Annotated in this window: 39 protein-coding genes (1 of these 39 running past the window's edge); 18 read left to right on the top strand and 21 right to left on the bottom strand. The window is 36.4% G+C overall.

Translation table 11 applies throughout. The features are described from left to right. From xth to IC610_RS19095, 4 genes are all read right to left on the bottom strand, one after another. Nucleotides 1-715, bottom strand: the 5' portion of a protein-coding gene (gene xth / locus IC610_RS19110; protein WP_191738339.1) for an exodeoxyribonuclease III. Its footprint begins 62 nt before the window's first position; the window shows 715 of its 777 coding nt (coding positions 1-715); the start codon lies at nt 713-715; its stop codon lies off the left edge, out of view. 390 nt (nt 716-1,105) lie between these two features. Then, nucleotides 1,106-1,774, bottom strand: coding sequence for a hypothetical protein (locus tag IC610_RS19105; RefSeq protein ID WP_191738337.1), 669 nt, complete (start codon nt 1,772-1,774; stop codon nt 1,106-1,108). Nucleotides 1,775-2,399: 625 nt separating this feature from the next. Next, on the bottom strand, nt 2,400-2,666 hold the full coding sequence (locus IC610_RS19100) for a hypothetical protein (protein WP_191738336.1): 267 nt from the start codon (nt 2,664-2,666) through the stop codon (nt 2,400-2,402). A 691-nt stretch (nt 2,667-3,357) separates the two neighbouring features. Next, nucleotides 3,358-5,151, bottom strand: coding sequence for a helix-turn-helix transcriptional regulator (locus IC610_RS19095; protein WP_191738334.1), 1,794 nt, complete (start codon nt 5,149-5,151; stop codon nt 3,358-3,360). Between the two features lie 225 nt (nt 5,152-5,376). On the opposite strand from IC610_RS19095, the gene IC610_RS19090 reads away from it, so the two are divergent. The 6 genes from IC610_RS19090 to IC610_RS19065 all read left to right on the top strand — a co-directional run bounded on the left by IC610_RS19090 (nt 5,377) and on the right by IC610_RS19065 (nt 18,334). Beyond that, nucleotides 5,377-5,595, top strand: coding sequence for a hypothetical protein (locus IC610_RS19090; RefSeq protein ID WP_191738332.1), 219 nt, complete (start codon nt 5,377-5,379; stop codon nt 5,593-5,595). 45 nt (nt 5,596-5,640) lie between these two features. Next, entirely contained in the window at nt 5,641-10,590 is a 4,950-nt protein-coding gene (locus IC610_RS19085) for a PKD domain-containing protein (RefSeq protein ID WP_191738330.1), read from the top strand. Nucleotides 10,591-10,746: 156 nt separating this feature from the next. Then, entirely contained in the window at nt 10,747-12,618 is a 1,872-nt protein-coding gene (locus IC610_RS19080) for a T9SS type A sorting domain-containing protein (protein ID WP_191738328.1), read from the top strand. Between the two features lie 31 nt (nt 12,619-12,649). Continuing rightward, complete coding sequence (locus IC610_RS19075; RefSeq protein ID WP_191738326.1) at nt 12,650-14,512, top strand: T9SS type A sorting domain-containing protein; 1,863 nt, start codon at nt 12,650-12,652, stop codon at nt 14,510-14,512. A 31-nt stretch (nt 14,513-14,543) separates the two neighbouring features. Next, on the top strand, nt 14,544-16,412 hold the full coding sequence (locus IC610_RS19070; protein WP_191738324.1) for a T9SS type A sorting domain-containing protein: 1,869 nt from the start codon (nt 14,544-14,546) through the stop codon (nt 16,410-16,412). A 32-nt stretch (nt 16,413-16,444) separates the two neighbouring features. Beyond that, nucleotides 16,445-18,334: a T9SS type A sorting domain-containing protein gene (locus IC610_RS19065; RefSeq protein ID WP_191738322.1), complete on the top strand. Its 1,890-nt coding sequence runs from the start codon at nt 16,445-16,447 to the stop codon at nt 18,332-18,334. Between the two features lie 1,171 nt (nt 18,335-19,505). On the opposite strand, the gene IC610_RS19060 is transcribed toward IC610_RS19065, so the two are convergent. Both IC610_RS19060 and IC610_RS19055 read right to left on the bottom strand, forming a co-directional pair. Beyond that, the gene (locus IC610_RS19060) at nt 19,506-20,879 is read right to left on the bottom strand and encodes a HAMP domain-containing sensor histidine kinase (protein WP_191738320.1); all 1,374 of its coding nucleotides are present in this window, start codon (nt 20,877-20,879) and stop codon (nt 19,506-19,508) included. Then, a complete protein-coding gene (locus tag IC610_RS19055) occupies nt 20,876-21,565 on the bottom strand; it encodes a response regulator transcription factor (RefSeq protein ID WP_191738318.1) in 690 nt (229 codons plus the stop codon). Before IC610_RS19055 ends, IC610_RS19060 begins: the two co-directional genes overlap by 4 nt. A gap of 244 nt (nt 21,566-21,809) precedes the next feature. On the opposite strand from IC610_RS19055, the gene IC610_RS19050 reads away from it, so the two are divergent. From IC610_RS19050 to IC610_RS19040, 3 genes are read left to right on the top strand one after another with little or no spacing between them, the layout of a single operon-like run. Continuing rightward, nucleotides 21,810-23,138, top strand: coding sequence for a hypothetical protein (locus tag IC610_RS19050; RefSeq protein WP_191738316.1), 1,329 nt, complete (start codon nt 21,810-21,812; stop codon nt 23,136-23,138). A gap of 11 nt (nt 23,139-23,149) precedes the next feature. Beyond that, nucleotides 23,150-23,569 (top strand): Dabb family protein, encoded by a 420-nt coding sequence (locus tag IC610_RS19045; protein ID WP_191738314.1) that lies wholly within the window; start codon nt 23,150-23,152, stop codon nt 23,567-23,569. 17 nt (nt 23,570-23,586) lie between these two features. After that, complete coding sequence (locus tag IC610_RS19040) at nt 23,587-24,075, top strand: cupin domain-containing protein (RefSeq protein WP_228462968.1); 489 nt, start codon at nt 23,587-23,589, stop codon at nt 24,073-24,075. Nucleotides 24,076-24,470: 395 nt separating this feature from the next. Here IC610_RS19040 and IC610_RS19035 read toward each other — a convergent pair whose 3' ends face one another. After that, nucleotides 24,471-25,451: a manganese catalase family protein gene (locus tag IC610_RS19035; RefSeq protein WP_191738312.1), complete on the bottom strand. Its 981-nt coding sequence runs from the start codon at nt 25,449-25,451 to the stop codon at nt 24,471-24,473. A 416-nt stretch (nt 25,452-25,867) separates the two neighbouring features. On the opposite strand from IC610_RS19035, the gene IC610_RS19030 reads away from it, so the two are divergent. After that, nucleotides 25,868-26,641: a succinate dehydrogenase/fumarate reductase iron-sulfur subunit gene (locus IC610_RS19030; protein WP_194698943.1), complete on the top strand. Its 774-nt coding sequence runs from the start codon at nt 25,868-25,870 to the stop codon at nt 26,639-26,641. Nucleotides 26,642-26,780: 139 nt separating this feature from the next. Here the strand turns inward: IC610_RS19030 and IC610_RS19025 are convergent, their stop codons facing one another. Then, nucleotides 26,781-27,038 (bottom strand): hypothetical protein, encoded by a 258-nt coding sequence (locus tag IC610_RS19025; RefSeq protein ID WP_191738310.1) that lies wholly within the window; start codon nt 27,036-27,038, stop codon nt 26,781-26,783. A gap of 132 nt (nt 27,039-27,170) precedes the next feature. Continuing rightward, on the bottom strand, nt 27,171-29,855 hold the full coding sequence (locus tag IC610_RS19020; protein ID WP_191738308.1) for a PAS domain-containing protein: 2,685 nt from the start codon (nt 29,853-29,855) through the stop codon (nt 27,171-27,173). Between the two features lie 124 nt (nt 29,856-29,979). Here IC610_RS19020 and IC610_RS19015 point away from each other — a divergent pair, with 124 nt between their 5' ends. Next, nucleotides 29,980-30,432, top strand: coding sequence for a ferritin-like domain-containing protein (locus IC610_RS19015; RefSeq protein ID WP_191738306.1), 453 nt, complete (start codon nt 29,980-29,982; stop codon nt 30,430-30,432). A gap of 372 nt (nt 30,433-30,804) precedes the next feature. On the opposite strand, the gene IC610_RS19010 is transcribed toward IC610_RS19015, so the two are convergent. After that, nucleotides 30,805-32,148 carry a WD40/YVTN/BNR-like repeat-containing protein gene (locus IC610_RS19010; RefSeq protein ID WP_191738304.1) on the bottom strand — a complete coding sequence of 448 codons (1,344 nt, stop codon included), beginning with the start codon at nt 32,146-32,148 and terminating at the stop codon, nt 30,805-30,807. 483 nt (nt 32,149-32,631) lie between these two features. Here IC610_RS19010 and IC610_RS19005 point away from each other — a divergent pair, with 483 nt between their 5' ends. Then, nucleotides 32,632-34,032, top strand: coding sequence for a DUF3945 domain-containing protein (locus IC610_RS19005; protein ID WP_191738302.1), 1,401 nt, complete (start codon nt 32,632-32,634; stop codon nt 34,030-34,032). A gap of 125 nt (nt 34,033-34,157) precedes the next feature. After that, the gene (locus IC610_RS19000) at nt 34,158-34,334 is read left to right on the top strand and encodes a histone H1 (RefSeq protein WP_191738300.1); all 177 of its coding nucleotides are present in this window, start codon (nt 34,158-34,160) and stop codon (nt 34,332-34,334) included. A gap of 100 nt (nt 34,335-34,434) precedes the next feature. Here the strand turns inward: IC610_RS19000 and IC610_RS18995 are convergent, their stop codons facing one another. The 8 genes from IC610_RS18995 to IC610_RS18960 all read right to left on the bottom strand — a co-directional run bounded on the left by IC610_RS18995 (nt 34,435) and on the right by IC610_RS18960 (nt 40,862). Next, entirely contained in the window at nt 34,435-34,842 is a 408-nt protein-coding gene (locus tag IC610_RS18995) for a hypothetical protein (protein ID WP_191738298.1), read from the bottom strand. Nucleotides 34,843-34,956: 114 nt separating this feature from the next. Further along, complete coding sequence (locus tag IC610_RS18990) at nt 34,957-36,894, bottom strand: AAA domain-containing protein (RefSeq protein ID WP_191738295.1); 1,938 nt, start codon at nt 36,892-36,894, stop codon at nt 34,957-34,959. 8 nt (nt 36,895-36,902) lie between these two features. Beyond that, complete coding sequence (locus IC610_RS18985) at nt 36,903-37,505, bottom strand: AAA domain-containing protein (RefSeq protein WP_191738294.1); 603 nt, start codon at nt 37,503-37,505, stop codon at nt 36,903-36,905. A 227-nt stretch (nt 37,506-37,732) separates the two neighbouring features. Beyond that, a complete protein-coding gene (locus tag IC610_RS18980; RefSeq protein ID WP_191738292.1) occupies nt 37,733-38,512 on the bottom strand; it encodes a hypothetical protein in 780 nt (259 codons plus the stop codon). Nucleotides 38,513-38,607: 95 nt separating this feature from the next. Further along, the gene (locus tag IC610_RS18975) at nt 38,608-39,873 is read right to left on the bottom strand and encodes a PIN domain-containing protein (protein ID WP_191738290.1); all 1,266 of its coding nucleotides are present in this window, start codon (nt 39,871-39,873) and stop codon (nt 38,608-38,610) included. 7 nt (nt 39,874-39,880) lie between these two features. Beyond that, nucleotides 39,881-40,123: a hypothetical protein gene (locus tag IC610_RS18970; protein WP_191738288.1), complete on the bottom strand. Its 243-nt coding sequence runs from the start codon at nt 40,121-40,123 to the stop codon at nt 39,881-39,883. A 24-nt stretch (nt 40,124-40,147) separates the two neighbouring features. Next, the gene (locus tag IC610_RS18965) at nt 40,148-40,513 is read right to left on the bottom strand and encodes a hypothetical protein (RefSeq protein WP_191738286.1); all 366 of its coding nucleotides are present in this window, start codon (nt 40,511-40,513) and stop codon (nt 40,148-40,150) included. Further along, the gene (locus IC610_RS18960) at nt 40,506-40,862 is read right to left on the bottom strand and encodes a hypothetical protein (RefSeq protein WP_191738284.1); all 357 of its coding nucleotides are present in this window, start codon (nt 40,860-40,862) and stop codon (nt 40,506-40,508) included. Before IC610_RS18960 ends, IC610_RS18965 begins: the two co-directional genes overlap by 8 nt. Before the next feature lie 480 nt (nt 40,863-41,342). On the opposite strand from IC610_RS18960, the gene IC610_RS18955 reads away from it, so the two are divergent. Next, a complete protein-coding gene (locus IC610_RS18955) occupies nt 41,343-42,362 on the top strand; it encodes a restriction endonuclease (RefSeq protein WP_191738282.1) in 1,020 nt (339 codons plus the stop codon). A gap of 178 nt (nt 42,363-42,540) precedes the next feature. On the opposite strand, the gene IC610_RS18950 is transcribed toward IC610_RS18955, so the two are convergent. The 3 genes from IC610_RS18950 to IC610_RS18940 all read right to left on the bottom strand — a co-directional run bounded on the left by IC610_RS18950 (nt 42,541) and on the right by IC610_RS18940 (nt 44,191). Next, a complete protein-coding gene (locus tag IC610_RS18950; RefSeq protein ID WP_191738280.1) occupies nt 42,541-42,780 on the bottom strand; it encodes a hypothetical protein in 240 nt (79 codons plus the stop codon). Between the two features lie 75 nt (nt 42,781-42,855). Next, the gene (locus tag IC610_RS18945) at nt 42,856-43,659 is read right to left on the bottom strand and encodes a hypothetical protein (protein ID WP_191738278.1); all 804 of its coding nucleotides are present in this window, start codon (nt 43,657-43,659) and stop codon (nt 42,856-42,858) included. Nucleotides 43,660-43,882: 223 nt separating this feature from the next. Next, nucleotides 43,883-44,191 carry a helix-turn-helix domain-containing protein gene (locus tag IC610_RS18940; RefSeq protein ID WP_191738276.1) on the bottom strand — a complete coding sequence of 103 codons (309 nt, stop codon included), beginning with the start codon at nt 44,189-44,191 and terminating at the stop codon, nt 43,883-43,885. Nucleotides 44,192-44,924: 733 nt separating this feature from the next. Between IC610_RS18940 and IC610_RS18935 the strand changes: the two genes are divergently transcribed. From IC610_RS18935 to IC610_RS18920, 4 genes are all read left to right on the top strand, one after another. Continuing rightward, the gene (locus IC610_RS18935; RefSeq protein WP_228462967.1) at nt 44,925-47,786 is read left to right on the top strand and encodes a SusC/RagA family TonB-linked outer membrane protein; all 2,862 of its coding nucleotides are present in this window, start codon (nt 44,925-44,927) and stop codon (nt 47,784-47,786) included. A 54-nt stretch (nt 47,787-47,840) separates the two neighbouring features. Continuing rightward, nucleotides 47,841-49,220: a RagB/SusD family nutrient uptake outer membrane protein gene (locus tag IC610_RS18930; RefSeq protein ID WP_191738274.1), complete on the top strand. Its 1,380-nt coding sequence runs from the start codon at nt 47,841-47,843 to the stop codon at nt 49,218-49,220. After that, entirely contained in the window at nt 49,220-51,706 is a 2,487-nt protein-coding gene (locus IC610_RS18925; protein WP_191738271.1) for an alpha/beta hydrolase family protein, read from the top strand. The genes IC610_RS18930 and IC610_RS18925 overlap by 1 nt, the downstream gene beginning before the upstream one ends. Nucleotides 51,707-52,142: 436 nt before the next feature. Further along, on the top strand, nt 52,143-57,221 hold the full coding sequence (locus IC610_RS18920; protein WP_191738270.1) for a choice-of-anchor L domain-containing protein: 5,079 nt from the start codon (nt 52,143-52,145) through the stop codon (nt 57,219-57,221). Nucleotides 57,222-57,671: the final 450 nt, after the last annotated feature.

The raw sequence follows: 57,671 nt of genomic DNA, 5'->3' as shown, positions 1-57,671 counted from the left end.
CCTCTTTGTCAACACCGCCATTGATCAGGCTGGATTTTAAGTACGGACTTAGTAAAATGTGATCCAGTCTGATACCTGCGTTTCTGTCATATGCTTTATATAGATAATCCCAGAAGGTATATATTTTTTCATCAGGGAATAAAGTTCGGATTGAATCTGTCCATCCGTTTTTTAAGAGCTGGTTGTACGCTCTTCTGACTTCCGGCTGAAACAATGCGTCATCTTTCCATTTTTCAGGCTTATGAACATCATTTTCTGTTGGAATAATATTAAAGTCGCCTACCAATATGGCTGGAAGATCCATATCAATAAATTGTTTGGATCTTTTTTTCAGGCGCTTGATCCAATCCATTTTGTACTCAAACTTTGGTCCCGGAAATGGGTTTCCATTGGGCAGATAGAGGCAGCAGATCACGATCTGATCTATGATCACTTCCAGATAGCGGCTTTGAATATCATCTGCATTACCAGGCAGAGTGCTCTGGACTTCCGTCATTTCATAATCTTTAGACAGTATAGCCACGCCATTCCACTGTTTTTGGCCGTTCCATATAGCCTGATAGCCTGCCCGATTGATTTCAGCAATCGGAAACTTATCCTGTGTTGCCTTCAATTCCTGAAGACAGACAATATCAGGTTTTGCGCTCTCCAACCATTTGATAAGTACTGATAAACGGCCATTAATACCATTCACATTATATGTTGCTATCTTCATGATTATATGTTTTAAATAAAAATCAAACTGCAATAGGATATCTAATTCAGAACGAGGGATACAAATTTTACTTAATTTTTTAAATCTTCAAGAAGACAGTCAGCAGAATTTCTCATGGCAGTTTTGATTTTCTCTTATGTCTTAGAATATGTCATCAACCAAATCCCTTATAAAAAATTAAAAATATAAAACTCTCTGACGTAACAAAGTGTAAGGATTAGAATACGATCATTCTAAAAAGAAGTTGTACAATGTAAAATTTATTTTAATAGGAAAGAACACGTTACAGCACCAAACTCTTTTCTTTACTAATACTTTTAATTTTGTCTAAACTTTTGGGTGCTGTCTAAACTTTTGCTGTGGAATTTTTTTATTTTACGAAACTTAATTTTAAGCTTCAGTTTCAGCTAAAAGAGATTCTCCGTCAAATTCGGAACCGATAATCTCATCTTTATTGAGCCAATATTCAGAAGTAATGAAAGAAAAAGTATTATTTCCTTCATCATTTAATTTCCACAGAATATCTTCTGCCTGCTCAAATCTTGTTTCTGTGGTCATCTTTTCTTCAAATAATCTTTTGATGATATTGCTGTCAGAAAGTCCTCTGTTGAATGATTTCAACACAATTTCCTTTGTAATTTCTCCCTTAAAATCATCCGGTTTTTCGATTTCACAATTAACCAAAGTAGCTTTGCAATTTAAAAATGTTCCGTTATAAGCCTTATACAGAAGTTGATTGACAGAAAACAGATCACAATGCAGTCCTATATCCGGATATTCTTCGCAGACTTTATCAATCAGCATATCGTGAGAAATCTGTGCAATCTGCCCTTCATTTAAACTTTCTGATAATTTATATGTTAAGATAGTTGCTGCTGCTTCGTTCGGCTCAAAATCTGTGATTGCCATGAAAAGCATTTCTCTCAGATTTTCCGGTTTAATTGTATTTGCATCGGGAAAATTGAACAGTTCAAGGAGCTTAATGTAATCTTCATTACTCCAGTAATTTTCAATTTCTTCGATGGTTTTTACGCTGTTTACTTTAATGTGGAATTTCATTATAATATTTTATGTATTTTTTGTGTGAGTTGTTAGATATGTTGTAGATAAAATTCTGATTTCCAAAGGATTGTTTTTGTCTATTTTACGTTTGTAAATTTAAAACTCATTTGAAATCATTAAAGCAGCACAAATCACAGACCAACCTTAGAAACAGATTTTAAATTGATCTCAGAAGGTTAGACACTTTTTAGGGATTTTTCATTTAATGGAGCATCAAAATATAGTTTAGTATTTAAGGTGGGACGCATTGAGAGAATTACCAAAAATAATGTCTCGAGAGCAACTCTGTGGCACAAGAAATAGGTTTGAACGAAGCCATTGTCCGTGAATGGTGAGCTGTCAGGCGAGTGGTCATGGCAATGTAGCTTACGGAAGAATCTTATTTTTTCCTTCCAGCTTTTGTTTTATCAGGGGGAATCTATAAGAAAGACCAAAGGAGATATCATCTTAATCAAAATTTTGCTTCTGACCTTCTTTAGCCCTTGAATGTCCGAAATAGAGCCTTGCCACATCGTAATATTATCCTCATCAGTATTTGGTGATGCAATGTTGAGATGCCAGATATACCTATTTTTATAACGTAACTAAGAAATGTATAAATGAGCATTACTTTACAAGCTGATCAGTCTTCATCTTCAGCATTTTCAAAAAAAAGAGAAAGCGTTACGATGTTTTCTTCGTTGACTTTATTCCATATTACAGCATTAACCGCTCCGAGTACAATTTTATCAATTGAATTCATATGATCTTCAAATAATTGTTTCTCATCTTCCTGTATATAATCCTGGATCATTATATAATCCCCGACTTTTGGAATAGATTCAAAATGCGATGCAGGAATTTGAATTTCCAATTCTGAAAGGTGATCGGATGTAAATTGTACTTTCATAATATAAGTTTTGACATGCTAATATATTATAAATTATTATAAATATGCGAGCAAACGACCTAATTCAATCAGAGTGCCGGTTGTAAATATTATACAATATTAATTTATGATACTTTTTAATAAGAATACCCTGTTTTCAGAATCTATATTGCCTTTGAGGTTATCCGATTTTCGATAGCAATTATTTCCCGTTACAAAAATTCTGCAAGCTTTTATCAATGTCTATTCTTATTGTTTTTATAGAATTGATTGCAGTTTTCCTTGTGCCTGCCCGAATGCTAATTCGGATAGAAATGTCAGAAGCCTCTCAAGATGAAGATGCAGTTCATTGAATTTAATATTGGTAAAATGATTTCTTTCCGAATCTTTCATTCGTAAAAACTTCAGTATCCTCTATAATTGGAATTTCCCAGCATTCCATTTTCTCATTTTCTGCACCTAAAGATCGAAAAAAGATTTACTCAAAATATTTTTTGTATTTGTCTCCTTCAAAACAGACAACAACAGATTTATGATCATGACTTCGCTCGTAAACTACTTAGTTTTGTAATTAAGATCTTTTTCAGTTTGGGTAAGCCGATCTTTCCATGCTTATATGTCTTTATTTGGGTCAGACTGACATTGTCGTGCATTGTTCCGGTTGCTTTCCATGACTTTTCTCACTTAATAAGATTTGATACCTATATTTATGCTACAATCTTTGGTTTTTATTCAGCTGTTGTATAAAATATTTAGGTGAAACTTCATATTTAATTAGAAAATTTTTAGAAAAACTTTGTGCCGTGCTAAAACCAGATTTGGTAGCTATTTCCTGAATTGATAACATTCGTGATGCGGCGTTTGATTTCCATAAATACATTGTGTAAGTAAGGCGAAGGTTCACCATATAGGTTTTGAAATTACATTTCTTATGACTATTGATGATCTTCGAGAGATAGGCAGTATTTGTTCCACAGTAAACTGCTAAGGATTTTAAGCTGACTTCTGGATTAAGAAACTTTCTGCTTTTTTCAAAAGAGGAAAGCTTATCCAAAACTTGTTTTTCCAGTGTTTGGTTGATGAGCATTGTGCCACTTGAAGTCAAGATTTCTTCCTCCTCAAGTTCATCTTCGTCTATTTCATCCAATTCTTCTTTATCATCAACAAACTTTTCATCAAAATTATCTGAAGATATTTCATGATCAACAGATTCTTCCTCAAATGATGACCCGGTAGAGTTTTGAAGTATATAAGTTTCATAAAGTTTCTTATATTGTTTTTTTCGTCTGTAGCTTCTTAAAATGCTGTAAAATAATCCTAAAAGAAGTAGAGTAGACAATACGATAAGAAAGAGATTAAAATATCTCTGTTCTTTTAAAGAGGTAGATAAGTTTTGCTTTTCTCTGTTCAACTTATCAATCTCATACTTCGTTTTTAGATGAGGAAAAATCTGCTTGTATTCTTTCTCATACACTTTATGAAGCATAAGCAGTTTATCGATGTACTCAAACTGTTTAATTTTGTCCTCTTTCTTTTGATAGTATTCATAAAGTTTTTCAAATGCAGACCTGAATTTCGGATCAATTTTGCCGTTTTTGTTAAGCTCTTCATCAAGGACAGCAAATGCTTTTATACCCTTGTCCTGTTCTCCATTTTCCCAATAGCTCATTCCAAGAAAAAAATAATCGTTTGAGTGATTCCATTGATCATTGTAGGTACTAAGGCTTTTAGTTAAAAGCTTAATTGCATGCCGATAATTTTTCTGATAGTACGCCTGCATTCCCTCTGAACTGGTTAGGTATGGTAAAAGAGTTTCAAGGTCTGCATTTTGTTTAACGCTGATAAAATTCTTTCCCTCATTAATCAAATTGGTGTTATCTCCAAATTTTCCAGTTCTCGAATTAGTATCAATAAGGGATATTAACGAATACATGTAATACAATCTGTAATCCGTTCCATCTACTTTGTCATGATGCAATCTGAAAAATGCTATGGTCTTCTGTAATGAGGTTCGGGCTTCCTCATGCATTCCTAAATAATTTTTTGTATCGGCAATGTTATACTCCAAATTATTGATCATATAACTGTTTTTTCCTTTCTTTAAGAGGTCATATGCCTTTAGATACGAATCTAATGAGCTAACGAAATCCTTGTTGGTAGATAAGATCATCCCTTTTGCAATATAAGCATCAGCAATTTTTGCATCTGTGCCAATTATTTTTCCAACCATCAAAATGCTGTCACCGTATTTTAATTGCTCTCGCCCCGTTGTATATTGTGATGCTAATGCGTACGAATCATACAAAAGATTTTTGTCATTTATCTTTTTCACATCTAATATCAACTCCAAAATCAGCTTTTTCCTTTCAGTACTTCTCAAATTAGGCTTTGTAATTTTCGACTTGATCAGATTAAAATCGAAATTATTGATATCAGTTTTTCTCTGGGAATGAAAGAATGTGAGCGACAGCAAAAAAATGATAGTGGTAGTGTAGATTTTAATCATGTTCAGTGATTGAAGAGGTGTTTGAATTCCGCTCTAAAAGTAGTGAAAAATCATTTAAATCACTTTGGATTCGCAAACCTTTTTTTTTGTTTTTACCATTCTTTTTTTTGTTTTTATCATTCTTTTTTTTGTTTAGAAAACTATTTTTAAGTTTTTACTTCCCGCAGCTCATCCGAAATTTTTCACTATGGAATTAGGACATTACTTTTAGGTCAAATTTTATTTATGAGAATTATAAACTACGCTCTATTACTAGCTTCTTTGGCTTTCTTATCTTCATGTCGCCAGGATACCACAGAAGAAATTCATGAAGTGACAACCGAAAAAATAGATTACGATCATTTTTTGATGAAGGCAGAAAATGACACAATTGAAAATCAGATTCTTTATCCATCAGACACAACGGTGATTTCACCCACTGATCCAATCAAACCACCAAAATAAAAACTAATTCCGGATTGTCCGGATACCTAACTCAAATTATTACATATGAAAAACACCGTCAATCAACTGATGCAGTTGAGGAGGAAGTGGTTGCTTGTGTGGCTACTTCTAATTTTGCCTTTTTGGGGATTTTCCCAAAATACCGGCATAACAGTTACCTGGGACTTTCAGGTTGGCTGTACCAATGTCGAATCCTCAGATCCGAAAGAGAGGGAAAACATTGAAACCTGGGAGACTATAGGTATGGGATCCTGTGTACGGGTCTGTGAGAATTCGACTGTAAACTACACTTTAAATTCCACGACAAACAATATTTCTTCGGTCACTTGGAGTGCTGCCGGGGGAAATGTTAATTCAACAAGCAGCAGTCCCTACAGTGCAAATATTTCTTGGGGGCCAGCTGGTAGTGGGGCTGTAGTTATTACAATACTCTACAGCAATAATACACAGGAAACAAAAACAATCTGTATTGAAAAAATTGACGGACCACGCGCCGATTTTAAAATTGCAGGTGGAGGAGATCCAAGAGTTTGTCAAAATACACCTGTGTACTTTGATAATTTATCAGATGCAGGAAATGGTACTGGAATTGTAAACTATGTTTGGGATTTCGGAGATGGTAGCCCTACGACTAGCGTCTTTGAACCTTCACATGCTTACGCTTCTCCAGGGACTTACAATGTACGATTATTAGTCACAAATCAATGTAATTGTACAAATGAATATAGCATGTCTGTTGAAGTGATGCAAGCTGTACCTATTGAAATTTCATGTGTAGGAGTAGTTTGTGAAAATACAGAACATACTTATACAGCAAACAATAGCTGCAAAGGAGAGTGGGAAGTAATTGGAGGAACAGAATTATCAGTCAACGGAAATGAAATCCAGATCAGATGGGATCAGGTTGATCCTGCGGATGGTTTTGGATATATCAAATACAGATCTGAATGCGGATGCCCTGCGTGGACTATCGTTAAAGTTCCTGTAATTATTGACCGTGCTGTGATTAGTGGTCCAACTACTGTCTGTACTGAAAAACAGTATAAATATGAGATGCCAAGATGGCCTACAACACAGGTTCAATGGGATGTAAATGGTCCGGCTCCGGCACAAGCGACTTACAGCGCTCAGAGAAATGAGATTTACTTGAAATTTGATGTTCCGGGAACTTATACTTTAAGCAACATCTACAATAACACCTTATTGGGTTGTGGAGGTAAAAGTGAAACGTTGACTATAGTTGTCACAGAGCCATTAACTATTACTGGAGGACAGTCTGAAGTATGTACCGGAAACTCACTGACCTTCAATAGCAACGGTTCAGGAAATGTAACGTGGGATGTAACTTACAACGGTTCTGTAATATTTACACAAACAACTGCAAATCCTTTCCAATATCCGTTCGCAAATGCAGGAACCTACATTATTACAGCTCATACTCCGGGAGGTTGTGTCGGTGAAGGTACTGTTGTGAAAGCATTACCTGTACCGCCTTCTCCTAATGGAAGCATTGCAGGTGATCAACTGGTATGTGCAGGAGTTCCGTATACCTATACTCTGAGTCCTACCAACGCTGGATTTATTCCTGTGTGGAGTGTTACAAACGGTACAATACAGGGAAGTAATACTGGCAGCTCGGTTACTGTGATATTCAATGCCAGTGCAACAAATTTTACTGTGAGCGTTCAAAATCGAACTAACAGTGGATTGGGATGTTTGTCAGCCCCGATTAACTATTCAGTTCAGAAAGTTGATCTTAGCACAATTTCAGTTTCGGGTCCTGCAGGGCAAAATACTTTCTGTCCAAGCAGCAGTGCCACATTTGTCGCTAACTTTAATGGAATAGTTCCTGACGATTTCTACTGGACTCTTGCAAATTCAAATTTTGGAAGCTTACTTCCTCATCCAACTGATCCAAATGCTATTATAGTAAGTTTTAATGAAATTTCCAGCGGAAATTCTGTTTCAAACCTTATTTTAAATGTTGTTAAGTGCGGTCAGCCACCTCTTCCAATTCCATATCAGGTGACGCTGCAGGAACTACCAATTATCAGTATGGTAGCTGGAGATATTTGTGAAGGAAATCCGACTATTAGTGTTGTGGTAAATGTGCCTGCAAATGTTAACAGTGGAACACTTACATTTACTTTCCCTAATAATAGTTCTGAAAATGCAACTATTACAGCAGGAGGTACTCAAACATTTACAATTCCTAATCATTTTGTAAATAATACCAGTTCTGTAATTTCTCAGTCTTTACAACTGGAACTTGATGCACCTAACGGATGTAATTATGTAGCTACAGCTTCAGCGAATTTTAATATCATTCCAGAACTTGATATTACGATTACCCCAGCATATCATTATTCGGTATGCCCTACTAACACTTACGGTATTCCACTAAATGCTCAGATTCCATCGGGAACTCCCGCAACATATCAGTGGTATCATAATGGTGTAGCAATCCCTGGGGCTACAGTTAGCACTTATTTAATTGATAACAATTCTCAGCCTAATCCAGGTGGAAATTACTATGTAATAGTTACATCAGGTGGTTGTCAGACACGCTCTCAAAACATTATCGTTTCTACATCTTGTGGAACTTTACCTGCATGTAGTATTTTGCCAGATCCAAGCTTGAACGTTACAGCGACATGGACGAATTGTAACACAATTACAGCGACTGCAACATTTGTAGGCAGTCCAAATTCATATTCTTGGGTGGGTAGCCCTGGCTTGCAACTACAATCTAGCAGCTCTACATCTGCTACATTTACTGTTGAGGAGGCGGGAGTTCATAATGTTGCATTAACATTAAACTATGGAAGTTGCTCAACTCAGGATAACTTTGATATAGTTAAAAATTATAAACCTGATTTTAATGCTTCTATTACTTGTAACAGCAATGGAACTTACAACGTTACGCTCACAGACACTTCATTACTTTCACAAATTCAGTCTGGGCAAATTGCCTACAGCTATACGATGAATGGAGGAAGCCAGCAAAACGGACAAACTGTGACTTACACAGGATTACAGCCGGGTACAAGCTATAATTTTGCTATTAAATTAGATGGACCTGGATCAATGCCGGATTGTGTATACACAGAGAGCATTACTATGCCTACATTGCCAGATCTTCAATTTACAGCCTCTAGTACAACAGTTTGTAAAGGAGAAGTTATTACTTTAACGATACCGGCTGCAAATTATCTTCTCAATCACATTTACAAATGGAAATTTGCTGGAACATCTTATATAGCCAACAATATAAATACTAATATTACTTTTAATGCTTTAAATCCTTTGGGATCTTTTGTACAATTAGAAGTTACTACACCTAATGGTTGTACCTACTCAAGTACAAATCTTCCAATTACAGTTAATGAAGCAAATCTAAACCCTCAATTCTTTACTGCTAATTTAGATGTTTGTGAAAGCAGTGCTACACAGCCACAGATTTATGCATTCGTCGCTGGGGCATCTGTTTTAAACTACCAATGGATGAATGGTAATACTCCAGTGGGAGCAGCTTCATCGCCTACGTTTACTCCGACAGAGTCGGGTAGTTATTGGGTTATTTTAACTGATGCAAGTACTGGCTGTTTAGATAAAACATCGGCAAGTACACCTATACCTGTAACAATCCGGAAGGCTCCACAAGTAAGTATTGTCGGAAGTTCTCAAGCCTGCGAAAATAATACGGTTACCTTGCAGGGAGTTGTTGCAGACAATAACCTCCAATATGAATGGAGTCAAAGTTATAATGGAGGTGCTAATACTGTGGTGCAGACTGGGAACTCGGCAACGCCTATTTCTTTGACTACAGGTGCGCTCAGCGTAGGAACTTATGTGTATAGTTTAAGAGTTTGGTCTGCAAATGATCCTTCTTGTTATGGAATCTCCAATTTTACTGTTACGGTTAGCAGTCCACCATCTGCACCGGTTGTCAATGTGAATATTATTCAGTGTTTGCCATATCAAGTGGAATTAACTGTTCAAAATCCAGGATCCGGAACTTATAATTGGAGTAACGGAGCTTTTGGCTCATCAATCGTAGTAACAAAAGGTGGTTTGTATCAAGTGATTTATACGGCAACTTCGGGATGTAAATCAAGTGTTCAGATTTCTGTTCCACACAGTGTTGAAGACCTAATGTGGATTTTCCCTACGGGCTGTTATGATATGTGTCCTGGTGATGCATACATTGTTGGTCCTTTAGGAACGTTTACCAATCATGAATGGCAGTATTTCGGAAATATGCAACAGGGAGGATCTCCTGGATTTGTAGATCCTTATTGGCCACAGAACACAGGAACTTATAACCTTTTATTACAGCAAGGTTCATGCTCACTTCAGTCTGGTGACATGAATATTACTCCATCTGTAAATAATCCTTGGTGTGCACCAAGAGAATGTAAAATTGAAGTTGTTGTCAAAAGCGTGAAAAGAGAAGGCAACACGTACTTAATTTTCGGAGATATTTTTAATTTCGGAACGCAATCTGTTACAGTAACATTTTCAAGTGCAAACGGATTTGGAAATTATTCCCCAGGAAGTATGACAATATCTGGAGGAGGAAGTTCACCAATGAATCCTCTTATTTTTACGCCAAACTCAAGTTTTCCAGGTGGTGTAGATGAAATGCTGGTTACAGCAAATGTTGAGGGATGTAAGGTCTTGGTAAAAATTATTTTTGATGATGGTGTTTATAGTAAGACAGCACCTGCTTACGTACAAACAGAAAGTAAACTTTCTTTTGTTCCAAATCCGGCCAAAGAAGAAGTGAAAATTTCTTACAATACTGGAAACAGTCAGGTTGAAGCTAAAACACTTTATATCTATGATCAGAGCGGTATTCTTAAATACCAGCAGAAATTGCAAGGTTATAAAGGAGAGGCGAAATTGGATGTAAGCCAATGGCTGCAAGGGATGTACCTAGTATCGGTAGTTACAACTGCCGACCCTTTACAAGGTAAGTTACTTAAGAAATAATCCTTATTCTAAAATTCAGAATGCCCCTTTTGGGGGCATCTGATTTTAGTTTACGTCTATACTGTTAAGAATTAAGATAGATATTAAACAAACAAGTTATTGAATAAAATTTTACAATTTTAATTACTATTTTCGTATTCCTAAACAAAAATTATTATGAGAAAGAACATTTACTTAATTGCAGCGACACTGTTTTCTGTGCTGTTTCAAAGCCAAACCTACACCTACCAATGGGCTAAAACAGGAGGGGCAACTAATGGATATCCAACAGTGGGATTCACTCAATCAATGGATGAGCATATTTTGGATATTGCAGTTGATAACCAAAACAATAGCTATTATATTACCTCTATGTATGATAGCAATCCTTTACTAGATGGTCAGCCTGTCAGTAATTACGGATCCAAAGATATTGTATTATTCTCAACTGATTGCCAAGGGAATGTACGTTGGAAGAGAACGATTGGTGGAGGTGGGAATATGACGGAGAATGCTCAAAAAATAGTTTTAGATAATAATGGTGGTCTGTATTTGACTTTTGGTGTGGGTAATGGTTCCAGTGTTAGCAGCAGTCAATATCTTCCTCCACGTTTTGGTGATAATAATGTTCTGCCTTTAGTGAGTAACAATTTTATGGATCCTCAGGAAGCGTTAAGATCTGGCTTTTTACTAAAATACAATTCTGCAGATGGTAATTTGGTGTGGAGAAAAGATTTTCAGGGAGACGTATCAGCATTGAATAGTGCAATAGATTTTAGCCCACCGATAATGGACTCACAAAATAATATTCATGTGATTGTGGGGCTTTTAAATGGAAATCATCTTAATGGAATGGTTACGGTACCCAGCTCTTACAACTCAAGCCTAAATTTTCAGTATTATTTGGTGAAATATGATACAAATGGAAATATTGTTGGAACACCGTCTTTACTTCCTTTTAGTGGTACTACAACTTTTAAGGTCGGTTACTTAAGTTTTATGTATGATGAAGTAAATAGCAGGTATTATGTAGCGGGTTCTAGAAACACTGAAGGAAGCGGAACTAACGGTAATGCTCTCTCATATAACAATGTTCCAATAAATGGTTCAGGATTTTTGTTGGCATTTAATAGCACCACATTTGTAGAATTATGGAGACGTGAGCAGACCGTTAATAATCCTATTGGAGCAATGTTTCTCACAGGACTAAAAAAAGATCCTACTACAAGTGATATTTATATTTCGGGAAAATTTGGGACAGTTAATAATACAGTTTCGTTTGGTGGTGATTACACTTTTTCTACCCCTTTAAATGGACCTATTAGTTTTGTAATGAAGCTGGGAACAACAAATACATCAAGCAATGTCATTTGGTGTACTTATCCGACCTCTTTATCAGATGGTTCTACTCAAGTAGCAATGGAGAATGCAAGAATGCCTATCGCTATCAAGGGTAATGAAGTTCTTTTTGCTAAAGGTAGCATACGAGAAGTTTGGGGTAATTATCCTATGATTAGACCAGCAAATGATCGTACCGATCCTTTACTTGTAAGATTCAACAAAGATACAGGCGTTGTGAATGGAACTTACGAAATACAGGGAAGCTATGGTCAGGAGGATCATTTTACTGCCGTGGCTGTTGACAATGATAATAACATAATGTTAGGTGGATTTATACATCAGCAATTGTTTACCGCAGCTAATGACAATATAGCAACTATAAGTAATGCTGCAGGAAGTACAAAATCAGATTTCTTTTTTGCTAAACTGGCAACCTCTGCAACATGCTCATCATTATCCGTAGAAGAAACTGCTGTTGAGGCTGGTTTACAGTTCTATCCTAATCCTGTTCTGGATAACTTAACGATTAAAAGCAAAAATAAACTTGAAAGCTACGAAGTGTATTCATCTGCGGGGCAAACCGTTTTAAGAGGAGGTTTGGGCAGTACGAATACACAAATTAATATGAGCGCTTTGACAGCTGGTGTTTATTATGTAAAAGTGAAAACTGAAAAAGCTGTTGTGACAGAGAAGATTCTTAAAAAGTAAATGGCGTCAAAAAATCGAAGTGGAAATTATTATGAAAAAGAACATTTACTTAGTTACAGCTGTGCTGTTTTCCTTGCTGTACCAAAGTCAAACCTACACCTACCAATGGGCAAAAACAGGTGGAGCTACAAACGGAAGTAGCGGATCGGGATTTAACCAGCAATTGGATGAACAAGTCCTGGATATGGCTACCGACTCTAACAACAATACGTACTACTTAGTTCCTATGTACCAAAATACTCCTCTCTTGGCCGGTCAGTCTATCACCAACTATGGTGGGAAAAATATAGTACTTTTTTCTACTGATTGCCAAGGAAATATCAGATGGTCAAGAGCTATAGGAAGTGCTACCACTTCAGCATTTTCCCAAAAGATAGTTTTGGACAATAATGGAGGTTTATATTTGACTTTTTTTGGCACCAATCCAGCAACAACAGGACAGCCTGATCTGCCATTAAGATTTGATGACAATAATGCAATGCCTTATAGAAATCCTGATCCATTTTTAGCGGAGCCTGCTAAAAGAAATTCATTTTTATTAAAATATAATACTGCAAATGGAAATTTGGTTTGGAGAAGAGATCTTCAGGGTGATGTAAGTATTCAAAATAACAATTGCGACATTGGAACTCCTTTAATTGATTCTCAAAGCACTATTCATTTAATTTGTGGTTTTAAATTTGGAACGCATCTTAATGGTTTGATTACAGTACCATCATCATTTGACAGCTCTACACCAAATTTTCAATATTATCTTGTAAAATATGATACTTCAGGAAATATTGTTGGCAATCCATCACTATTACCTATAACTGGCTCAACAACTTTTCAGGGAGGATATTTAAATTTCATGTATGATGAAACGAACAGCAGATATTACTTAGCAGGTTCAAAAAATTATCCTGGAAATAGTGGTTTAAACTTTTCATACAATGGTACGGCCATTATTCAAAACGCTTTTGTTTTAGCTTTTAATTCTACAAACTTTGCAGAATCGTGGAGGAAAGAAATAAATAATGGTACTGCAGGTTCGCCTAGTGATTATATTTTTGGGTTGAAAAAAGACCCTACTACCAGTGATCTATATATTTCAGGGAGATTTTTTAAAGGTGGAAATAATCCAACATTAGCAAGTTTTGGAACTTACAGCTTTACAACACCACTCATTGGACAGATTAGTTTTGCTATGAAACTAAGCAATTCAGGAAATGTAATTTGGTGTAATAATTTAACTGCTCTGTCAGATGGAAGCTCAGATGCTTTTATTGTTAATGCCAGAATGCCTTTAGCAATTAACGGTAACGAATTACTTTTTGCGAAAGGAAGTATTCAGGAAGTTTGGGGCAATTATTCGATGACAAGACCAGCCAATGACAGAACTGACCCCTTACTTGTAAGATTCAATAAAGATACAGGTGTTGTTAATGGAACTTACGAAGTACAGGGAAGCTATGGACAGGAAGATCATTTTACTGCGGTTGCTGTAGACAATGATAACAATATTATGTTAGGTGGTTTTATAAATTCACAACTTTTTACTTCAGCTAATGATAATGTGCCTACTATCAGCAACGCTGCCGGAAGTTCAAAAACAGATTTCTTTTTTGCTAAACTGGCAACTTCTGCTACTTGTTCAGCATTGTCTGTAGAAGAAACCGCCATCGAGGCAGGATTACAGTTTTACCCAAATCCGGTTCAGGATCTTCTAACTATTAAAAGCAAAAATAAACTTGAAAGCTACGAAGTGTATTCATCTGCGGGGCAAACCGTTTTAAGAGGAGGTTTGGGCAGTACGAATACACAAATTAATATGAGCGCTTTGACAGCTGGTGTTTATTATGTAAAAGTGAAAACTGAAAAAGCTGTTGTGACAGAGAAGATTCTTAAAAAGTAAATGGCGTCAAAAAATCGAAGTGGAAATTATTATGAAAAAGAACATTTACTTAGTTACAGCTATGCTGTTTTCTTTGTTATATCAAAGTCAGACTTACACATACCAATGGGCAAAAACAGGTGGTGCAACTAATGGAGATCCAACTGTGGGTTTTACTCAATCAAACGATGAACATATTCTTGATATTGCCATTGATAACCAAAATAACAGTTACTATATCACATCCATATTTGATGGTACTCCTTTACTAGATGGACAGCCTGTGACCAACTACGGATCTAAAGATATTGTTTTATTCTCAACCGACTGCATGGGCAATGTGCGTTGGAAAAGAACGATTGGTGGAGGTGGTAATATGAGTGAAAATACTCAAAAAATTGTTTTGGATAACAATGGAGGTCTTTATTTGACTTTTGGTGTTGGTAATGGTTCCAGTGTTAGCAGTAGCCAATACCTTCCCCCTCGATTTGGTGATAATAATGTTCTCCCTTTAGTAAGCAATAATTTTATGGATCCTCAGGAAGCTTTGAGATCTGGTTTTTTACTAAAATACAATACAGCTGATGGGAACTTAGTTTGGAGAAAAGATTTTCAGGGAGATGTATCCGCACTTAATACTTTTATGGATTTTAGTCCGCCAATAATGGACTCACAAAATAATATTCACATAATATGTGGGTTTCAATACGGAACCCACCTAAATGGAATGATAACTGTACCGAGTTCTTATAATTCTAGTCAAAATTTCCAATATTATTTAGTGAAATATGATACAAATGGAAATATTGTGGGAACGCCATCTCTACTTCCTCTTGCTGGGACTACAAATTTTAAAGTAGGTTATTTGAATTGGTTATTTGATGAAGTAAACAGCCGTTACTACCTTGCAGGTTCAAGAAATTTAGAGGGCAGTGGGTCAAATGGTAATGCACTTTCATATAATAATGTTCCGATTAACAACTCAGCTTTTTTACTAGCATTCAACAGTACAAATTTTAATGAACTTTGGAGAAGAGAATTTGTGACCAGCGCAAGTCAGGGATTTAATTTTATCTATGGTTTAAAGAAAGACCCTACAACGAGTGATATTTATCTTTCCGGTAAAATAGGTAAATCAACTAATACAGTTTCGTTTGGCAGTGACTATAATTTTACAAGTCCTCTAATTGGATCAATTAGTTTTGTAATGAAGTTAGCAACAACCAACACTTCAAGTAATATCATTTGGAGTACATCTCCAACCTCTTTATCTGACGGCTCTACTCAAGTTGGAATGCAAAACGTCCGTATGCCTATCGTTATCAAAGGCAATGAAATTATTTTTGCCAAGGGAAGCATCAGAGAAGTTTGGGGAGCGTATTCTATGGTGCGTCCGTTAAACGACAGTACAGATCCTTTGCTTGTATTATTAAATAAAGATACCGGAGTCGTAAATGGGACTTATGAGGTACAGGGCGACTATGGTCAGCATGATCATTTTACTGCTGTTGCTGTAGATAATGATAACAATATTATGTTGGGTGGATTTATACATTCACAACTGTTTACTGCGACAAATGATAATGTTGCAACAATAAGCAACGCATCGGGAAGTACTAAATCAGACTTTTTCTTTGCAAAACTTGCCAATGTTGCGTGCTCTACAATGTCGGTAGAAGAAACTTCTGCAGAAGCCAGTTTACAGTTTTATCCTAATCCTGTTCAGGATTTCCTAACCATTAAGAGCAAAAACAAACTTGAAAGCTACGAAGTGTATTCTTCTGTTGGGCAAACTGTTCTAAGAGGAAACTTAGGGAATACGAATGCACAGATCAATATGAGTGCTTTAACAGCTGGTGTTTATTATGTAAAAGTAAAAACTGAAAAGGCTGTGGTGACGGAGAAGGTTATTAAAAAATAGACTAGCCATAGAAATAATCTAAATCATATACCATGAGAAAATTTTTTTTACTGTTTATCCTTTTATTTTCTATTCAATTATTTTTATCGCAAAACTATCAGTGGCAATGGGCTAAGTCCGGCGGAGGTGTTTATGGTTCCTATGGAGCAGGTTTTACTTATAAAGATGATGAACTCGTTTTAGATATTGCGGTAGATAATAATAATAACACATATTATCTAGTAGCGTTATATAGTGGTTCTCCTCAACTGGATGGACAACCTGTAGCGCACTATGGAAGTATTGGAAATAATGGTGCAAGACGTGATCTTATGCTTTTCTCGACAGATTGCATGGGCAATATCCGCTGGAAACGTACTATAGGAGGAGCTACATATGAAGATTCAAGGAATTTTGTTTTAGATAATAATGGAGGTTTGTATCTCGCTATTTCAACAGGAAACTTATCAGGAAACGGGGCTGCTACGAATGTGCCACCACGTTTTGGCGATAATGATATTTTACCTGTCATTACAGATAATGCTGTATTTTCTGATGCTATGAAAACAGCTTATCTTTTAAAGTACAATACTTCGGATGGTAATTTGGTTTGGAGACAAACTCTTCAAGGAGAAGTTATACTTGATCCTTCGTACCCTGGTGTACCAATCAATAACACAAATTCAACCCTTGGCGCAACATTGATTGATTCTCAAAATATCATTCATTTCATTGTAGGACTTCGATTGGGAACACATTTGAATAATACCGTCACGGTTCCTTCCAACTACAATGTATTAACTGGACTCTATAAATATTATGTTGTAAAATATGATACCAGCGGAAACATGGTAGGTTCTCCTTTGCTGCTTCCTATGGAGGGTGTTACGATTAATACATCTGACAGGGTTAATTTTATATATGATGAGCTCAACAACAGATATTATTTAGGAGGCTTTCACATTGGTGATTTATCATATAATAATATTCCTTTAAAAAAAGGAGGTTTTTTATTGGCCATTAATGCTACCACAGCTGCAGAATTATGGAGGAGGGAAGAGCATTTCACATTATCTGCACCTACTGCTATGCAAATCTGGGCTGTAAAAAAAGACCCTGTAGGTTCTGATCTTTTTTTAGTGGGAAATTATGTTAGGATTAATAATGAGTCTACAGGATTCGGCGATTATACATTTCCGCCCCAATCTATTGATGGAAACAATGGCTTTATAATGAGGTTAAGCACAACAAATACTTCAAGTTCAGTTCTCTGGGCGAAAAGAGCTACAGGTATGAATCCGGTTTATCCCAGTATCTTTGATATTTCGCTAAAAAGTCTGGCTTTTAACGGAAATGAAGTAATCTTTGCTAAAAGCGATGTTTACAGCATTTGGGACGGTTTTACATTATCCAGACCCGTAAATCATTTAACTGATCCAGTCGTAATGAGGCTTAGCAAAAGTACAGGAAATGTTTTAGGCTTTTATGACGTAATGGGATCCGCAGGTGCAAATGATACATTTTCAGCTGTAGCAGTAGATAACGATGGTAATATTATGCTGGGAGGCCATATCGAAGGCCAGCTTTTTACCCTCCCAAATGACGGTGTGCCGACAATTGTAAGATCTGGATCATCTAAAGGAGATTTCTTTATCGCAAAATTGGCAACTTCTGCCACTTGTTCACTATCCGTTGAGGAAGAAACAGCAGAAGAAGCTGATCTGCAGTTTTATCCCAATCCAGTTCACGAATTCCTAACAATTAAAAGTAAAAATAAACTTGAAAGCTATGAAGTGTATTCTTCTGTGGGGCAAACTGTTTTAAGAGGAAGCCTCGGGAATACCAGTGCACAAATTAATATGAGTGCTTTGACAGCTGGTGTTTATTATGTAAAAGTGAAAACGGAAAAGGCTGTGGTGACGGAGAAGTTCTTAAAAAAATAACTTTATCTGAATAACATTTCTGAACCGCAAAGATTTTGTCTTTGCGGTTTTTTAATTTAAATTAATGATGATGGCTATAACATGTAAATTGTACCTACTGGTTTTTTTGGATGTGCGATATGTAACAAGTTTACATTTAAAACTGCTTAATCAACGATTTTTTTTGATTCTTTTTTTAGACGTTATATCCATTCCATTTTTTTTACTCAAACTTTGGTCCCAGAAAGATTTTCCATTGGCTATATAGGCATTAGATTACTGTCTGATAAACCGTCACGTCCATATTTAGGCTTTGTGAATTTTGCATTCCACCAATCGGAAAAATTGTCCTGGAGTGCCAGCTGATTATATAAGTGATATCATAGTATTAACGAATATCAGTATATAAAATGCAGTGGAGTATGCTAGTCGTCCTAATGATAGCACTGTAATAGTTAAAACTGAATAAATATAAAAAAGCAAGACCTTCTAAAATGATTTAGGAAGATCTTACCAATAAGTATTTGTATATGCGCAGAAATACTAACAAGTTAATTGCCATCCTTGGTCTTACAGAGTGATTTACAATAAAATTCTCTTTAAATATCTTCATGGTGAGATATAATTATGACATATAAACTATATTACAAGAAAAAAATGACGTTAAATCTGCTGCTTTGTGCTCGTAATTCTACGAAGCCAATAATTCATCCATTAGTTGAAACAGGCAAGGAGTTAAACATTGAAGAATCTTTTGAGTACGGCTCCTACTATCAAAGCCTTTTAGACAGAAACACATTTTGAAAGTGGTGATCTCGAACCAGGTATCTAAAAGGTTATCAGGATTGAAATAAGTGATTCTACAGATTTTTCAAACGTAAAATTACAACTTACATAGATTATATAGCACTCGTACGAGTGCTTTTTTTATTCAATTAATTGATCAATAAAAGGATCTTACTGCCTGATGGGGAAAGGTAATATATTTAAAGTTTAATATGATTTGAGTATGAACATGCTCACTGAAATTTTGAAGTTTGGTAAGCGACTTTTATTAAAGTGCAATTATTATAATCATAAACGATGTTTAGTAATTTAAGTACTGCTATATCAAAACTAATTTAATATAGACTAGTGAACAACCAACTTAAGAAGTCAAGCAATGAATCCAAAACGTGAAAGTATATCTAGCTTACGAATTAAAGGACAGCTGTACCTTAAAGACAGTTCCATTCCCGGGTACAGATTCTAACTGAATTTTTCCATGATGAATCTCAATAATCCTTTTAACAATAGATAAACCGATACCGTTTCCTGAGTTGTAATTTTTATTATTTCCGCGATAAAATAAATCAAAAATATTCTGCTGATCTTCCTCAGAAATTCCGATTCCTTTATCAATAAATCTAATTTCGATATTTTTATTGTGAATTTCAATTTCAACATTACACTGTTGATCCTGAGAATATTTGCAGGCATTTTCCATTAAATTAAGAAAGGCTATTTGCAGCAGATAAGGGTTTCCATGAAAATCGTAATTACTCTCGTCCTGATCCGCTGCATGATCCATATAATGAATTCCTACCTTGTATTCTGAATTCTTCTGCAACAAATTCACTTTTGCATCTGCCAGGACTTCATCTAATCTCAGCTCTGTAAAACTGATTTGTGAAATATCATAACTTGCCCTTGCAAAATCTAAAAGCGCAGAAGACAGCTTTGAGGCTTGATGAGCATCCTGAAGAGCATTATCAACAGAAATTTTATATTCGTCCAAAGTTGTATTGAGATCTTTCGCCAGTTCAAGTTCTGAAATCAATGTGGAAAGAGGCGTTCTAAATTCATGCGAAATGGTTGTGACAAACTGTCTGTGATTGTTAAATGATTTTTCCAGGCGGTTGAAGGTCGAATTAAAAGTCTCAGTAAGCTCATAAATCTCATCCTTCGCCTTAGGTATTACAAGTCTTTTATGCAGATTATGTTCAGAAATATCACGAATCTGAACAATAATATCTTTTAAAGGTTTCAAAGTATAATATGAAAACATAAAACCGATAATAAAAATGATGATGATCGAAATAAAATAAATCACGATGATATCTTTTTTAAATTCAGCAATATGAGCCATCCCCGTCACATCTACTGCACTTCCGATGACATAATAGTTAATACCATCAGACTCATATTTCATCGCCATATATTGCCGCTCTTTTCTTACCCATGTAATTTTATCCTTACCGCTTTTGATAAATCGGTCTAAGTTTTTCTGATTTTGTGAAGACGGTGGAATATCTGTGAAAAGCAGTTTTTTTTGCTCATTATAAACACTGATATCGGCTTCATTAAGGATTTTTTTGTTTCTTAAATGAAGCTCTTTAATTTTTGCACTGTCAATTTTAGCGTCAAAGATAAATTCAGATCTCCAGGTAATTTTATAGCCTAAACGGTCGTTAAATTCGTCTTCCCGGTTTTTTTCAGAAACATAATACAGCACATAAGCAAAAACAAAAAGAATTCCAGCAGTTAGAATGGCGTAACTGAGGGCAGTTCTTGTAGCTATTTTCATGAGAGTTTTGTAAAGATAAACCCTACACCGGGTTTAGTATGAATCAGTTTTTCATCAAAATTTTTATCGATTTTCTTTCGGAGATAAGCAATGTAAACATCAATATAATTGGTGCCTGTATCAAAGTGATTTCCCCAGACATTTTCCGCAATTTCATCACGGCTTAAGATTCGTTCGGCATTGCTCATCAGGAAAAACAGCAGTTTAAATTCTTTCGGAGTCAAATCAATTTCCTGCCCGTTTCTGAAAACACGGTTTGTATTTTTATTAATAGTCAAATCCCGATATTCTACAATACTGGATTCTTCTTTCTTTGATTGAACAACAGGTTTTCTGAGCAAAATCGCTTTAACTCTGGCGTACAGTTCTCTGATCTCAAAAGGTTTTACCATGTAATCATCTGCTCCGGCATCAAAACCTTCGATTTTTTCATCAATCGTTCCCAATGCTGTCAACATGATAATAGGAAGTTCAGGATGTTTTTGCTTAACCAGTTTGCTCAGTTCAATACCGTTCATGTGCGGAAGCATAATATCCGTAATAATCAGATCAAAGGTGATTGTTTCTACTATTACCAAAGCATCTTCCGCATCTTCAGAGATATAAATTTCGTAACCCTGACTTTCCAATCCTCTTTTCATAAGACTGGAAACACGGAGATTATCTTCTATGATTAAAATTTTCATGCAGAGAAATATTTAGAAATTAAAGCAAAATCTTATAGTCATAAAGACAATTCAGTGTATTTAAATTTAACTGTTCTTCTAAGCCTCTACAAAGGTATTGTATATTTTGATTTTAAGATTAATGATTCATTTTTTTAATAAATTTCTAAAGATTTTCTAATAGTTTTCTAACGATGTTCCCCGTTTTCCGAAACTAATTTTGTCCCGTTGAAATCAACCAACAGAATAGTTTAGAATCAATATTATGAACAGAAAATATTTTAAAGTCGCAGTCATTTTAGTTTCTGCAATCAATGTTTTTTCCAAAGTAGAAGCTCAGAAAAAGAACGATTTTAATAATCCCTCACTTACTCATTATCTGAATGATGAGCACACAAGATCAATTTCCTTAAGCGGTTACGCTGAATTATGGGCAAGATATACCCAGCTGAATCCCGGAAGTCTAATTAACAATGAAGCGAAGTCAGATGTTTCAGATTTGTCTTTGCGAAGAGTTCGTGTTAAAATGACCTACAAACCGACTGAAAAACTGATGTTTGTGTTACAAGGCGGAACAACCAATGTTAATGTCAATGCGAAAGGCAGCAATTATTTCGATTTGTTGGATGCTTACGCAGAATTTTCATTGAATGATAAAATACAGTTTGGTGCTGGACGATCAACATGGAGAGGTTTGTCTAGATTCACCACGGGGCCTTTAAATACTTTACTGTATGATCTACCTTCGTACGCAACATCGAATGCGGGTGCAACTGACTACACAGTGAGAGAACTGGGAGCATATATCAAGGGACAGTTAGGAAAATTTGATTACCGTTTGGTCGTTGCAGATCCTTACACGATGTCTACGTCTGATCCAAAGGTCAATGTAGCCTCTTTCAGCAAAAATTCTCCAAATAAAGACTTCTCAGGATATTTCAGATATGCGTTTTTAGATACAGAAAATATTTCGACCCCTTTTAACTCAGGAACCTACGTTGGAAAGAAGAATATACTGAGTGTGGGAGCTGGTTTCGATTACATTCATGATGCAATGTGGCACCAGGATATCAATAAGAATACTGTCAATGACGACATGAAAAGTTTTGCAATCGACTTATTTTATGACGCTCCACTGAATAAAGAAAAAGGAACTTCGGTGAGTGCTTACGGAATGGCAATGCATAACGATTACGGACCTAATTACATTCGTTATGTCGGAACCAATAATCCTGCAACTTCAGTGGATGTTACCCAGACAAGTTTAAATGGTGCCGGAAATGCAATGCCAGTGATCGGAACCGGAAATACTTATTATATTCAGTTGGGCGGAACACTTCCGTATCTCAACAATGATAAGAAAAATCTACAGCTTCAGCCCGCCGTCGGAATGCAGTTGTCTGATTTGAAAGGCCTTCACGACAACGCGGTTATCTACGATGCCGGAATTTCTCTGCTGATGAACGGAATGTCTTCCCGATTAACCTTTGATGCTCAAAACAGACCGGTTTTTACAGGAGATCCCAGCACCAGTGCAGTGGTATCTGACAGACAATGGCAGTTTGTATTAAAATACAGAATCGATTTTAATTAAATAATAAGATAATGGAAAGAAGAAAATTTTTATTCCGGTCAGTGCAGGCTTCGGCTTTGCTGCTGGTTTCGGGAAACATGTTCGCATCAGTTTTACCAATGCTTAATCCTAAAAAAAATAAAAAAGTGTACGCTCACAATTTATTCTTCTGGCTCAGAAAGGATCTTTCTGCAACAGAAATCAAAGACTTTGAAAATTTCTTTGAAGGTCTTAAAAAACTCCCTTACCAAAAAAATCTGCGATACGGAAAACCCGCAGGAACAAGCCCGCGAAACGTTTTAGACAGCACGTATTCTTATAACGCTGCTATGGAATTTGACAGTCTTGAAGAACTGGAAGCCTACGGACAACTTCCCGAGCATTTGGCTTTGGTTAAAAAATACAAACCCTTTTTCGAAAAAATGTTGGTGTATGACACCGTTTACAATTAATAAAGATTATATTTAAAATGAAAAATTTTATCAAAGGAATTTGCCTCGTTTTGGCATTAAGCTCATTCGTTATGAAAGCACAGGACAAAGAAAACAAAAACCTCAGCATCAAAGTCAATAAAGAGGAATCGAAAGAATATATTCCCGCAGTTAGACTGCTGAATAATCCTGACGGTTCATGTACTTTTGAAAGAGGAAGGATACCTACATTGAAACATCTGAACACCACAACATTCTGGATGAGCAATAAAACAGAGGAATGGGAAAAGAATGCACATCCAGCTCCCAGAAGACAATATGTAATCACTTTGAAAGGAAACATAAGATTTAAAGTGACAGACGGTTCTACTTTTATTATCAAACCAGGAACGATACTTTTAGCGGAAGACCTGAAAGGAAAAGGTCACAGCTGGAATATGATCAGAAGCAAATCGTGGGAAAGACTGTACATTCCACTTGCAGAAAACGCAGATGATTATTTTGTGTCTGATAAAGACCATGATTAATAATCGATTTCAATGAACTGTAATCAATCGCATATATTCAGAGTAACATTGAAGCTTACTCCTGATTCTACGATAAAAAGAGATTTACCAACCAGTGAATCTCTTTTTTTTGCATGAATCTGATATCATCAATTCTTTAAAAATGAACGTTGATTTGCAACAACGATGTTCAAAAAAATGCTAACCGACATAGAGGAAGTAATAATTAACTTAAAACAGAAATGAAGCTAACCTGCTAAAACCACTGACTTTGCAGGTTGTTTTGATTACGCTTTAAAAATAGATTGATGGCAACAACAGGGCGAAAAAATACCCACAAAATATTTAATTTGTGAGTACTTTTTAACAATATTAAATTTCAGAAGGTTGAAACCAATTCTAAATTTTAATCATCGCTATTTCTTTTTACCGGCCTTTGTTTCAGCAGATTTACTGTTCCCTTTTATGGCAACATTCTTTTTAATTTTTCCTCCGGATTCTTTAAATTCAGTGAAGGCATCAGCTAATGCCTGCATCTCTTCATCAAGACCCGGTGCAAATTCTTCAGGACGTTCAGGTGCCTGAGGGATTGGATAAGATTCCCGAGGTTCTTTTAATGTCGTAAGTTCCGTTCCATCATTGAATGGAGAAGGGCCGCTGAAAATCTGCTCCATTAAAGATCCATCCATACGGAATGTATACTGTTCTCTGTGCAGACCTAAATCCAGTAATCTTTTTACCTCTGGAAACTGAGAAGAATCAAATTTAGGTACCGGAAGCACTTTGCCCCAATCAACTCCAAGTGTTTCCAGAGCTTTGGCAAAAGCCGCTTGGTGAGCTTCATCACGAACAATAAGAAAAGCAACAGTAGCACGCAAGGTTTTATTGCTGCTCATCTGATAGATCCTGCATTTCTGAATTCTTCCTGTCGCCTCTACAACCAGATTGTCCATTAAGTCCAGAACCAGATTTCCATGATTGTGCACGTAACTTCCACTCCAGGGATTTCCGGCAGCATCTACAGGTAATGCGGCCTGAGCACCTACAATATAATGGTGAGGATTCTGTTGTTCCTTTGCCATCTCAAGAGCAATTCCACCTCCTTTACTGGGAGCTTCATATTTATCTCCCTGATACCTTGACGAACCATCTAATAATTGTGAGATCGTTTTGGTAATAAGTTCTACATGCGAAATTTCCTCAATTCCTACTCCCTGAATCAAATCCATGTAAGGAGTAGCCTTTCCACGGAAATTGAAACTCTGAAAGAGAAACTGCATCATTGTACGCATTTCGCCAAATTGGCCTCCTAATCCTTCTTGCAGGGCATTAGCCGCAGATGGATCCGGTTCATCAGAAACAATTGGACTGATTAGATTTTGTGAGTGATAAAACATAATTAAATTTTTTGGATGTAGTCTTCAGTCATCTAAGACCGTGCCATTAACCCTTAATTATCAGGACTTTAACTTATTGATTATTACCCATTTTGCAATCTAAATCATAAGTTTTTCTGATAAAAAAGTGTATGGAAAATTTAATTATTTTTATTCGTTTTGTACGCGTTCTGGTGTTACTAAAATGAATGCAAAATTTACTTAGTGAACAAAACATTTTTAAGATTGGGGATTTTAAGTTGAGTAACTTCGAGCGCAATTATATTTCAGTTTTCAATGCCGTTTTTTACAATACCTAATTTCATAATTTCTTTTTGAGTTCATGTGCTCACATATGATTATCCTCATATATAGGCGTCTTCTGGAGTTGTAGCTTTATAAAAAACTTTATAAGTATAACCAATTACAACTTTACTATGATAAATACTAAACAGAATTTGACTTTAAAACTAAAAATTTGGAGACAGAAGAATAGCCATTCTAAAGGACAGTTTGAGATTTACAAATTATCCGACGTTTCAACAGATTCTTCTTTTCTTGAAATGCTCGACATGCTGAACGCAAATTTGATTGATCAAAATCAAGAACCCATTGCCTTCGACCACGATTGTCGGGAAGGTATTTGCGGAATGTGTTCGCTTTATATCAATGGTAGAACTCATGGGCCTGATACCGGTGTGGCAACATGCCAGCTTCACATGAGGATGTTTCACGACGGGCAGACAATTGTGATAGAACCGTTTCGAAGTACAGCCTTTCCTGTTATTAAGGATTTGATCGTTGACCGTAGCTCATTTGATAGAATTATGGCCGCGGGAGGTTTTATTTCAGTTAATACTTCCGGAAATACTTTGGATGCTAACTCTATTCTGGTTGATAAGGAAGATGCAGATAAAGCAATGGATGCTGCAGCATGTATCAGTTGCGGTGCTTGTGTTGCCTGTTGTCCCAACGGAGCTGCTATGCTTTTTATTGGTGCTAAAGTTTCTCACCTTGCATTGCTGCCGCAGGGAAGAGTAGAGGCTAAACGCAGAGTGTTGAATATGGTTAAAGCGATGGATGATGAAGGATTTGGAAATTGTTCTGTAATTGGTGCATGCGAAGTGGAATGCCCAAAGCATATTTCACTTGACAATATAGCAAGATTGAATCGTGAATATATGTCAGCATGGCTGGATAAACAAAGTTAGTTACCTATAGAACAACAACCTCCGATAATTTTTTGTACATAATTACTATTAAATACTAACTGTATTGTGATATTCCGATAAATAAAATGCCCTAAAAAGTATCAAACTTTTTGGGGCAGTTAATTGAGTGTCTTTACCGTTATATAAGCTGTAATATAATATCTGTGAAATTATCATCATCGACATCATCATGTTTTTTAACATCAATTACCCGGTATATACCTTTTTCAAGGTCACCATAGATAAATGATTTTTGTGTGTCTTTGTCAAGTTGGCTGTAATAATATGTTCCGTACTCAAATGTGTCGCCAATCTGTAAATTTGTGCCTGCCTCAACTATGTGATGAATGGCTGGTGTTCTCGAATCCCGAGGACACAGTAGTAAATTTAACTTCATTTTTTTTTCACCAAATATAATTTTTTTTCACAATTTACTTTTATGATTTTATAGCAATTTTCCAGATAATTTAGAAAATTGGTAACCTATGGAGGTTTTTATGAGGATTATTACAACAGGTAATTTCGTGATTTATGATAACGGTACTTCGAAGTAAAAAGTTGAACCTTTACCAAATTCACTTTCTACCCAGATTTTACCATCGTGAGCTTCGATAATTTCAGCGCTGAGATATAGACCAATACCAAATCCACCGATAATACTTTCCTGCTCAACTCTATAAAATCTTTCAAAAAGTTTATTAAGATTTTCAGTTTTAATGCCCATCCCCTCGTCTTTAACACTTACTCTTAAGCGATGACCATATTGCGCAAAAGAAATAGTAATTGTGGTTCCGGTCGCAGAATATTTTACTGCATTACCAACCAGATTATTGAGAACCTGTATCAGCTTAAGCCTGTCTGCATCTACTGTCACTGAATGATTTGCAGAAAAAATAACAGTATGGGACGAGTACTGGAATTTGTAGTCTGTCTTAATCTCTTCTACAAGTTCAGAAAGATCAAATTCAGCTTTATCAATATGTAATTTGCCTGACTCGAGTCTTGAAACATTCAGGAAGCCATTGATCATATCAGTCATATTCCTGACCTGTTTAAGGCTCTGAATGTATGCTTTTTTCAAAAACTGATCCTCAGTATTTTCTGCTTTCCGCAACAGCATCTGCAGGTATACGTTGATAGATGTAAGGGGAGTTTTAAGTTCATGTGAAACCATGCTTATAAAATCATTTTTACGCTGTTCTTCTTCTTTCAGTGACTGAATGTCTGTGGTGGAACCAACCCACATGGTAATATTGCCATCCTCATCAAGTACAGGGGATGCAATATTCAGATGCCAGATGTACTTTCCTTCAGTATTCTTAAAACGGAGTTCTGAAACATGTGGTCTGCATTCAGATGCTGCTTCTGCCAATCCTTTCCGGAAATTCTGAATTTCATCAGGATGCATCATTTCATGATATCCGAAATCCCGTAAGTCTTCAAAATTCATCCCCGCAAACTCAAGCCAGGTTCTGTTGAAAAAAGTCACTTCTCCGGAAGGTAATGCATTGGATATCTTTACAGGTACCAGGTCTGCCAGCATTTTAAAATATTTCGCACTTGATTCAACTGCCTTACGTGCATTTACCTGTTCTGTGACATCTGTAGCCACTACCAGAATATCGGCAATATTCCCATCAGTATCCGATATGGGCTGGTAGACAACATTAAAAAAGATTTCCTTGAGTTCACCGTCATGTTTCAGCATTGCACTGATTCCGTTGGCGTAAAATGGTTTTCCGGTAGAATATACATCGTCCAGAAAACCTAAAAATGGCTGATCCTGAATTTCAGGAAGGGCATCGGCCAGCCTGCTGCCTACGATAGCATCCGTCTTTCCCCAGACCTCAAGTATTTTCCTATTCGCTGATTCTACTATAAACTCTTTACCGCGAAGAAGACCTATGGCGACCGGAGCTTTTTCAAATACGTATTTAAATCTTGATTCACTTTTCGAAAGTTGATTCAACAGAACCGACAGCTGATCATTGGCAATTGAAAGTTGATCTGCATATTGTTCCAGCTGTCTTTGGGCAAGTACTCTGTCTGTAATTTCAAAGGACATCACCAATACACCATCACGCTTTCCGTCCAATCCTGTTAAAGGCTGATAAGTATAGTCAACAAAAGTTTCTCTTATTGTTCCGTCGGGTTCAGTAAACAAAACAGGACTTTCTTTGACGTCTATAATCTCACCGGTTTGCATCACTCTTCTCAGCTGACCTGCAAAGGGCTGATCAGCCAGGTCCGGTAAAATTTCCAGAAAGGGCTTACCAACCACTTCGTCCCTTGTTTTTTTCCAGTAGGATAAATTGGCGTCGTTGATCATTTCTACGATAAGATTATCATAGCGTATTATCACAACAGAAGCAGGGAGCATGTTGATGATCAGATTCAGATTATTGCTTGTCCTCTCCAAATTAACCTTATTGTCTATTTCATGGGTCACTTCAGAGGTGAAAAGTAAAACACCGTCAACTGAACCTTCATGATTGGTTCTGGGAATAAGGCGGTAGTTAAAATAGCGGTCTTCAGGTTCACCGGTGTCAGTATTTAAAAGCGGAACTAAGTCATCAGTAAAATTTAATGACACTCCTTCTGTATACACCCTTCTGATTGATTTTTCCAGCTCTGAACCCAGAAATTCAGGTAGAGCTTCCAAAAAAGGTTTGCCTGTCAGTTCTCTCCCTGATACCAGATTTTGGTAGGTTGGATTCACAAGTTCAAATACAAAATTTTCACCTGATAAAATTGCCGTGCCCGATGGAATTTCACTCAGCAGATTGGCAATAGGTTCACTTTGTGATAGCGTAAGTTCTGGACCTGACGTTACAGTATTTTCCTCAGTACTTTCATTCATCCATACAGCTACGTGCGTAACGGTGTCATTATTCATATTGATCGGAGCATAAAGCGGCGAAATTACCAGTTCATCTTTTTTACTGTTGCGATTGGAAATCAGACTAAGCTCTTTTCCGTTAAAAGAATTCTTCTCCCTTACAACTTTTGAAATGACCATTTTATCTGCCTCAAATTCACGGTTGAGCACTTTCAGGATCTGCTGCTCAGAATGTGCTTCTGCTGCAGCGATGTATAGCTGACTAAATTTTTTATTATAGATTTCAATCAGACCTGATTCCACATTCAAAATGCAGACGCCCAAAGGCGAATGATCGATGATTTTATTAACGAGCTGTTTATCTGTAAATGTCATTTGATTCTTGTTGATACGAAGATATGTTAATCTTTCATAATTAAGAAAAATTACCATTTGTATTAATACCACATGGTATGGTGATTGCAAATACAGTTGTACACTAATCAAAATAATTTTTATTATGGAAAACACTAACACAGTGTCAACACTAAACGATTTACTGAACATTACAAATGACAGAATCAAAGGATTCGACAAAGTGGAGGATAAGGTATGGGATACCTATTCATCTTTAAGAAGTGACTACGACCAGATGGTGAGCGAGTCTCAGACCATGAAGTCTGATCTGATTTCTTTAATCAGAGAGAAAGGAGGGGAGCCGGATGATACTTCAACTACAGCGGGAGCTCTTCACAGAACATGGATTGACATTAAGAATTCTTTCGGAGGTGACAACGCAGAATCTACTCTTGAAAATGTTGCGTTTGGAGAAAAAGCCGCAATAGAAGCTTACGAAAGTGCACTGAATGACGGAACTCTTTGCCCACAAAGCACATCAGTAGTTTCAGAGCAACTTTCAAAGCTGAGATCATCATACAGTAAATTTACGAATCTTGAAAAAAGCGTAGATTAATCAATCAACGCTCAAATTTAACACACGTAAATTTAATTACTATAATTAACTCCTGAGAGCACTGTTCTCAGGAGTTTCTTTGTTCTTACCTAAAGTTTATGCCCCGTCCAGGGCGCTAGCTTTGCATAACTGATGAATAATACTTGATCTTCTAAGGATTAATCAGGTTTCAGTTGCTTTAATTTCTCATTCATAAGCTTTATATTTTGTAAACCTAACTTTCGAAAATATTGTAAGTACTCTCATTTCAGTGCAGACTTATTTTAGTGAAAAATCACACACTTTATGTTTTCAAACTTTCATTTTTGCACGATATTAAAAGGATTATCCATCACTTTTGTAATTATCTGAAGAACTACGTTTGTGTAAGATCTAATCTCTGATAATTTTTTCCGAAGAATAGGTTCCATCCTGAAACTTAATTTTGAGAAAATAGATTCCTGAAGCTAATGGAGATGTATCAATATTTTTCTCTTTGCTTTGAATCAGTAATCTACCTGTTAAATCGTAAATAGAGGCTGTTATAATTTCTTTTTTTGATTTAATATAGATTTCACCCTTGGTAGGATTAGGGTACACGCCTTCGTTTTCCGTTTTTGATTCCTGTGTCTTAAGGAAATTTGATAAATCCAGTTTATACATTATACTTTTCGTAGTAGTCATATTAATGCCACCGGAATAGCAGATTCCGCCATTGGAACACCTTACGTTCTTATGGTAGATATTACTGTCAAGTGTTGTGAAGGTATTTCCATTATCTGTACTGATCCAAGATCCGTGGGTGCTTGTTATGCTGCCACCCTGACCAGTTGCCAGCAGTACATTTGTTCCCGGAACATAGGCGATATCTCCAATCCAGGACAGCGGAATACCGGTTGATGTAATTTCTGTCCAGTTCAGACCGCCGTCAGTAGTGCGTAAGAATTTCTTTGCAACCCCTGTTGATGGGTTTTGCTCAACAACAATTCCTTTATTAATATCGCTCCATGCAGTCAGGTTCCATTGTGAGCCTCCAAAATAATGAGGAATATATGACCAGGTAAGACCCTGATCCGTGGTTTTTAGAATTCTGTATCCTGAAACTGTACTTTCCCAAATATATGCTGCGTCACCCTGAGTGTATTTATTAATCACAAGTGCACCCGGAGTATTAGGCACGTCCGTTGCAAGTGTCCAGTTCTGACCACCGTCATTTGTTCGGTACAGTTTATATCTTCTTTCCGGTTGCCATCCTGTAGCATTCGTAGAAATTGCAAAGCCGGTATTTGCATTGAAAAAATGAACCATCTTACCACCAAGGTTGCCATCTATTGTTAATTTTTTTTGCCAGGTAGTTCCTCCATCGTTGGTTTTCCAAACGTCTGCGTAAGCGTAATTGTTGACGGGCAAGCTGTAATAAACCATTACGGAAGCATTCAAAGCATCTATGCCTGAAAGATGGATAATAGTATAAAAATTGTTAGATGCATAATTTGTATAATATGAAGTTATATCGCTAAACTGTCCATGGACCCAGCTTGCGTTACCGTTAATCGTTTTTGCAAACTTCCCGGGATTATTATTGGTGTAAATCCACACATTATTATCAGATACAATACTAAGGTCAGCAACGTCGTCGTAATTGCCAGGGAATACCTGATTTTGGATCTCCCAGGTCTGACAGGAAAAGAAATTTACGGCGAATAAAAGAAAAAAAAGAGTAAAATTATTTTTCATAGTGTAAGGATTTAAAGCTTAATTGATTATTTGTGATCTGGTTAGATCTATAAATATAGTAATTATTACTACATGCGGAGAATTATTTTAAAAATATTAAAACATTTTTTTATAAACAGATGGTAATTGAGGTTCCCTCCATTAACCAGTTACTTATTACTCATCTTAACTTCGTCAAAGAATAAAAAGCTCATAAAAACATCAGCAGCAGTTTTTCACGAAAAACAAACTGTACATCTTGTAGAAACCAGTAATAATCGAAGAATCCAAATTTATTCCATGCTTAAAGTGCTATTATCCTGCCTTCATCTATACCTTATCTTTGTACCAAAGTATATTCAGGATGATTCCATCTTATATAGTGAGCTACCAAGTGATCTGCAGACATGCTGAGCCAACTAAAGTCATTCAGTCCAACAAGAAACTCAGTACCAAAATTAGCGCTTAGTATTGCCTATTAAAAACTCAGGCAACATGCGCAGTATGAAAGAAAATAATCACCCAAAATATAAACAACTTGACAAGCAACAACAGGATACGCAGGCTGATCCGCAATCCCATCCAGATCTAAAAGCATCCGATACATTACTGGTTCTCCACAACCGAAGTAAGCTGGTTGGAATCGTACAGGACATCAATCCTGACGGTACGGTACAGCAGACATCCACTTACCAAAATACCTCAGATCAAATCCTGAAAATAGAACAAAACGAGAATGCCTTTACTCAGTTCTACATCAACTTCTATCACCAGCTAAAAAATCCGCAGGAATACTCCTTTTTCAAAGTCACCGAATATGAAGCCCCACAGACTGCATCAGATTTACAACAGTACATCATTGACTCCGGAGACGAAAATCTACAGGTACTGAAAGAATATGAAGTGTCCATAGATTCAGTAGAAGCCCATTACAGTAATTACCTAAACAATCAAAGAAATCAAAACAGTCACAACAGTCCAAGCAATCAAAACAACCGGCAAAGTCTTTCCAATGAAAACCCATCTGGATTCCATTTCAGATCACAGCGTTACCTCTATGATCCTGACCAGATCGACTGGGATGTCATTTCCAAAACAGGGCTGAGCAGAGAAAAGCTTGAAAACATGAAAGCACTGGAACCATTACTCAAAGGCTATAAAACTCCCATGCTGCTTCCCATCAAAATTAGTAATGATACAACAGTCCTGACAACAGATGCCAGAATTGCATTAAGAGTCGGAAATGCAGGACATCTGGAAATCCGGTTCTTTCCCGTTAAACCGGAACCAGACTACACCCAGCCTTTTCAGGGGCATACCTTCACCAAAGAAGACCAGATTAATTTACAGGAGACAGGTAATATGGGTAGAGTAGTGGATCTCATCCATCCCATTACGAAAGAAATTCAACCTTCCCTTATCAGCAGAGACCGTCTGACCAATGACCTCATTCCATTAAACACACAATACATCAGAATCCCCCTCACCATCAAAGGCGTAACCCTCGACGAAAATCAAAAAAATACACTAAAAGAAGGCAGACCCCTCTATATAGAAAATATGATTTCAAGAAGAGGCACCTTGTTCAATGCCACCGTACAGTTCAATGCAGACCGGCAATATGTGGAGTTCCTGTTCAGCAAAAACATAAGAGCCCTCCAAAGCAGAACCGTAAAAGGCCAGAATCTCACTCATCAGGAATCAGGAATTCCAATCACATTCCGAGACAAAAGACTCTTCTCATGGCAAATCGAAAAACTCAAAAAAGGAGAGCCTGCCTACATCAATGGTCTGTCAGACAAAAATGGAAAGAAATACCAGGGCTACATCACATTTGACAGGAATATAGGAAAGTTTCAATTTTCTTTCAGAAATCCGGTAAAAGAACAAGCGGGGAATAAATAAACCGGTCAACAAATCCAAAGGCCGTAAAATGTAAACTTTCAAAACCTGTGTGAAAGACCATATCTAACTAAAAAAAAATAATATATTTGCCATCCAATTAAATTTTAAATTTATACAATCCAGTTATGAAAGACCTTATCGAAAAAATCAATGCTGAATTTGAAACATTTTCAACTGAAGCTAATCAGCAATCTGAAAAAGGAAATAAAGCCGCAGGAACAAGAGCCCGAAAATCAGCTTTAGAACTAAGCAAACTTTTTAAGGATTTCCGAAAAGTTTCTATTGAGGATTCAAAAAAATAACACTCTCCTAAACAAAATATCCATCAAAATATGATGGGTATTTTTTTATATTTCAGAATTATCTGCATTCGTAAATTTTGATCATTTTTATATATTTGCATCACCTTCTTCTCGGCGCACTCCTGGTATGCGGTCTTACATAAGTTCCATCTTTTCTGGTGTATCCTTTTACGTGCACGGAGCCGCCAGAACTGGAACGTGGCGTGTAAGTACCAGTCGTTTTTGTTGTTGATTGAGGTGAGCTACTGGATAGATAAGCGCTGTAGGTTGTATAGCTTGGATTATATGCCCATCCTAAATAACTGTCCCATTTAATTCTTTTGTAATTTTTCTTATTGGCTTTCGTAGAAATGAAAACTTGAGTGTCTTTTGGTACCGTTGTCACAATACTTTCATTATTACTGCTTCCGTATATTGGAGTGTCTTCGGATAATAAAACAGTATAGTAATTTGTTGTGCAAGAAATGAACGACAAAAAGATCGTTACGAAGAATAGTGTTTTTTTCATGGTTACTTTTGATTTTAAGTTTGTTAGGAATTTGATCTCATTGAGAATACTTACAAATCTAAATCATTAACATCATAATAAAATACGAAAATCCGTAATTTGATGAAAATATTTTCAAACCATTTTCAGCGCACTGATCAACTTCTCCTTTTCTCCACTACCAGTAGTCGAAAATCTCAATAAAGGCAATTTATACTTCTCAAGAATCTGATTCTTCATCGCATCCCTTTCTCCATGTCGGCTTTCCGTTTTATGATATTCATAACCATCAACCTCTATGGCTAAAACAGGATTTTTACCAAGCCTGTTATAAATAAGAAAATCAAGATGAGTAGCGTGATGTTGCGCATAGCGTTTTTCTTCATCAGAAAGCTTATCATAATCGGTAAAAAGACTTCTAAAAGGGAAATGGATCATAACATCATATTTCGAGAACTCTTGCTCAGACAGAACTTGTTTGATTAAAAGAAGCATCAGATTTTCACTGTCAAAAACCGATGTGTTCTTTTGTTTGGAAAGGAGGAGCCTTCTTTGTTCTTCATAGCCTTTGTACAGGTAATCAAATACGGAGTAAATTTCGCTATGCACGACAGTAAAGTTATTGTATTCGATATATCGGATAAGATCTGAAATGTTATTATCCTTCTGCGTTTCATTTCCGTTGACCAATAGAATCAGCTGATCTTTGGCTCTTGAAACTGCAACATTCAGACGGTTTGCATTATCTGTAAAATCAGATATTTCGTTGTCTACAGTAGAAAGGATAATCACATCATTTTCCCTGCCCTGAAACTTGTCTACCGTGTCTGCTTTAATATCAGTGTTTTCAAACACAGACTGCAAGGCAGTGGTTTGATTACGATAGGGAGTTACAATTCCTAAATTTGCATTTTCCAGCATTTGTTGCGGAATAATTTCCTGCGTGATCACATCAATCTGGCGTTGGTTCTCTCTTTCACGGGCATGACTTCCGGCAACTGTTCTGTAAACCAGAAGAGGTTCCCTTTCTTCGTTATTTTCTGAAAGAATAATCAGTTGGTCATTATAGAATTTCCTGTTGCAGAAATCGATGATTCTGGGATGACAACGATAATGTTCACGCAGCAGTGTTTTGGGAATTTCCGGAAATAGCTCCGATAATGATGAAAGTAAGCTTTGAGTGGAGTAGCGGTAAGATTCAGGAATTTGATATTCAGCAAACAGTTGATCTGTTTTAATAACCATTTCTTTTTCTACAACATTGGGAAGCTGTTTCAAATCTCCTACAACGACTGCTCTTTTCGCACAGGACAAAGACAAAACACCGGATGCTAAGTTCACCTGTGAAGATTCATCCACAATAACGAAATCATACATGATCTCTTTTGAAAGACTTCTCGTCAAAGAATACGTCGTACTCAGGATAACCGGATAGTCGATAATAAATTGCTGTGATTTTAAACGGAAGTCAGATTCTGAATAGACAAGGCGTTGAATTCCCTGATATTTTTTATACAGAAAGTTTTTAAAAAGTAACATGGAAACCCGGGTGTATTCTTTCATTTTTTCAGTGAAAGAGAAATCGTGCAAAGCTTTTTCGATGCTGCTTTTTCTAGATTCAAGTTCTGTAATCTTTACCTGATAGTATTTTTCCTGTACAATCTGAATCATTTCATGATAGGTCAGTTCATAGAAATATTTGTCTTTTATCCTGTATTTTAAAGGAAAAATCAATTGATGCCACCATTTTAATTTCTTGTTGGCATTTTCATAGTCTTCCAATTTTATCCATAAAGAAAGCAGCTGATGAGAATTGGTATTTTTTCTGAAGCGTGCTTCTAAAAATGTTGCCGTGCTGTTTGTGAAATGTTCATACTCTGTTTTCAATGCATCAATTTCTAATCTCAGGTGTGCGAGTTCGTTTTCTTCCAATTTCTCGGAGAGTTCAGCGAAAAGTAGCGAGTTGGACTCACTTAAAATTAATCTTTTTTCATCGGTTAACTGATACTCTGATAAGTCCGGGAGTTCAGCTTGATTTTCTATAAACGCTTTTTTATTTTGTAAACTTCCCAACTGAGCGGCTAAAAAAGAAAGACCACGAGCTTCAAGCTTTTCAAAAACATTTGGGTGGCAGAGTTATTATTGGAAACAACCGCTATACTTTGATTATTCATCACAGCATTGGCTATGATGTTGAGAATAGTCTGTGTTTTCCCTGTACCTGGAGGTCCTTCAATTACACTTAAAGGATTAGAAAAAGCTTCTTCTACGCCCTTTTTCTGACTTAGGTTAAAACCAAAAGGAAAAATCTCAACAGGAGTATAATTTACATCTTTTTCCGGTAGTTTTTGAGATAAATAGTTTGATACAATGGAAGTCTCCGGAATAAAAGATATTCTTTCATAGCTATCTGCAAGAGAGTTTCTACCTTCTTCACTTTTTAATCCTGTTGTTTCAGCTACAGCCTTTAGATAGCTGAAAATATCTGTTGATTTTTGAGTTTGCAGGTCAGATTGTATAATTTCAATCTTGCTTTGATGGTAAGAATAAGATTTACCATTGTTCTTATAGATGACAACACATTTTCCACCTTCGAAAGAATAAGATTCTATCTCTTCGGTTCTGTCTTTGCCGTTGATGTAGATGGCTTGGGATTTTAGGAGTAGAGTAGTGTTCTTTTGCATTGGTTATTAGTTCATTGCAAAGATAATAAACTATGAATAAAGTAAAACTCCAAAGTCAGGAGACTTTGGAGGGCAGGTTCTGTACTTGCTTTTAATGTTAATGGCTTATTTTTTAGTACTGGCGAAATTGTATTCTTGCAGAATTAATTGTATTATTAAATACATATTAACCGTTTTGAAAATAAAATTTTGAAATTAAAAAAAGACTTATAAAATCTTAAAATTATTTATTTCTTAATAAATTCTAGAAATTTCTTAGCGAATTCAGTTATTGACATCATATGAAAAGGCTTGTAATCAAATTTTCCTGCTCCGGAGTCTATTAATAAACCCAATGAAAATAGTTTCTGTTTGCTATATAGGAATTCATCATTTTCTATACTGTAGAATTCTGCATTTCTATAGATTTCTACACTTTTATTCTGTTCATCAAATGTCCTCATAGACGCTTTTAAAGAATTGAATTGAGATACGGCATTTTGCCAGCTATTTGCAAATCCATCATCTCGTAATTTTATTTCTTCGTTCATATTCTTTTCAAGATCCCCTAGTAATTTCGCATTTATTTTTTGATAGTCCAATCTTTCATCAAAATTAGAATCGAACAATTGATGTCCTTTAAGAATTTGAATATCTTTTTCGGACAAATTACTTACTAAATCCAAATATCTCTCTGAGTTGTTGTAATCTATATCTGTGGTAATTGAGTTTACTAAAATATCTTTGAATCGTCTTAATTTTTCCTCAGATTTTGTATCAACAACTTTTTTCAATACTAATTCTAACAGATCACTAAAATCTTCACTTTTCATATTTTCAAATACGACATCTGAGTTTTGTGAAAAATATTGTGATAATAATTCTATAAATTTATTTAATCGGTTTTGCTTAATTCTCCCCCGGTAATCAAACAATACTTCTGTAAGTAATTGTCCTGCAAAAGGAATATTAGAAAAAGCCGATTTTACGATTGAGATACCAATCTCTTTTTTATCAATATTATTCATCCTAATTATATTAAATCGTTCATCAGAAACTGCTTATTCACTTTCAGTTATGTGAAACACATTACATATTTTATAAGTATCAAAAATAGAAATACTCACTGATTAATTACATTAAGCTTTCCAAATACAATATCAGGATAATTTGCAATCATTATTTTGTAATCAATGTTGAAATTTTTTGCTTCGTTTTTATCATCATACTTTAAGAATAACGTTTCAAAGATATAATCTTGATTATGCTTTAGGACTTGCAAATGATAAGTGACATTATAACTATTTGTTTTTTCAATTTTTGGACGGTTCAAATCGGTTTTGATTGCTAACGGTTTGATATTTTGATTAAAGATAGAAACATTAAACCCAGTATGTTTGTGATCAAATCTGTTTTTTGGTTTGTGGGGAGGCGTGGGCTTTTCTATAATGTCTGGTAGCTGATCTTTTGTAATTATCTCAAAACCATCAGGAAAATGAAGGTCGATGTCAATATCTTTCCCAGGAGTAGTACCAATGTTTTTTATTTTAAAGCTTATCTCTGTACAATCATTTTCGAAAGTTAGCCTGTCATACATCGAAGAAAAATGTTCTTCGTAATTTTTATAAAATTTTTCCAAGTCAACGTTGTAAGAATCAATTTGATCATCACTTAATGCTAAATAGTCTAAAAATTTAATAATATTTTGTTGGCTGTCATCAGAAGATGTCTTTTGAAGATATTTGTAATCATTTTTTATCTTCTGAATACTATTAATAATAAATTCTTCTTTACCTATATAATTATTTTTATTACTGACCTTGAGAAATTTTTCATTCTCCAAAAAACCCAAAATAATTTTTGGTGACAAATTTTTAAACTTGCTTAGCTCTTTTTCTAATTCCATATTCTTTTTCTCAGCTTCATCGGGTTCTATTGGTAACAAATATTTGTCGTCAATTTTAATAGATTCGATAGAAAGCGTTTTTGCTTTTAATCTTGGACCTGTATCATATGTAACATAAAAAATTTTGTCATTCATAACATCTTTTTTAAATTCAATTATGCTTGCTAGGATACAGTCGTCCTGTTCTAATTTATTAAGACCATTTTCCGTGAAAATGTGATCAGAAGGTCTTTTAGAAATTAAATTTACTTTCACTAAATCCTTTTCTTCACTCAAATACTCTTCAATTTTAGGAAGAATCCTTTTAACTCTTTTCGATATTTTTGGGTTTTTGTTATATTTATGATTGTCAAGCTCATCAATAATTATTGGAGGAACTAAAATTGTAAAATCTTTTTTATCGTTGATTATATTTTTCCAATCAATCTGGTCAAAATCGATAAAATGAATATAGATGTTTGTATCTAATACAATGTAATTCATATAATGATTATTTGTTAAACTTTTCTTTTATCTTGAAAATATATGCTAATTCCTTACCCTGTAAATTGAACTCAGATTCATAATAAGTTAAAGAATTTTTCTTTAATTCAATAAATAAACCGGGAATCTTACTCCAATTAATCTTTATCAAATTTTCAGCAATTTCGAGTGGAATTTTTAGAAATATTTCCATTGTATTTAATTCTTTGTTTATTTTTTGATTTCGGAACTCATTTTCAAATTCAGACATTAAATAAAGATATTCATCGGTAATTTATTCAATATCTAAATTTTCTTTAGATATCTTATTAATCCACACTATCAAACCAAGGTATCGCCTTCTATTATCATTGTCATTTCTAAAATCAACTATATCATCAAATGTAAATTTCTCATCGGGGGTAGGTATATCATTTAACACTAATCTTATAACTGATGTTTTCTTTTCTTCCCTTGCAAAAGTAAAATCATTCACAAGTGGAATAACTGTTTTTTTATTTTTTATTTCTAAAAAAGATTTGGATAATCGTAAATGTGCATCTGAAAATTTATCAAATACATTTGGTAGGTTTAAGAAATTTAGAAATCCTTTTTTATATTCTTTTGATAAAAGGTCAACTGCTTTTTCATAATCATCCATAAAAGATTTGTGAAAAAAAGTCATACTCGTCAACTGTCTTTATTAATGACTTTTTTTGCTGCTTTGTGATATCAATAAAATTTTTTGGATTTATTTTAAATTTGTCAAATCCAAAGACCTTTAAAATATTTTTACTCTTTAAAATATTTTGAGCCGCAGAAATATCATTAAGAATTTTTGCATCCGTATTAATCAATTCTCCTACACTACGTAAAAGTTTTTCGTGCAGCAAATCAAGGTAAGGATCGTAGTAAAGTTCATCAAAAAATAAGATTTCGCGCTTTACATTTCTTACTGTATTGGAGTTCCATGCAATTATTGCAGTTTTGTTTTTTTTAAATTCAGACATCGATCAATTTTGTGACTTTTATACATTGTAATCAAATATAAGCATTTAAATAACTTATGATAGATGTTGAAATTTTATTTTAAAAGCAATAGGAAAAAAGATATGGATACAAGAGGGATTGGACTTTTTGTTTAGCATTTTAAAATATTTTTTATTATGAATTTTAGACAAAGTAGTAAGAGTACATAAATAAAAACTTTCAAATTGGAAGACTTAGAAGCGTAGAGGCTTTTCATTTTGGAAATAATTAATATATTTACTTGATGACAATTTGGTGTTGAACAAATTGATAAACTTAAATATTTTAGGCTTTAAAAGCTGTGATAAAGGAAGATTTTCTCATTTGAAATCATACAAACAATTTTTCTCAATAGATTTTTTTGCAAAATGATTATCAGCTGGAAATTAATGTAAGAAAAATACATGAAACTAAATTGTCATTTAAAAACGTAATTAAAATAGCAACCATTTTATATCCAAATGAAAAAAGGGAGAGAATATGAGCTTCTGGTTGAAAGGATGTATCGTAGCCTGGAGCCAAATGCAATTATAACACATGATGATCATATTTATGATGATCGCGCAAAAATCAGTAGACAAATAGATGTGTCAATCAAATATCAATTTGCAGGTGCAGATCATCTTATTATTGTACAAGCCAAAGACTATAAACATAATGCTAACATTTCAGTCGTTGATCAATTTCAAAAGGTAATTGAAGATACCAATGCAAATAAAGGAATTTTAATTTGTTCAAAGGGTTTTAGTGCAGCTGCACTAAATAAAGCGAAAAGTTACGGTATAGAATGCCTAACTGTTCATTCTGCTTTGAAAAAAAATTGGGAGGTTTTACTTAAAATACCAACACAAAAAATTATTCATGATTTTAAGTTGGACCATAGTGCAATGGTGCGAGTCGTAAAAGGACAAAAAGTAAGTGTATTACCTGATACCTTTTCTTATGATAAAATTAATATTATCGGTATCACTGACATTATAATGCAAGAAATCATCAATAAAGTAGGGTGGAAATATTTAGTGGAAAAGAAATACCATAGTTTGGATTTTAAAAAACTTAAAATATTCCACGCTATAGCAGACGAAATGAAGCCTATTCATTCAGGATTTATCAAAATGGAATATTTAAAATCATCTCGAACAAAATTTTATGTAGAACCTACAGACTATATTTTTTCAAAAGATTTTATAAATTCAAAAGAAAAAATTCATAATTTAACACTTAGTGAAGAAGATCTTTTTAATATCCTTGAAAATGATTTCATACATGATAAGTCTATTAAGGATAATTCCATGATTGATGTAACTGTATTTAGATTTAACGATGGAGAGATGATAAAATATTTGATTGAATTTGGAGTAAATGGAGAATTGAGAGGTAGTTTTGTTAAGAAAGGAAATGTGTTAATGCAATTGGATGATAGAACAAAACAAATTATGGATTTAGAAAATATTTTAAGAAAAAGAGGTACTAGTATATAAAAGTATAAAAGACTTTACAAAATCAATACAGAAGGTTTTTTTTAATCAACATTCTTCGCCGCCAAAAACATCATTTCTTTAAGGAATTATTAACAATGGTATTGTCAAGATTCTTAAGAAATAGAAAGATAAGTTTTAGTCTGAAAGAAAAACTCTAGATCCTCTAGAGTTTTTTTATTCATGGAGCTTGTCTTAAAAGATTTTCAATTTGGTTTAGAAGATCATCAAATTTCACTAAAACTTCTTCTTGCTTCGTTTCTGCATTATTGATTTCTCTGAGAGCTACTTCAATTGATACTGTAGCATGTATCGGATTGCCTCCCATATTTTCAACTATAGCTTTAACAGCTTCTAATGAATTATTATTCCGTAATTCCTGAATAGAATTTCTTAATTCTTGTACATTTTCTAAATTCATAGTTCTAATATTTAGTTCTACTAATATAGATATATTTTTATTGATTAATGATTTATTTTTTTATATAGACAAGTCTTAAATCATTTTTATAAGGCATTTCTCATTTATTGGTACGCAAACTAAGCTTACCTCGATAAAAATAGATTCATGCAATTCGTTAGCACACATCACATTATTATAGGTTTCACCTGCTATGTGATTACATTGAACATAATCAGACTCGCAGATGCTGCATATCGAAGTTTCAGAAATGCCAGTAACACTAAGCCCCTTAATTTTTCCACTTCTAATCTTTTTCCGCACTATCTTATCCAAAATAATACTTTCCTCAACTACCAGACCGTTATTGTCTAGATCCAATCGTCCCCATCCAACTATCTGTGGTTTGTGCTCGAGATAAATCGGTGTTTGCAAATTTGGATACGGACTTACCATTGAAAAACATTGTTTAAATCTTTCAGCGTTTGTTTTTACCTTTTTACGTTTATCATTAATTTCACCTTTAGAAATAGGTTGATTAACAATATTTATTGTTTCGTTGGTCGTCTTATTAATTATTATCACATTGTTGTTAATTGTATTAGAAGAGCTCTTCCCCCATTTATCAAATACTTTTTGAATGCCATTAGCAATTAGAGTCGTAACAACTGACGACGCTGCTCCAGCAAAAAAAATATAAACAGGATCGGTAAAAAACTCATGGTAACCTTTTTTAAATAGATATTGTAATGGTACCTCATTGTCAGGCTTTATTTTTATTGTATAACCTTCAGTTCTTAAATGTTTTATAAGTTCTAAAGTGCCTTTATCAACTAATTTTCGATTTGGAAACAACCGAGAATATGGATTAAATAAGTCGATTACTATTTCATCTTTCATGCTGTAAGCTTTAATTATCTACTAATATAGAAATATTCTTACATTTATTCCAAAAACAACAAATATGAAAACATTAAAAATCTACAACATCATTGCAACAATTTTAGTTATTGTATTATCAGTCTACGCAATTTCTTTGTAAAAGATCTGCGGGAAACAGAGCAAGTTTTAAAACAATGCTCTGACAGATATTACAAGGAAATAGCACTAAATCTTAAATAAGTTAGATTTTTTTCTTATGCAGATTTTTTGATTTACTTTCTAGCTCAGTTATCTCAATTTTTAGTATTTCCAATTGATTTTCAGTAACTTTTGTTACTAATGTCTTTATATCAATTTCAAGAAAATTGCATAAAGAATTAATAACATCTATTGTAGGATTAGTCTTGCTTCTTTCAATCTTACCAATGTAATCTTTGGTAAGATCAACTTCATTTCCTACCTGAAATTGCGATAGACCTTTTCTTAGTCTATGTACTTTAAAAAAAATTGCAACTTGATCTTTCAGTTCTTCACTATTCCATTTGTACATTTAGTAAATTTTAACAATAAAATTGTTTTTCATGAAGAACTATAGTTCGTTAAGTGTTTTTTTATTATATTTGTAGAATAGGTTACAGTGATGTAACTTTGCGATACTTCAAAGAATATTAGAAGCTATTGCTTAGAACCTTGCTTTTGAAAACTGGTAATTTTTATGCACGCAAGATGATAAGTATTGAAGCTCACGACCTAGGCGTGGGCTCTCTTATCTGTGTGCAAGGTATACCAGTACCTCAAAAGCAGATTATGTAGAGTCCATGCTGTTTTATTTCTATGCCGTCCGCTTTTTCTACAAAACATTCTAAGCCCGCTTTACTACATAGAGTATCTTGACATGATACAGTAGGGTGTACAACCTATTGCGGCTTAACGGCTTTCTCGGGACAAATTTCATTCATATTAATTAATATTTTGATGCTTTCCGGTGTGCAATGGTGATTAAGTTTTTTGAACTTATTGCTATCGGGCATGGTGGAAGACCTGTTTTCTGAACAGCAAGGGATTGCTTATGGGAATCCCTTGGTTCAGAATCTGTCTGATGGGAAGCAACCCACAGCGAATTAATATGTTTTACTTAATGATAAGAAACCAATGAAATAGAAATTCATCAGGCTCTGCCTGACGGATAACATTATTCAATAAAAAAGCCCCTTCCCCTAAGTTTGGACACTAAGGAAGGAGCGATGAATATTGAATTAATTAAATTAAAACATTACAAAACTATGAAAAAATCCTATTATAACATAGGAAGTATGGGTTGTGTCTTTATGCTGGCTGTGATATGCAGTAAAGCGGAGGCGCAGGACAGATTGTTTAAAAAAGAATTAAGGAAAGAGGTAAGTGCTGTGGACTCTACAGGTACAGCTGTTAGTGGTGACTCTATTCGTCCAGGTGATGTTAAGGGGATTGATGAGGTGGTGCTGAATGCGGGATATTATAAGGTTCGTGACAGGGAGGGGACGGGTAGTATTTCGAAGGTTGGTTCGGCAGACATTGAGAATCAGCCGGTATATAATGTTCTTGCAGCAGCACAGGGTAGAATGGCGGGGGTCTCGATTACTCAGAGTTCAGGTGTTGCAGGGGCGGGGTTTGATATTCAGATCAGGGGGAGGAACTCTCTTCGTAACAGGGGAAATTCTGAAGTTGACGGGAATGTTCCGCTGTATATTATTGACGGAGTTCCTGTAGGTGGAAGCACGATCTCAAGATATGCGGGTGGGGTATTGCCTAATGCGGATCTTAATCCATTGAATGCGATCAATCCCAATGATATTGAAAGCTTTGAGATTCTGAAGGATGCTGATGCTACAGCGATTTATGGTTCAAGAGGTGCAAACGGGGTGATTCTCGTGACCACCAAAAAAGGGAAGAAGGGAAATGTTAAGGTGACTTTGAATTCTTCCTATGGTCTGAGCCATGCTATTTCCAATCTGAAGATGATGAATACGGAGCAGTATATCAGCATGAGAAAGCAGGCATATGCCAACAGCAATATCACAGTATATCCTGCTACGGCGTATGATGTCAATGGAAAATGGGATGTAAACAGGTTTACGGATTGGAGGAAGGAACTGATCGGGGATCAGGCAACACTCTCGGCCAATCAGCTTTCGTTGAGCGGGGGAAGTGAAACAACGGCATTTTTGCTGAGCCTGGGACATAATGAACAGACGACTGTATTCGGGCAGGATTTTAAGTACAGAACCAATACGGTTTCCGGAAATATCAATCACCGTTCCCTTGACAGGAAGTTCAGTTTCAATATGTCCAACCAGTTTTCTGCGATGGACAATAACCTGATCAGTTCTGACATTACGCGCTCTGCTCATCTTCTTTCTCCGAATGCTCCGTCACTGTATTCTCCTGATGGGAGCCTGAACTGGGAAAGCGGAACGTTTACCAATCCGGTAGCTGCATATGAGAATTCCTATTCGAATGACCAGCTTCAGTTTCTGACGAATATGAGTACGGAATATGAAGCATTCAGGAATTTCAGGATCAAACTGAACGGCGGGATTACCTATCAGACATTGGAGGAATGGTCACTGCGTCCCAATACGGCATTCAATCCTGCATCAGGTACAACACCTGCAAATTCGCAGGCTTCCAAAAGCAACAATAACCGGTTTTCTATGATCGTAGAACCTCAGCTCAGCTATCTGTGGAAAAGGGAGAAGCACCAGATTGATATTCTTGCAGGAGCTACTTATCAGAGGGATAAGGCAGGACAGGGAGCAATTCAGGGAATAGGATTTGAAAGCAATTCTTTTATTTACAATATCGGTGCTGCACAGACCAAGGTAATATTGGATCATATCAATACGGAATACCGCTATGCTGCATTTTTCGGTAGGGTGAACTATCAGTTTGATAAAAAGTATATTCTGAATATTACAGGGAGAAGGGATGGCAGCAGCAGGTTCGGTCCCAATAACAAGTATGCAAACTTTGGAGCGGTAGGAGCCGCATGGCTTTTTTCTGAAGAGCATTGGCTGAAGAACAGTTCCTGGCTGAGTTTTGGAAAACTGAGAGGCAGCTACGGTACGTCAGGAAGTGATAATATAGGGGATTTCCAGTACCTGGATACGTTTACAACTTCAACACTGATCTATAACGGGGTGACGGGTCTGATTCCTTCGAAGCTTTATAATCCTGATTTCAGTTGGGAAAGGACTGTGAAAATGGAAGCAGCCCTGGAGCTGGGACTTTTTAAGAACAGGCTGAATTTGAGCGGTGCCTATTACCGAAACCGCTCCGGCAATCAGCTGGTAGGATATCAGCTTCCTGCGGTAACGGGATTTACTTCGGTACTTTCCAACCTGGATGCAGTGATTCAGAATACAGGACTTGAAATAGAGGTCAGCGGGAAGATTGTACAGTCCAAAGACTTTACATGGAACTCTTCGTTTAATATCAGTTTTCCACGGAATAAGCTGATCTCTTTTCCGGGGATTGAAGGTTCGACTTATGCCAATACGTATGTTGTAGGTCAGCCGGTAAGCATTATTAAAGTTTATCAGCTGAACGGGATCAATCCTGCAACTGGTGTTTATCAGTTTACGGATTTTAATGGTGACGGTACGATTTCGGCTGCAGGTGACCGCCAGCTGGTCAGAAATATCGGACAGAAGTTTTTTGGAGGATTGAGCAGCAATATGGCTTATAAGAATCTGAATCTGTCATTTCTGATACAGTTTGTGAAGCAGCAAAGCAGGAATTACAATGCGGCGATAGCTTCTCCCGGAAATATGAACAATCTTCCTGTGGAAGCACTGAATGTATGGTCTGCTGAAAATCTGACTGGATTGTATATGCCTTACCGTCCGACGCCGCATCCGTCGCATACTTTATTTCAGACGAGTGATGCCAGTGTTTCTGATGCATCATTTATAAGGCTTAAGAATGTACAGCTAAATTATTCCATACCTGTTAAGCAGACAGTTTTCAGGGAAGTGAAAGTATTTCTGCAGGGACAGAACCTTATAACACTGACTAAATTTTTTGGCATTGACCCGGAACTGGGATCTGCAACATTTTTACCGCCCCTTAGAACGGTTTCATTTGGATTGCAGCTGAGCCTGTAATGGCAGGACAATGTATGCGGATCATAATTACTGATAATCAATAAACAGACAACAATGAAAAAATTAACACTATATTCAATACAATGGGCAGGAGTTGTTCTTGTATTCTTAACGCTCTTTTCCTGTGAAAAAATACTTGAGACGGATCTTCCTGAAAATCAGATTGAGTCTGAGACCGTATTTGAAAATGTACAGACAGCAAACTCAGTCCTGTCCGGGCTTTATGCCGGGCTCTTTGATTCTTCTCCTGTCTCCGGTGACCAGAGCGGATACAGCCTTGGTCTCTATACTGACGATCTTGATTTTTATGCCTTAAGCAATACGAGCGGTTTGCTGGAGATTGCCAACAATACGCTCAATGACGCCAATGCTACGACATCATCGTTCTGGACCGCGGCTTATCAGAAAGTCTATGTCTGTAATACGATTTTGGAAGGGATTGAATATTCCCAGGGCATTGGGTCTGCAGACCGCCAGAGAATCAAGGGTGAGGCTCTGGCTATGAGATCCCTGCTTTTCTTTTATCTGCAGCAAATCTATGGGGATATACCTTATCCTGTGACTACGAACTATATGATCAATCAGTCAATATCCAAAACACCTTCTGCGGAGGTAATGACCAGACTTGAGCTGGATTTGGAGGAGGCTGTAGGATTGCTTCCGGATGCTTACAGGAATGCGGAAAGAATTTTCATTAATAAGAAAGCTGCACAGCTGCTGCTTGCAAAGGTATACATGCAGCAGCTGAAGTCACAGCAGGCAGAAACCGTTCTGAAATCTGTTGTTCAGAGTTCCCTGTATCAGTTTCAGAATGACCTGACAAAGGTATTCCTGAAATCGGGAACGCACATCATCTGGCAGCTCAAGCCAAGAAATAATACCGATGCTGTGAAGGAAGCAACTGCTTATTACTTTGCCAATGCAGCACCGCTTTATGTTGCTGCTTCACCATCACTGGTCAGTTCATTTACTGCCGGTGATCTCCGAAGATCGCAATGGATGGCTGCGGTAACCGTTGGCGGAACCACATGGTACCGCATTGAAAAATACAAAGCAAGATCTGCCAATACAACAGAATATTCCATAGTATTAAGGCTAGAGGAAGCGTATCTCCTGTTGGCGGAAGCATTGGCAAGGCAGAACAAAACGGCGGAAGCGATATCGTATATCAACCCTGTCAGACAGAGATCAGGTCAGGCTTTGCTTCTGGTTTCAGTATCGCAGCAGGTATTATTAGATGAAATTGTAAAGGAAAACAGAAAAGAGTTCTTTACTGAAATGGGAAACCGTTTCCTGACACTGAAAAGATTTGGTTTGCTGGATACACTGATTCAGACGAAACCGAACTGGAAGAATTACCACAGGAATTGGCCTCTTCCCCAAAGTGAGCTGCTGTTGAATAAAAATTTGAATCCTCAAAACCAGGGATACTGATGGTCAGGTTATTTTTACTTCTGGTATTTTGTGCAGGAATATGTATTCCTGCACAGGAAACAGGGGGAACACTGAAAGGGAATACTCGCGAATATGCCAACATCAGGATTTTAGCTTCGTCTTCTGATCAGCGGTATGTAGTATTACATAAAACTTACAGGACCAACAGCGATACTGTGTTGATATTCGAACGTAAGTCTGCAAATCCAATAGCTGACACGATACTGGGTCAATCTGATGTTTCGTTTTTGACTGATGAAACAATACTTTCATCAGGTTATAATAAAGCCGGGCTTTTGAATCTTCGAAGCAGGAAGGTGAAAACTTTTGATGGCGTGAAACGTACTGTAGTCTTGAAGGATAAAAAACAGTTTGTTATTGAAGACGGTAAAGGAAATATTACCGTATACAGTAAGAATGGAAACCTGCTGAAAACGCTGACGGATGTAACAGAACTTGTTGGTAACGGGAAGGTACTGTATGCTATGAGAAAAGGAGCAGACAGTACATATGAGATTATTAAATGGGATGGCCAACGGATTAAGCTGGTGTATAAGACTGAAGATAAAATAAACAAAATCACATTTTTGGATTCAGGGAAATTTCTGACGGTCAATAAAAACAAAGTCTTCGGGAATCGAAATATTTTTACTGTAGATGTTGTAAGAATTTCTGATGATAAAGTCTTTCAGAGTGATGCGGTAATCTCATCCAAAGGTGATAGGATCAATGTAACCCAGATATATAATGAAGAAGTCTTTCTGGTTGATTTTCAAAAAACAGAGAGGCCTGTGGAAAGCAACATGCTGGAAATATGGTATGCAGGAGATAAAACATTTAGAGATCAAAAGACAGGAAGTCTTTCGCATGATTACTATGTCTGGAATGTCCGGGATGATAAAGTTAAGCAACTGTCTGTACAACAATTTAATAATTATGTAGGGATGCTGGATTCACGGTTTCTTTGGGCATACAGCAGTGATGAAAACTTCAGTTATACTGGAGAGAGGGAGTTTGATATTTATCTTTATGATGCTGAAAGCGGGAAGTCTGAAAAAATATTTGAACGTGTTGGCAGATTGATAGCTTCTACTGACAGGAGATTTACGCTGGGATATGAAATCAACAGGAAAGAGTGGTTAATCTACGATCACATCAGCAAAAAATCGGAAATCCTTCATTTGCCTTCGAAGGCTTCTAATCCCATATTTACCGGTACAGGTGAAATACTGTTTGAAACGGAAACTGATCTTCTGAAATATCATGTAAAATCAAAATCCTCAGAACTGCTTAACATAGGGAAAGGCGAGAAAGTGAAATTCTATAATTTTAATCCTGAAGTAGTTCACGGATTCAGTACTTTCACCGCATCAGTCAGTCAGATAAAAACAGGGGAAAGCCTTTTCCTGAATGTCAGCAGATATCTGCGGGATGACACCGCATATTATGCTTATGATCAGAACAGGCTTACTGAAATTATACCATTCACAAGAGATAATGTGAGAGAATTTACGTACAGTCCTAATGCTGAAGTATTCTTTTCCGTAGAGGAAAATTTTAACCGGCCTGCGGTATTGAATCAAAGAGAGGTTGGCAGTGCAGAAAATAAAATACTCTACAGCAGTACTCCGGCGGAAAACAGATTAGCAAGTCTTAAACAGGAGATCCTCCATTATAAAAATAGCTTAGGACAGCCTTTAAAAGGGGTGTTATATTATCCTGTTGATTATAATCCTGAAAAGAAATATCCTATGATAGTTCATATTTATGGGATTTTGAACACAGGGGCAAATAAATTTTTGTCGTCCGAACTGGGTAATAACGGCTTTAGTAAAAAGTTGCTGTTGGAAAACGGTTATTTTGTATTTCAACCGGATATAGTGCCGGACGGTAGGGGAATGGGCAGAGCAGCTCTGGACTGCGTGAATGCCGGTTTGGATTCCGTCCTTAACAACATCAATATTGACGCAGCAAAAGTTGGATTGATAGGACATTCACTGGGAGGTTATGAAACTAATTTTATTGCAACTCAATCAGACAGGTTCGCAGCTTATGTTTCAGGTGCTTCTTTGGGCGATATCACCAGTTTTTACTTTTCTTTTAATGAACTTTTTAAAGTGGCAGACTATTCCAGATTCGAGTCCGGGCAGTTTGCAATGAATGCCTCCTATGCAGAAAATAAGGAGTTGTATTTCAGGAATAATCCTGTTAATTATGTTGAGAATGTCAATGCGCCTATGCTGATGTGGTGCGGAAAAAAAGATACCAATGCTCCCACAGGTCAGACGATGAATTTTTTTATGGGACTTCTGAGAAATGGGAAAAAAGCTGTAGCATTATTATATGATAGCCAAAAACACAGTATTGCTATAAACTCTAAAGAAATTGTGGATTTGAACAGACGGGCGCTGGATTGGTGGAATTATTTTTTGAAGGATGAGAAGGAAATAGAATGGATAAATAAAGAAATAAAGGATGCTCTGTAGCATCCTTTATTTCTTTGGGTTTTCTTTAAATAGCCGTTTATTAAGACTTTCTAAAATGATAACGAATAATTTACAATAATAAATTCATTTGCTGTCAAAAGCTATGTCCTGATTTTGCAGAAAATAACAATTAATAAATACAACCTAGTCTCTATCCATATTAATTCAAAATATTCTGCTTAGCTACTTGATTACTAGTTTGTCTATCACGAAAACTATCTGCCTAAAATCAAAACAACTGCAGTAATGATGTTTATGCAGATAATATTTTTTCATACTAGTGATATAATCATGTTTTGTAAATAGATCTATCAAGTATATAGGAAGATTATTTATTGATAATTGTTAAAAAAATCATAATTTTGGCAAATATTATAAAATAATCTTTTTATGATTGTTTTAAACATAAAAAACTTTTAACCAAAACCGAAAACTCATGAAACTGCCAAGTTTATTTCTTTTCCTCTTTGCGTTTTCTTCGCTTTTAACAGCACAACGCAATGTCACGCAGACCGTTGATAAGCCTTCTCCCGAGACAATGAAGGCGGGTGCATTTATCGATGTGAACACTCCAGCATATCCGCAGAGTAATTACAGTATTACACAATTGATAAAGGATGTTTTGATCAAAGGTGGATCTACCTGCACCAATAATGTAAGTAATGTGGTTGTTTCCCCAAACTTAGCTGTTAATAACGTTGGAAGATCCTGGGGATATTTCAATAAAGGTACTACGGCATTTCCATTTAATGACGGAATTGTTTTAACTACAGGCAATGCTCAAAGTACGGGTAATTCATATGACTCATCAGTGTTAAGCAGTACTTTAACAACGAATGGTGACGCAGATTTAGCGACAGCTCTAAACATAAGCAACAATGATTTAAATGATGCAACATTTATCGAATTTGATTTTATACCTTCCAATAATACCATCACGTTTAAATATATATTTGCTTCAGAAGAATATGATCTGGATTTTCCTTGCTCATTTACTGACGGGTTTGCGCTTCTTTTAAAAAAAGCCGGCGATCCTGCTTATACTAATCTGGCTGTTCTTCCAGGAGGAGCCGGACCTGTGAGTGTCACCAATATCCACCCAGCAATTACCGGACAGGCAACAAATTGTGCGGCCAAAAACCCTATTTATTTTGCAGGATATAATACTACTAATATTCAAACTAATTTCCGGGGAAGAACTATTCCCCTAACGGCTACAGCAACTGTAATCCCAGGGCAAACGTACCATTTTAAGATGGTACTTGCTGATTTTTTAGACAGAAAATATAATTCAGGAGTTTTTCTGCAGGCAGGATCATTTGATATCGGCGTTCAGCTTTCCACACCTAACGGAGCGGTTCTTCCTGCCAGCACAAGCATTTGCCAGGGGAGTTCTCTGCAAATTAATACCAATAGTCAGGCAGCGGGATCTACGTATCAGTGGTATCTGAACGGTAATCCAATTCAGGGAGCTACAGGTAGCAGCTACACCGTAACAGCTGCGGGAACTTATTCGGTTGCGGTAACAGCACCCGGAAACAACTGCCCGGGAACAGCGCAAATCGTAGTTGCCGTAGATCCGTTACCGGTTGTACAAAACACCAGCTTATCTGTGTGCTCCACTTCAAACACGGCAACATTTAATTTAACATCGGCACAGAATGCTATCAGCACGGTTCCTGGACTTATATTTACTTATTACAGTAATCTTACAGATGCTCAGGCGGCGAATAACAATACTATTGCGACCCCAACTGCATTCGTTTCGGGTAATGCAACAATCTATGCAGTTGTCAATAACGGAACCTGTAAAAATATAGCCAACGTCACACTGAATGTCGTACCAACACCTGTGTCCCAGATCACTGCTTCTGCACCTACGATCTGTTTTGGAGGAAATGTAATTTTAACGTCAAACATAGCTACAGGAAATGTGTGGTCTACAGGTGAAACAACTCAGTCAATTACAGTAACAAATGCCGGAACATATACGGTTACCACAACTGTTGCAAACTGTACCGGTTCACCTGCATCCATTACACTGACCAAGGAAACAGATCCGAACTTACAGATTGCAGGAAGTTTACTTTTATGTGATACTCCAAATATTCTGACAGCGTCAGCTAACGGAACTGGAAATATTTATACATGGTCTACAGGAGCAACCGGGAGCACGCTTTCGGTTTCAACAGCCGGCACCTATACTGTTAATGTAAAGACACCTGCCAATTGTGAATACACAAAATCAGTAACTGTAACTCAGGGAGTTGTTCCGTCTGTTCAAAATACCAGTCTTTCGGTCTGTTCATCGGCAAATACCGCTGTGTTTAATCTTAATTCAGCTCAGGCTAATATCAGCACAACAGCAGGAGTCACTTTTGATTTTTATGCAAATCAGGCCGATGCCATTGCCGGGAATGCCAATACAATTGCCGCACCTGCAACTTATACTTCAGGGAATACCGTAATCTACGTGAAGGTGAAATCTGCTACATGCTCAAAAATTGCTGAATTACAACTCGTCGTGGCACAGCAGTCAGTAATAACCGTAACAGGTACATCGCCAACCATCTGTTTTGGAGGAAGTGTGGTTCTGACGTCAAGCAGTACAACAGGAAACGTTTGGTCGACTGGCGAAACTACGCAGTCCATCACTGTAACCAACGCCGGAACGTATACTGTTACGGCAAGTTCAGGAAACTGTGTAAGTGCTCCAGCCTCTTTTACATTGACTAAGGAATCAGATCCAAATGTTCAGATCGCAGGAGTTTTGGTACTTTGTGACAGTCCAAATATTCTTACAGCATCATCTACCGGAACCGGAAACACATATTTATGGTCTAACGGAGCAACATCAAATACCGCTTCCGTTTCGACAGCCGGAATTTATACGGTTACCGTAACTACGCCTGCCAACTGCTCGTATACCAAATCAGTAACAGTAACACAAGGGGTTGTGCCTGTTGTGCAGAATTCCAGTTTAAGTGTTTGTTCCACCACTACAACAGGAGTATTCAATCTTAATTCTGCACAGACAGCTATCAGTACAACAGCAGGTGTAACTTTTGATTATTACTCAAATCAGGCAGATGCCATTGCAGGAAATGCCAATACCATTGCCAGTCCGGGAGCCTACACTTCAGGAAATACTGTAATTTATGTAAGAGTAAAATCTGCAACCTGCTTTAAAATCGCTCAATTGCAGCTTACAGTTGCTTCACAGGCAGTTGCGACCATAACAAGCAGTTCTCCGACCATCTGTTTTGGTGGAAGTGTGGTGCTGACATCGAGCAGCTCAACAGGAAACGTCTGGTCAACAGGCGCCATCACCCAATCCATTACGGTAAACAATGCTGGAACTTATACGGTGACGGTCACTACAGGTAACTGCAGCAGTGCACCTGCTTCCATTGTGATTACAAAAGAATCAGATCCGAATGTACAGATTGGAGGGAATCTTATTTTATGTGATGTTCCCAATATCCTTACAGCCTCGGCTAACGGAAGCGGAAACAGCTATCTGTGGTCCAACGGTAGTACAGCAAATACTCTTACCGTTTCAACAGCCGGAAACTATACTGTGACTGTAACCACTCCTGCCAACTGTCAGTATACAAAATCGGTTACCGTAACACAGGGTACAGTTCCAGTAGTGCAGAATTCCAGTTTAAGTGTGTGTTCTGCGACGGCAACTGCATTATTTAATCTCACCTCCGCACAGTCTAATATCAGTACTACATCAGGCGTAACATTTGATTATTATTTAAATCAAGCGGATGCTATTGCAGGAAATGCGAATACTATCACAACACCAGCCGCTTTCACTTCTGCCAGCACGATTATTTATGTAAGAGTAAAATCTTCCACATGTTCAAAAATCGTACAGCTGCAAGTCACAGTCAACCAGATTCCTACTCCTGTTATTACCGCCTCCTCACCGACCATCTGTTTCGGAGGAAGTGTTACCTTAACTTCCAATATCACCACGGGAAATACATGGTCAACAGGCGCAACAACACAATCAATTACAGTGACCAACGCGGGAACATACACCTTGACCTATTCTAACAATGTTTGTACAAGCCAGCCTGCTTCCATAACATTAACGAAAGAATCGGACCCGAATGTACAGATCACCGGAAATCTAATGTTCTGTCAGGGATCATCAACTGTTTTAACTGCTACAGCAAACGGTACAGGAAACACCTATTCATGGTCTAACGGAGGCACAACAGGATCGACCACAGTAACTACAGCGGGCGTTTACACCGTGACCGTGACTACATCTGCGGGCTGTCAATATCAGAAATCAGTAACTGTTCAGGCAGATCCTCTGATTACAGTTAATATAACACCAACCAATCAAATTATTACCTGCAACAATCCTCAGATTACACTTAATGCAAGTACTTCTGTTTATCAACCGGGAGCTACATTCCAATGGACATCCACTAATGGTGGTGTTATCGTTTCGGGAGCCAATACTTTAACACCGGTCATCAGCAATGGCGGCACCTACACATTGACTATCACCAGCGCAACACCATTGGGATGTGTGAAACAGGCATCAATTACCATTCTTAAGGATACCAATCCGCCTGTACTGACTTTAATTGCGCCGGCAACCAAAATCTGCCTGGGTCAATCCATTAATTTAACCGCATCCGGAGCTGCAACTTACACATGGACAGGTTTACCCGGAAACGGAGCCACACAGACTGTATCACCAACCACCACAACAACCTACACTGTTACAGGAATAGGTGCCAACGGTTGTGCTGCAACGACGCCTGCAACACTGACCATCACTGTTGTTCCGGAAATTGAATCCACGCTTAAAAATGTAGAAATATGTAAAGGTGACATTGGTATTCTGGACGCCGGGGCAGGACCGAACTACACCTATCTGTGGAATACAGGCGAAACTTCTCAAACCATCAGCGTACAAACTGCAGGCAATTATTCTGTGACCATCAACAATACAGTATGTACAAAAGTTTTCCAGGCAGTTGTATCCTACATCCTTGTACCTGTAATTAAGGAAGTGATCTATAAAGACAATACATTGACCATCAATGCAACCAATAACGGAAGTATTCCTCTGGAGTATTCTATTGACGGAGGAGTGTCCTGGCAAGGTTCGAATGTTTTCACCCATGTACTTAAAAATAGCCTGTACGACATCAGAGTGCGAAACAGAAGTTCATCATGTACTGCCAGCATCAGCTATTACACTTTCTTTATGACCAACGCTATCACGCCAAACAATGATGGAATAAACGATGTAATAGATTTCACTGAAATCAGCAAATACGGAAATTTTGAAGGTAATATTTTTGACAAATACGGTAAAAGCTTATTTAAGCCAAGTGTTAAAACTCCTGTTTGGGACGGGAAATATATTGGAAGACCACTTCCCACTGACACTTACTGGTACCGTTTATTCTGGAAAGATAAAGTAACAGGTAATCCGGTTGAAATATCCGGGTGGATCCTATTAAAAAACAGGGACTAATTTTGAGACCATTACCATGAACTTCGAAGAATTTGTAATCAATATCATGAAAGAGTTTGAGAAATAATGTCTTAATAAAGTTTTAGTAAGCTATATTTTAATTGAACCATAATTAAAAACAAGGGCTTATGATGCGAATTATATTGCTGATTAAGCTTTTGTTTTTTATTAAACTCATCGGATTCACGAATGGATAAAGTGCTGTTACAGGACTTGTAGGCGGAGCTACGCAAAGACTTGCAAATGGAGACTTCTGGCAGGGTGTATCTTGAATTTAATGTAATGGTCTGAATAATTGAAAGTAATTAAAAAAGGGACGCAAAATGCGAGGCCACTGAAAAACCTCATGGATTTTAGTTTATCCTTTTAAAATGGATTAAAAATAAGAGCTTATTATGTGATTGAATAATCCGTAATAAGCTCTTTATTTTTTTTAGAAGTGTTTTTTTT

Origin of the sequence: Chryseobacterium caseinilyticum (assembly GCF_014837145.1) — a bacterium.
In the GTDB taxonomy this organism is placed as follows: Bacteria; Bacteroidota; Bacteroidia; order Flavobacteriales; family Weeksellaceae; genus Chryseobacterium; species Chryseobacterium caseinilyticum.
This window is presented reverse-complemented; position numbering and strand designations above follow the sequence as displayed.

Coding starts and splice junctions, on each gene's coding strand:
- IC610_RS19105 (WP_191738337.1), bottom strand. CDS start 1,774: ATGAAATTCCACATTAAAGTAAACAGCGTAAAAACCATCGAAGAAATT.
- IC610_RS19100 (WP_191738336.1), bottom strand. CDS start 2,666: ATGAAAGTACAATTTACATCCGATCACCTTTCAGAATTGGAAATTCAA.
- IC610_RS19095 (WP_191738334.1), bottom strand. CDS start 5,151: ATGATTAAAATCTACACTACCACTATCATTTTTTTGCTGTCGCTCACA.
- IC610_RS19090 (WP_191738332.1), top strand. CDS start 5,377: ATGAGAATTATAAACTACGCTCTATTACTAGCTTCTTTGGCTTTCTTA.
- IC610_RS19085 (WP_191738330.1), top strand. CDS start 5,641: ATGAAAAACACCGTCAATCAACTGATGCAGTTGAGGAGGAAGTGGTTG.
- IC610_RS19080 (WP_191738328.1), top strand. CDS start 10,747: ATGAGAAAGAACATTTACTTAATTGCAGCGACACTGTTTTCTGTGCTG.
- IC610_RS19075 (WP_191738326.1), top strand. CDS start 12,650: ATGAAAAAGAACATTTACTTAGTTACAGCTGTGCTGTTTTCCTTGCTG.
- IC610_RS19070 (WP_191738324.1), top strand. CDS start 14,544: ATGAAAAAGAACATTTACTTAGTTACAGCTATGCTGTTTTCTTTGTTA.
- IC610_RS19065 (WP_191738322.1), top strand. CDS start 16,445: ATGAGAAAATTTTTTTTACTGTTTATCCTTTTATTTTCTATTCAATTA.
- IC610_RS19060 (WP_191738320.1), bottom strand. CDS start 20,879: ATGAAAATAGCTACAAGAACTGCCCTCAGTTACGCCATTCTAACTGCT.
- IC610_RS19055 (WP_191738318.1), bottom strand. CDS start 21,565: ATGAAAATTTTAATCATAGAAGATAATCTCCGTGTTTCCAGTCTTATG.
- IC610_RS19050 (WP_191738316.1), top strand. CDS start 21,810: ATGAACAGAAAATATTTTAAAGTCGCAGTCATTTTAGTTTCTGCAATC.
- IC610_RS19045 (WP_191738314.1), top strand. CDS start 23,150: ATGGAAAGAAGAAAATTTTTATTCCGGTCAGTGCAGGCTTCGGCTTTG.
- IC610_RS19040 (WP_228462968.1), top strand. CDS start 23,587: ATGAAAAATTTTATCAAAGGAATTTGCCTCGTTTTGGCATTAAGCTCA.
- IC610_RS19035 (WP_191738312.1), bottom strand. CDS start 25,451: ATGTTTTATCACTCACAAAATCTAATCAGTCCAATTGTTTCTGATGAA.
- IC610_RS19030 (WP_194698943.1), top strand. CDS start 25,868: ATGATAAATACTAAACAGAATTTGACTTTAAAACTAAAAATTTGGAGA.
- IC610_RS19025 (WP_191738310.1), bottom strand. CDS start 27,038: ATGAAGTTAAATTTACTACTGTGTCCTCGGGATTCGAGAACACCAGCC.
- IC610_RS19020 (WP_191738308.1), bottom strand. CDS start 29,855: ATGACATTTACAGATAAACAGCTCGTTAATAAAATCATCGATCATTCG.
- IC610_RS19015 (WP_191738306.1), top strand. CDS start 29,980: ATGGAAAACACTAACACAGTGTCAACACTAAACGATTTACTGAACATT.
- IC610_RS19010 (WP_191738304.1), bottom strand. CDS start 32,148: ATGAAAAATAATTTTACTCTTTTTTTTCTTTTATTCGCCGTAAATTTC.
- IC610_RS19005 (WP_191738302.1), top strand. CDS start 32,632: ATGAAAGAAAATAATCACCCAAAATATAAACAACTTGACAAGCAACAA.
- IC610_RS19000 (WP_191738300.1), top strand. CDS start 34,158: ATGAAAGACCTTATCGAAAAAATCAATGCTGAATTTGAAACATTTTCA.
- IC610_RS18995 (WP_191738298.1), bottom strand. CDS start 34,842: ATGAAAAAAACACTATTCTTCGTAACGATCTTTTTGTCGTTCATTTCT.
- IC610_RS18985 (WP_191738294.1), bottom strand. CDS start 37,505: ATGCAAAAGAACACTACTCTACTCCTAAAATCCCAAGCCATCTACATC.
- IC610_RS18980 (WP_191738292.1), bottom strand. CDS start 38,512: ATGAATAATATTGATAAAAAAGAGATTGGTATCTCAATCGTAAAATCG.
- IC610_RS18975 (WP_191738290.1), bottom strand. CDS start 39,873: ATGAATTACATTGTATTAGATACAAACATCTATATTCATTTTATCGAT.
- IC610_RS18970 (WP_191738288.1), bottom strand. CDS start 40,123: ATGTCTGAATTTGAAAATGAGTTCCGAAATCAAAAAATAAACAAAGAA.
- IC610_RS18965 (WP_191738286.1), bottom strand. CDS start 40,513: ATGGATGATTATGAAAAAGCAGTTGACCTTTTATCAAAAGAATATAAA.
- IC610_RS18960 (WP_191738284.1), bottom strand. CDS start 40,862: ATGTCTGAATTTAAAAAAAACAAAACTGCAATAATTGCATGGAACTCC.
- IC610_RS18955 (WP_191738282.1), top strand. CDS start 41,343: ATGAAAAAAGGGAGAGAATATGAGCTTCTGGTTGAAAGGATGTATCGT.
- IC610_RS18950 (WP_191738280.1), bottom strand. CDS start 42,780: ATGAATTTAGAAAATGTACAAGAATTAAGAAATTCTATTCAGGAATTA.
- IC610_RS18945 (WP_191738278.1), bottom strand. CDS start 43,659: ATGAAAGATGAAATAGTAATCGACTTATTTAATCCATATTCTCGGTTG.
- IC610_RS18940 (WP_191738276.1), bottom strand. CDS start 44,191: ATGTACAAATGGAATAGTGAAGAACTGAAAGATCAAGTTGCAATTTTT.
- IC610_RS18935 (WP_228462967.1), top strand. CDS start 44,925: ATGAAAAAATCCTATTATAACATAGGAAGTATGGGTTGTGTCTTTATG.
- IC610_RS18930 (WP_191738274.1), top strand. CDS start 47,841: ATGAAAAAATTAACACTATATTCAATACAATGGGCAGGAGTTGTTCTT.
- IC610_RS18925 (WP_191738271.1), top strand. CDS start 49,220: ATGGTCAGGTTATTTTTACTTCTGGTATTTTGTGCAGGAATATGTATT.
- IC610_RS18920 (WP_191738270.1), top strand. CDS start 52,143: ATGAAACTGCCAAGTTTATTTCTTTTCCTCTTTGCGTTTTCTTCGCTT.